Source organism: Alkalicoccus urumqiensis (genome assembly GCF_002993335.1).
GTDB classification, from domain to species: Bacteria; Bacillota; Bacilli; order Bacillales; family Salisediminibacteriaceae; genus Alkalicoccus; species Alkalicoccus urumqiensis.
In genome coordinates, this window is the sequence record NZ_PVNS01000007.1 from 57,050 (window position 1) to 114,720 (window position 57,671).

Consider the following 57,671-nt stretch of genomic DNA (forward strand, 5'->3'; position numbering starts at 1 on the left):
CTTCAGGTCGATGCCTTTTTTACCACTTTTTTTCTGCTGCTTCCCGCTGCCCTTTTTCGGACTGCCTTCTTCTTTTTTCGTTTCAATCACGCGGGAGCGTTCCTTCCGCTTCGGTCTTCTCGGCTTCATGCCGATCACTTCGAAGTCAATTACGCGTTCATCCACGTTGACATTGACGACCCGCACATCGATTTCATCGCCGATGCGGAACGTGTTGCCGGTCCGCTCCCCGGTCATAATCTGATGCTGCTTATCGAAGTGATAGAAGTCGTCTGTCAGATAGCTGACGTGGACAAGCCCTTCGATCGTATTCGGCAGCCGGACAAACAATCCGAAATTCGTCACGCCGGAAAGAACCCCGGTAAATTCATGGCCGATTTTATCTTCCATGAACTGCACTTTTTTCAGTTCATCGGTCTCCCGTTCGGCATCTTCGGCACGGCGTTCCATTTCTGAGGCGTGCTGTGCTGTTTCCGGAAGCTTTTCCTGCCAGTGCTCGATCGTCTTCTGATCCGTTTTTCCATTAATCAGGTACGTACGGATCAGGCGGTGGACAATCAGGTCCGGGTACCGTCGGATCGGCGACGTAAAGTGCGTGTAGAATTCTGATGCGAGGCCGAAGTGACCGATATTTTCCGGATCGTATTTCGCCTGCTTCAGCGAGCGCAGAAGCATCGTATTAATAACGGCTTCTTCCGGCTCTCCGCGGACACTTTCCAGCAGTTCCTGCATCGAACGGGGATGCACGGTATTGGCGGTACCTTTGACGACGTAGCCGAAGCTTGTAATAAATTCGAGGAACTGGTTCAGTTTCTCTTCATCCGGGTCTTCATGAATCCGGTAAATAAACGGAACCTTCATCCAGTGGAAGTGCTCTGCGATCGTTTCGTTAGCAGCAAGCATAAATTCTTCAATCAGCTTTTCCGCTGTACTCCGCTCCCGGAGAACAACATCCACCGGACGGCTGTCCTCATCGACCAGAACCTGCGCTTCTTTAAAATCAAAGTCGATGGCACCGCGGTCAAACCGCTTTTTGCGGAGCACCGCAGCCAGTTCCTCCATGTCCTGGAAAAAGGGGACGAGGGATTCGTAGCGGCTCATCGTCTCTTCATCTTTATCTTCTAAAATCTTCCGCACATCCGAATACGTCATCCGTTCATTCGTGCGGATGACACTTTCGTAGATATCGTGATTAACGACTTCTCCGGACGTATTTATTTCCATATCACAGGAAAGCGTTAGACGATCCACCTGCGGGTTCAGCGAGCAGATGCCGTTTGACAGCCGGTGGGGAATCATCGGAATGACGCGGTCTACGAGATAGCTGCTCGTTCCGCGCTCATACGCTTCTTTATCAATCGGGGAGTTTTCCTGAACATAGTAGGACACGTCGGCGATGTGCACCCCGAGAAGGTAATTTCCATTGTCCAGGCGCTTTACCTGCACTGCATCATCAAGGTCCTTTGCATCGGCACCATCAATCGTGACAATCGTTTCCTCCCGCTTATCACGGCGGTTTTTAATTTCGGATGGATCGATGGTATCCGGTACGTTTTCTGCCTGCTGCGTGACAGCCTCCGGGAACTCCCCTGCAAGGCCGTGTTTGTGAATGATCGACATAATGTCGACACCGGGATCATTTTTATGCCCGATGATTTTCGTAACGTGCCCTTCCGCACTGGAACGCCCTTCGGCAAACTGTGTGATTTCCACAACGACTTTATGGCCGTCTACGGCGCCGAGGGACTGTCCTTCCGGAATGAGAATGTCTGCCGGCACACGCTTATCGTCCGGTGCCACATACGAATGGGAGCGGGCGTCATGAAATGTGCCGACAATCTGCGTCGTACCCCGCTCCAAAATACGGATAATGGTCCCTTCCTGACGTGCCCCGTCCGAATCGGACTGCAGACGCACGAGTACTTTGTCCTTGTTCATAGCTCCGTTCATTTCCGACGGAGAAATAAATACATCTTCTTCCTGCATATCCGTTTTGACGAAAGCAAATCCTTTCGGATGCATGATCACGTCGCCGCGGAGCAGGTTCATTTTTTCCGGAGGGCCGTAACGGTTCGTACGCGTACGCACGAGTTCCCCTTCCTCCTCCAGTTCATTCAGAAGCTTAACCGCTTCTTTAAACCGGTCCGCCTCATTCAAAGCGAGCGGTTCTTCCATTTCTTTTGTTGAGAGCGGCTTTCCTGCCGCTTTAATTTCATCCATAATTAGATCTTTTGTTAGTTCCTGCATGGATTGGTCTCCTTTCAATTTTAAGAAGAGACCCTTCATGAGCGAGACTTATTCTTTCCAGTCCAGCCCTTCCAGGAATGCATAAATGTCCTCATGCAGCTGGTCTCTTTCTTTATCAAGTGTAATTACGTGTCCTGATTCTTCGTACCATTTCAACTGCTTGTTTTCAGTCTCCACAGCATTGTAGATTTCTTCTGCGCTTGACGTATCAATCATCTGATCGAGCCGTCCCTGGGCGACGAATGTCGGCGTGTAGATCTGGTCGACGTTTTCCCGGACTTCTTTGTTCAAGCCGCGGAGGCGGCGGATTACTTCTGTCTGTGTGCCGTCAAACGCATCCATCTCTTTTTCAACTTCTTCTTCCGACTTCTGCTCGTGCTTTTTATATTTGCGCGCGTATTCTTCGACCCCTTTGTACATCCGCTCTTCGCTGTGAATTTCGAGCGGGGCGCACATCGTGAAAATGCCTTTGACGGGATACGTATACCCGAGCTTCAGGGAGAAAACACCTCCGAGTGACAGACCGCCTACGGCAATCTCTTCGTAGCCCTGCTCCCGCAGTTCGTTGTACGCCCCTTTCACATCGTTCCACCAGTCGTCCGGGCCGGTTTCCACCAGCTCTTCCGGCGGCACGCCATGCCCTTTCATATGAGGAGCATGGCACGTATATCCGCGTTTCTGGAGGTAGCGTCCGAGCATACGTACATCGGCGGAATTTCCGGTGAACCCGTGCAGCAGGAGTACGGCGCGGTTTCCTCCTTCAAAGGTGAATGGCTTTGGGATCTGAATCTTCATCATGACTGTCTCGACTCCTTTTTAACGTATCCTCCCCGCCGGTGAGAAAGCGGTCCAGTTCGGTCAGGAAGGTGTCTTTCTGGTCGCTGTACCAGATATAATGTTTGGCTTCTTCCATAAAAAACAGCTGTTTATCCTCTGACTTTATCTGCTCGTAAATATACCGGGCGCTGCGGGCCGGCACCAGACCGTCTTTCTCTCCCTGCACAATAAGGACAGGTACGGTGACATGGTGAAAGGCAGCACGCAGTTTTCGAACGAGCTTCGCAAATTCAAACGTCGCACTGATCGGCGTACGCATGACTTTATCACGGTAAAATTGGTATACGTCGTCTTCTTCCAGTTCGCCGCGGATTCCTTCCAAAACCCAGCCGCTAAGGTCTTCAGCGAGCTGTTTGGGATTAAGATAGTAGGCAGCGGATGAAATGAGCACCAGCTTATCCACCGGATAGTTCGCCGCAAGGTAGCCGGCGATAACACCGCCCATGGAAAAACCGATGACATACACCTTGTCGCACCGCTCAAGCAGTTCCTCCAGCGCGATCTGTGCCTTGTATACCCACTCCTGATAGGAGGCGGCCTTGAGACTTTCTTTCGTTCCATCGTGTCCCGGAAGCTCCGGCGTATATACGAGCCACAGCTTTTCCGCGAAGTATTCCCTGATATCCTCGACTTCCTGAGGCGTGCCGGTAAAACCATGCACAATCAGACATCCGATCATAACAACCACCTGCTTTTCCTGTTTCATTCGTACTACTATTCCCCGCAGGCGGCTGGATTATGCGGGTCCGACACAGTTTTTTTCCAACGAATTCCGGAATATCTCCGGCACGGTGCGAAAAAAAGATCCACCAGAGGCCGTGCGCTTCTGGTGGATCTTTTAGACTGCTTCAGGAAATAATCCTGTTATCGTTCTCTTACATAAAATAGCCGAGCAGCAGCGAGAAGACGAAGAAAAGAACACCAAGCACAACCGTCGCACGGCTCAATACCGCTTCCAGTCCACGTGCTTTTGTCTTTCCAACCATCTGCTCCGCACCTCCGGAAATCGCTCCGGAGAGGCCCGCGCTTCGTCCGGATTGAAGCAGAACCGCTGCAATCAGCAGAATTGATATGATCACGAGCAAAACAGATAAAAGTTGTTCCACCAGATACACCCCTTATTAAACGTACGTAATACCTTTTGAAATCATAACATGAGGGGCAGGCAGAAGCAAGCCCTTCCCCGGACCGGGACAGGACGTCTGCTCTCAGCCATCCAGGGATACCGCTCTTCCTTCGGCAGCGGATTCATACATGGCTTCGATCAGCTGCTGGACATAGGTGCCCTGCCACGGCTCGCTTACCGGGCGGGCTTTGCCTTCCAGGACGTCTAGAATGTGCTCGATCTGTCTCTCATAGTCCGAGCGGGGGTCGGCCTGATCCAGATAGGCAGGCGTAATATCCAGAAGCGCACCATACTTTTCTGTATACATTTCAAATGGATCGATCTCCACCCCGCCTTTGTCTCCGAACAAGTGAACACTCAGCCGCTCTTCTTCTTTCGTATTTGCTGCAAACGATGTTTCCAGCACAAGCGAGCGGCCGTGTTCAAACCGGATAAACCCTGCGGCGAAATCTTCGACCGACATCGATGAAGGATCCCAGCTGCCGAGGAGACCGACTCCGGGCTTCCGGCCGAGCCGGTAGTGAGTCGACGCACTTACTTCGAGCGGCCGGTACCAGCCTGACAAATAAAAAGCCAGGTCCAGCATGTGTACACCGATATCCATAAGCGGCCCCCCGCCCTGTTTGTCAACATCAGTAAAAGTTCCCCAGCCGGGAATCCCCCGGCGGCGCAGGGCATGGACACGGATGTGATAAATATCGCCGATTTCGCCATCGGCCGCAGCCGCTTTGACAATGTCTGCCTCCTGGCTGAACCGGTGGTGGAATCCATACATCAATTTCCGTCCTGTCCGTGAAGCTGCCTCTTCCATCCTGGCTGCTTCCGCTGTCGTGATTGCAGGTGGTTTTTCACAGAAAACATCCACCCCGTTCTCCATCGCACGCACCGCAGCCTCCGCATGGTACGCATTCGGCACGGCAATCATAACAAGATCCAGATCATGCGCTGCATACATTTCTTCTTCTGTTTTGTAGACATTTGGTATATCAAAACGGGCCGAAGCCTCCGCTGCGGACTGCCCGCTCCCCGACACGACTGCCAGCACGTTGGCGCGCTCCTCTTTCATCAGTGCAGGCAGATGCTCTTTCTGCATAATGTATCCTGCACCGACCAGTCCAATCTGGTAACTCATTCGTCATGGCCCCTTCCTGTTATTTACCGTCATCAAGCTTCATTTTTGCAAGCGGTTTTACCGCCGGCCCTTCCAGTACTTCGCCCTCCACATTAAAACGGGAGCCGTGGCACGGGCAGTCCCATGATTTTTCTGCTTCATTCCACGTGACGCCGCAGTAAAGGTGGGAACAGGCTCCGCTGAGACTATTTATGCCACCATCTTCCCTGCGGTAGACAGCCGCAAGCCCTGCTCCGCTCCGGACGACCGCACCGCTGCCGGGCTCCGGCAGTTCTTCCGTAAGCGGTGTGTCCGGCAGGTGGGAGCGGAACATCCAGCCGCCATCGCCGCTCAGCTTTTTCGCAAGACGACCCGCTGCGGCCGGCCCGCTGGAGCGCGCCGGATCAAAAACCGGCTTCATCCGGTTCTCCCGGCCCTCGATTAAATCAGCGAGTAAAAACGCCGCAGCAATTCCGCCGGTCATCCCCCATTTTTTGAATCCGCATGCTGTATACGTATGTTTATGCCAGCGCGTCAGCCGGCCGATGTAAGGAACGTCATCCAGGCTTGTAAAATCCTGAGCGGACCACCGCCAGTGGATACGGGACGCCCCAAGCTCCCGGTAGGCATAGCGGGCGAGCGCCTCGTAGCACGTTTCTGTTGAAGCCACTGTCCCCGGTTTATGGCTCTGGCCGCCGACGAGAATCATTTCACGGCCGTCCACCCATGCGGTCCGGAGAGACACTTTCTCCCCATCAATACCGAGAAGCATCTGCTGCACCTGGGAAGGGTCCGCCTCCACGGCAATGGAGTAGGAACGCTCCGGCTCCAGCCGGGAAAAATACATGCCGGCGGTGTCCTGAAATGGAATGTGGGAGGCAGTAATACAGTTGTCTGCCGTAACGACAGCTCCTGATTCCGTGTCGATCCGCACCGCTTCTCCTTCTTTCGTTTTCACGACACGCGTCTGCTCATACAGTCTGCCGCCGTTCTTCTCAATTTCAGCCGCCAGCCAGTTCATCAGCCTGACCGGGTGAAACTGGGCCTGATCCGGCAGGCGGAGCTTCGCTTTCACACGTTCGGACGGCGAATCCACCTCTTCATAAATACCTGGAATACCCAGCGCATGATAGGCGCGGGCTTCCTTTTCGAGCTCCCGCTTTCCTTCATATGTTTCTGCATAAATACAGGCTTCTTTGCGCTCAAAATCGCACGACGCGCCCGCTTCAGCAAGGCGCTCCACGGCTGCAATAGCTTCCTCCTGCGCCTCAAAATAAAGACGCGCTTTTTTTCTGCCGTGCATCTTCAGCATTTTGGCATAATGAAGACCGTGCTGGGAGGAGAGCTTCGCCGTTGTTTTCCCGGAGGTTCCTTCAAACAACGTCCGTGCCTCAAGCACGACGACATCTCTTCCCCTGCGGCTCAGCTCATACGCAGACATCATGCCGGCAAGCCCGCCGCCGATCACCGCAGTATCCGCGTAGATATCTTCTTTCAGTGGTGGAAACCCTGTTTTCTCCCTTGCCTGGAGCCAGTATGATTCGGTCGATTGAGGCAGTCCGGATGTATCCATTCGTATCCCTCCTGAGATATGTTTTCCATAACCTGACTTTTTTACTTCTGTTACCGCTTTTGTCCGGAATGAAACACGTTCTATCAGATCAGGCCGGGCAGACTCCTCCTGACCTTGAAGAATAAACGCAGTTTTTCGAATAGACCGGCCGTTTTCTACCTGTAAGGATCGCCATGACAGCAGCTGAAACCACCACGACGGCATATAAGACCGCAACGGGAGCGAAAAACACCGCCATGAAAGAAAAGTGGGGTTTGTTGAATAGATTACGGCTTTCTGCCTGCACCTGCAGCTGTAGGTGTTCCGGAGGGAACGGGCTCAACTAATTCCTTCCTCCTTCCGTCTGAAGGAATGGATTTTCGCCTCGTTCGGATCCTCCCGGAGTCGACGGCCTCCGGTTTCGGCAGGGAGAAAGAAAACACTTGTTAGAAGCGGTCCCTTCTTCGCAGAAAATACTGTCATTCAATCGAATTGGAAGAGACCATCATTTCCTTATAAACATTGTTTCTGCTATGAATCCTTCGTATTTCACCTCTATTTACTGCGCTTCGAAGCGTTTGGCAGAGACGCCGGTGGGATTCCTTCTCTACTTGAAGAAGCATGGCTCCGCGCGGCCGCGGCGCATGCCAGAAGTTCGCTGCCCTGCGCCTTAAACCAAAGGCCGGCTCCACTCATGCTCTGCAGCCGTGCAACTAGCGCCCGTATGGAAGACAAACCCACGACTAGCTTCTGCCGAAAAGCGGAGAAGCTCTATCAACAGAAACAAACGGTATATGTAACTGAACATTGAAATGCTGCAGCCCTTGGCATGACTAAGCAAAAGAGCCATTGGTTTTTATACATTCTTACTCAGTAAAAAACCGCCCTCCTATACGGAGAGCGGCTGTGGAAAACTTACTTATTCAGGTTGTAGAATGCTGTTTTTCCTGCATACTGACCGACGAACTGAAGCTCGTCTTCGATGCGGAGAAGCTGGTTGTACTTCGCCACACGGTCGGTACGGGATGGAGCACCTGTTTTAATCTGACCCGCGTTCGTCGCAACGGCGATGTCCGCGATCGTCGCATCTTCCGTCTCACCGGAACGGTGGGAGATGACGTTCGTGTAGCCGGCACGCTTGGCCATTTCGATCGCTTCAAACGTCTCAGAGAGCGTACCGATCTGGTTCACTTTGATCAGAATGGAGTTGCCGATGCCTTCCTGGATACCGCGGGAAAGCTTTTCTGTGTTCGTAACGAACAGGTCATCACCGACGAGCTGCACGCGGTCACCGAGACGGTCCGTCAGCTTTTTGAAGCCTTCCCAGTCGTTTTCATCCAGGCCGTCTTCGATGGATACGATTGGATACTTATCGCAGAGCTCGGCGTAGAAATCAACCATTTCGTCCGCTGTTTTCACAACACCTTCGCCCTTCAGGTTATACTTGCCGTCTTCGTAAATTTCAGAAGCAGCAACGTCCATCGCCAGCTGAATTTCGTCACCCGGCTTGTATCCTGCTTTTTCGATCGCTTCGATGATCGTTGCAAGCGCCTCTTCGTTGGAACCGAGGTTCGGCGCAAATCCGCCTTCATCACCGACAGCTGTGTTGTAGCCTTTGGAGCTCAGCACTTTTTTCAGGTTGTGGAAAATTTCCGCACCCATCTGCAGTGCTTCCGAGAACGTGCCTGCTCCGACCGGCATGATCATGAATTCCTGGATATCCACGTTGTTATCCGCATGCTCGCCGCCGTTCAGGATGTTCATCATTGGCGTCGGCAGTGTTTTCGCGTTGAACCCGCCGAGGTATACATACAGCGGTACACCGAGTGCGTCCGCCGCTGCGTGCGCCGTCGCCATCGATACACCGAGAATCGCGTTGGCACCGAGCTTCGCCTTGTTCGGCGTGCCGTCAAGGTCGATCATCAGCTGGTCGATCCCGAGCTGGTCGAGGGCATCAAAGCCGACGAGTTCCGGCGCGATCACGTCGTTTACGTTTTCTACTGCATTGTTAACGCCTTTCCCCATCCAGCTTTCGCCGCCGTCACGGAGTTCTACGGCTTCGTATTCTCCTGTAGACGCACCGCTTGGTACGATTGCGCGGCCGAATGCACCGCTTTCTGTGTGAACTTCTACTTCTACTGTCGGGTTCCCGCGGGAATCCAGCACCTGGCGTGCATAAACATCTGTAATAATTGTCATATGGCATCCACTCTCCTAAGTTAATTATTGATCGGGAAAACAGGCAGCTGCATCCACCGGTTTTCCATATCCTGCAGTTACTTTTTAATCAGTGATTTTCCTGTCATGTCTTCCGGCTGATCCACACCAAGAAGCGTCAGCAGCGTCGGGGCAAGATCTCCGAGCACGCCGTCTTCACGAAGGTCCGCGCTTTTGTCTGTCACAATGACAGGCACCGGATTCGTCGTGTGGGCGGTCATCGGTGAGCCGTCCTCCAGCATGAGAACGTCTGCGTTGCCGTGGTCCGCTGTAATAATCGACTTCCCGCCTTTTTCTTCGATAAGATCGACGATTTTTCCAAGGCATTCATCGACAGCTTCGATCGCATCGATCGTCGGCTGGACTTTTCCGGAGTGGCCGACCATATCCGGATTGGCGAAGTTCAGGATGATCATGTCGTGCTTGTCTGCTTCAATTTCCTTCAGCAGGGCATCCGTCACTTCATACGCGCTCATCTCCGGTTTCAGGTCATACGTTGCCACTTTCGGCGAATCGATCAGGATCCGCTCTTCACCGGGATACTCCGCTTCCTGTCCGCCGCTGAAGAAGAACGTCACGTGCGGATATTTTTCTGTTTCCGCAATCCGGAGCTGCTTCAGTCCGGCATTGGAAACGACTTCTCCGAGAACGTTTTTCATGCTCGCCGGCTTGAAGGCTACTTTGCCGTTAACCGAGTCGCTGAATTTCGTCATGCACACGTAGTGAACATTTTTCGGATGGCGCTCTCCGCGCTCAAAGTCGTGAAAATCATCCTTCGTAAACACTTCTGAAATCTGGATGGCACGGTCCGGCCGGAAATTAAAGAAGATGACGGCATCATCGTCGGAAATAGTGCCGCGCGGGGTTGTCCCGTCGTCTTCTGTCAGCACGACCGGCTCGACGAATTCGTCATGCACTTCTTTGCTGTAAGCCGCATCGATCGCTTCTTTCGTGGAAGAGAACGTGTCGCCTTCGCCGTACACCATCGAGCGGTAGCTTTTCTCGACGCGGTCCCAGCGCTTATCCCGGTCCATAGCATAATATCGGCCCTGAATCGTTGCGAGACGGCCGGTGCCGAGCTCTTTCATTTTCTCCTCCAGCTGGTCGAGGTACGTCTGGGCCGTGGTTGGTCCAACGTCCCGTCCGTCAAGGAAGGCATGAACGAGTACGTTTGGCACTTCTTCTTTTTTCGCCATTTCCAGAAGCGCAAATAGATGATTAATATGGCTGTGGATCCCGCCGTCGGAAACAAGGCCGTACAAATGAAGTGCCTTGCCCTGCTTCTTCGCGTGGTCCATCGCACCTTTAAACTCTTCGTTTTCAAAGAACGAGCCGTCTTCAATCGACAGGTTGACACGTGTCAGACTCTGATAAACGACCCGGCCGGCACCGATATTCAGGTGACCGACTTCTGAATTGCCCATCTGCCCTTCCGGCAGTCCGACTGCCAGGCCGCACGCATCGAGTGTTGCGTGCGGATAGCTGTTCCAATAGCGGTCAAAATTCGGTTTGGATGCCTGGGCAACGGCGTTTCCTTCTGTTTCCTCCCGGAGCGCAAATCCATCCAGAATAATGAGCGCAGTCGGCTTGTTACTCATCGCCGGCCTCCGCCAGTTTCAGGAAGGAATCTGCTTCGAGGCTCGCTCCGCCGACAAGCGCTCCGTCAATGTCGGACTGGCCGAGTAGTTCCTGAATGTTGGCAGGCTTTACGCTGCCTCCGTACTGAATGCGGACTTGATCTGCTGTTTCCGCAGAGAACGTATTCGCAAGTGCTGCGCGGATGACGCTGCACGTGTCATTCGCCTGCTCGGACGTCGCAGTTTTTCCTGTACCGATAGCCCATACAGGTTCATACGCCACAACAATGCCTTTTACCTGATCTTCTGTCAGGCCTTCCAGTGCACCGTTTACCTGCTTCGTTACAACGTCGTTTGTCTTGTCGCTTTCGCGCTCATCGAGTGTTTCGCCGACACAGACGATCGGAGTCAGACCGTGGTTCAGTGCTGCTTTCACTTTTTTGTTGACGGACTCATCGGTTTCGCCGAACATATCGCGGCGCTCGGAGTGACCGAGAACGACGAATGTGACGCCGAGATCCTTCAGTGCTGCCGGGCTGGTTTCACCGGTGAACGCACCGTTGTCCTCAAAGTGCATATTCTGGGCTGCGATATGAACGTCTGTGCCTTCTGCCTCCTGAACGAGTGCATCGAGAAACAGATCCGGGGAGCAGACGACGCTGTCCACTTTATCTGCTGCAGGAACGCTGTTTTTCACATCCTGCAGAAAGGAAACTGCTTCTGCTTTCGTTTTATTCATTTTCCAGTTACCTGCAATAATCGGTTTACGCATGAAAAAATCGTCCTTTCCAGTAGGAATTATTTGTCGTTCAGTGCCGTTACGCCGGGAAGTTCTTTTCCTTCAATGAATTCCAGAGAAGCTCCGCCGCCGGTGGAAATGTGGTCCATTTTATCCGCGAGACCGAATTTTTCAACGGCCGCCGCAGAGTCTCCGCCGCCGATGACAGAATATCCTTCTGTCTCTGCGAGCGCCTCACCGACACCGCGCGTTCCTTTTGCAAAGGATTCCAGTTCGAAAACACCCATTGGCCCGTTCCAGATAATAAGCTTGGAGTCTTTAACGATCTCCTGATAATGGGCGATTGTTTTTGGTCCGATATCGAGCGCTTCCCAGTCTGCTGGAATTTCATCGATATTGACGATTTTCTTGTTGGCGTCGTCGCCGAAATCATCTGCCACGGTGACATCCTGCGGCATATAGAAGTTGACGCCTTTATCTTTGGCTTTCTGCATGAACTGCTTCGCCAGATCGATCTTGTCTTCTTCCAAAAGAGACTTTCCAATTTCATGACCCTGCGCTTTGACGAATGTGTACGCCAGTCCGCCGCCGATAATCAGGTTATCAACTTTATCGAGCAGGTTGTCGATGACACCGATTTTGTCTTTTACCTTCGCTCCGCCGACAATGGCTGTAAACGGACGCTCCGGTTCTGCCAGCGCTTTGCCGAGGACGTCGAGTTCTTTTTCCATAAGAAGCCCGGCTACAGCAGGAAGATGGTGGGCGATGCCTTCTGTTGAAGCATGCGCACGGTGTGCAGCACCGAATGCATCGTTGACATACACATCTGCAAGCTCTGCGAACTGCTTGGCAAGTCCGCCGTCGTTTTTCTCTTCGCCGGCTTCAAAACGGACGTTTTCCAACAGGACAACTTCCCCGTCCTGGAGGCTGTTTACAGCTTCTTTCGGCTCATCGCCGTACACTGCGTCAGTTTTCTTCACTTCTTTACTCAGAAGTTCACTCAGACGCTTGGCTACCGGGTCGAGGCGGAGTTCTTCCACCACTTCCCCTTTTGGACGGCCGAGGTGGCTTGCGAGAATGACCTTTGCTCCTTTGTCGATGAGCATGCGGATTGTCGGCAGCGCTGCCCGGATACGTGTGTCGTCGGTTACTTCGCCGTCTTTCATCGGTACGTTGAAGTCAACACGGCAGAACACGCGCTTTCCCTGGACATCGATGTCACGGATGGATTGCTTGTTCATGAAAAAACCTCCTTGGAATCAGGGTACCTGTATAGTATATCGTGTTTTCCCGCCCGCGGGCAGAGCCGCAGCGGATTTCCCGTATTTTTCTGCATCATTCACAAGAAAAAAAGGAGGCAGGACACGGGCCCGCCTCCTAAAGGGTGGTTCAGGATGGTTTGTGCATGGATCTGTGTTTTGTCTTACAGTCCTTTTCCTGCGATATACTCTGCAAGCTTCACAACCTGGTTGGAGTAGCCTGTCTCATTGTCGTACCAGGAGATGACTTTTACCATGTTGTCTTCCATCACCATTGTGGAGAGGGAGTCGATTGTGGAAGCATTGGTGTTGCCGTTGTAGTCTGTGGATACAAGCGGCTCTTCACTGTAGGCGAGAACGCCTTTCAGTTCACCTTCTGCAGCTTCTTTCAGTGCAGCATTTACTTCATCCACGCTTACGTTCTTGTCAAGCTCTGCAACGAGGTCCACAAGGGAAACGTTAGGCGTAGGAACACGCATCGCACCGCCGTTGAGCTTGCCTTTCAGCTCAGGAAGTACAAGCGCTACTGCCTTAGCAGCACCAGTGGATGTCGGGATGATGCTCTCTGCACCGGCACGCGCACGGCGGTAGTCTTTATGAGGAGCATCCTGGATGCGCTGGTCGCTCGTGTAGGAGTGAACAGTTGTCATCATACCGCGCTTCAGGCCGAACTTGTCGTGCAGTACTTTCGCAAACGGCGCCAGGCAGTTCGTTGTGCAGGACGCGTTGGAAACCACGTGGTGGCTTGCTGGATCGTACTGATCTTCGTTAACACCGACAACGAACGTTGCGTCTTCATCTGTAGCCGGAGCAGAGATGATAACTTTCTTCGCGCCCGCTTCCAGGTGCTTCGCAGCGCCGTCACGCTTTGTGAAGATACCAGTGGATTCTACGACGATTTCTACACCGAGCTCGTCCCACTTCAGCTGGGAAGGGTCCTTTTCGGCTTTAACAATGATTTCTTTACCATCGACAACGAGGTTATCTCCCTTTACAGAGACGTCTACGCCGAGCTTTCCGTGTACGGAGTCATACTGAAGCAGGTGTGCCAGCATGTTTGCATCTGTCAGGTCGTTTACTGCAACAACCTCTACGTTTGGATTATTCAGCGCCTGACGGAAAACGACGCGGCCGATACGGCCAAACCCGTTAATACCAATCTTTGTTGCCATGATAAATTCCTCCTTAGAATGTTAGCAAAATATATTTCAAAGGGAGCCCCCTTGAACTCAAACTCAGCCTGTATCCATCTGGTATTGACGATTTACAGGCAGTTTAAACCTCATTCCTCCGGAGCATGCGCTTTGCTGCTCCCTCATCGGTGACAAGCACCTGTGCCGGCGCTTTTTTCATGTACGCTTCCACCGCTTCCGCTTTGGAAGCCCCGCCTGCGACAGCGAGAATGGCATCTGTATGTTCCAGATCCTCCAGCTGCAGGCCGATCGTCAGCACTTTGTGGACGATTTCGCCTTCTGCATTGAAGTAGTAGCCGAATGCTTCTGCAATCGCTTTTTTCCGGCGGAGTTTCTCCAGTACTTCGGGGGAAGTGCTGCGGCGCTCTGCCATCGTCTGTGCATCCCCGATTCCGTGGATGACCATCGTCGCCGAATGGATCAGCTTTAAAATAGACTGCACAGAAGGCTCATTGATCAGCGAATCGTACGCTTCTCTGCTGAGCTGGTCCGGTACGTGCAAAAGCCGGTAGCTTCCCATTGCTTTTCTTGCCATCGTCGCGCAGATGGTGTTCGCCTGGTTTTCCACCTGCTCGCCGAGACCGCCGCGCGCCGGAACAAACAGCGCTTCTTTCAGATCCGAATCCGGCACGAGCATTTCCGCTACAGCCGCAATCGATGTGCCGCCGGTGACGGCAATGATGTTTCCGGATGGCTGCAGCCGCTGCTTCACAACACCGACAGCCGTTCGTCCAAGCTCTTTTTTCACCCATCCATGCACGTCGCTGTCTCCCGGAACGATATGCACTTCCTCTATTCCGAGATGCACCTGAAGCTCTTCTTCCATGGACTGGGTATCGAACACTTCTTTCATGACGGTTTCAAGCTGATTTAACAGGGTGTGCCCTTCCTCCGTCAGCGCCATGCCGGTGGACTGGAAGGTGACAAGACCCTGCGTCTTTAAAAACGTCACTTCTCCGCGCAGCGTGCGCTCGGACATATCCAGATTCGTAGCCAGCGTGCGTCTGCCGATTGGTTCCATCAAGCGGATAAACCGGAGAATGCGGTAGCGCAGACCGAGCGTATCCACCAGATCCGGCAGCAGTTTTTTCTGCAGATCCAGAAGCATATTCATGCTCATTCTCCTTTATTCGTTACGTGGGACGTACTGCGTCCCCAGTAGACAAAAACCGTCCCACTGTCTCCAAAAAAAGAGACAGTTCATTCACTGCTTATTGTAGCAATTTCTTTCTGCCGGCGCAACTATCTTTCTTTCAGCTGCGCCAGCAGCTCTCCATAAAAAACCATCCCTTCCTGAAGAACATTCCCCTCTGTATCGGTGACGACCGGAACGCTGAGGTGATAGCGTTCCAGCCACTCCTCCCGGTCTTCAATGGAGCGCACCGTCATCGAAGCACCCGTTTCTTCCACTGCCATTTCTGCCCTCGACTGCCCTTCGTCGCAGAGCGTACAGTCCGGCTTCGTGTAAAAATAAATGTGCATCTCTGTTACCTCCTTTGTTTCTTCCGCGCCGATGACGACGGAATTCCTGCTTCTGTCCGGTATTTTGCCACCGTCCGCCTGGAAACCGCTATACCCTCCGCATGAAGCCGGGACGCCATCTTGTCGTCGGAGAGCGGCTTCCCCCGGTTCTCTGCTTCAATTTCTTCGATGATCCGCTTTTTCACTGAATGAACGGTATGCCCGCTTTTCAACCCGCTGTGAAAAAAGGACTTCAATTCCAGAATACCTTTCGGCGTCTGCGCGTATTTTTTTACGGTCGCGCGCGAAACCGTCGATTCATGAATGTGAAGCGCTTCAGCCACCATTTTCAATGTGAGCGGAACCGCTTGATCCGCTCCTTCTGAAAGCATCCGCTCCTGCCTGCGGACAAGCTCTTTCGTTACCTGAAGAAGCGTTTCCTGACGCCTCTGGACACAGCTTTTTATCCACTCAAACTGTTCCCGCTTCCGCTTTAGATACGCCTTCGCGTCTCCATCGGCCTCCTGCTCGATCAGCTGATATTCACGGCTTACGTACATCTCCGGCAGTGCCGTGTCATTTAAAAACACGTCCCACCCATTCTCAGATGGTTCTATATACACTTCAGGCAGAATATATTCCGCCCGCGAACTGCCGTATGCTGCCCCGGGCTTTGGCTGAAGCTGTTGAATTATACCGGCTGCCCGTGCACTTGCGGAGACAGACAACCCGCTCCTTTCTGCCAGTTCCTCCGGCGTAGCGGCTTCCGCGAGCGCCTCCAGGTAATCCGACGCGATCAGGCGGGCGCCCGCCTCTTCCGGAAAATGACGCTCCAGCTGCAGCTGAAGACATTCTCTCAGTGAGCGTGCGCCGACACCTGCGGGCTCCAGCTGCTGCACACCGGCGACGGCGCTCTCCCACTTTTCCTCCTCCCAATCCGGAGGCGTACCGGGAGTCAGGTAGCCATTATCGTCCACCATTTCCACGACCAAAAGGCACTGGCGGAGTAATGATGCTTCCAGAGACATCATCCGGAGCTGTGAGGCAAGCTCTTCCTGCAGCGTGGCTTCCGGAGCTGCCTGAAAATCCAGAAACTCCGCTTCGCGGCTGCCGCTTCCGGTACGGGGAGATGATTTTTCTTTCAATTCCATCATTGGGTTTTCCAGCTCCTGCTGCTGGAGATACTCTTTTAATTCCGGCGCCGTCAGCTGAAGCAGTGTGATCGCCTGACGCATTTCCTGCGTCATCGCTAATTTCAATGCCTGCTGCTGAACGAGCTGCATCCCAAGTTCCATTCCGGCCGCTCCTTTCCGTACATCATTCTTCTCTCATTAATTTTACCATATCGTTCCGTGGGTTTGAGTTTACCTGGAAACGGTTATGAGGGATAATACATGTGTGTGCTTCTGACTGCTCAGGCAGGTTTATGATTTGACCTTCCCTGACCTTTAGAGGTATGATGTACATACGATGCGGTAAACCGCATGATTCCAGGAAATAAAAGGAGGAAACATTCATGAATCTGGTACCTACAGTTATTGAACAGACGAACCGCGGGGAACGCGCCTACGATATTTATTCCCGCCTTCTGAAAGACCGCATTATTATGCTCGGTTCCGGCATTGACGATAATGTCGCAAACTCGATCGTTTCCCAGCTGCTCTTCCTGACAGCGGACGATCCCGACAAAGATATTTCGCTTTACATCAACAGCCCGGGCGGCTCGATCACAGCCGGCATGGCGATCTATGATACGATGCAGTTCATCAAGCCGAATGTGCAGACGATCTGCATCGGTATGGCTGCCTCCATGGGAGCATTCCTCCTCGCAGCCGGAGAAAAGGGCAAGCGCTATGCGCTGCCGAATAGTGAAGTCATGATCCACCAGCCGCTCGGCGGCACTCAGGGTCAGGCATCCGATATCGAAATCCACGCGAAGCGTATCGTGGAAATGCGTGAGAAGCTCAACCAGATTCTCGCAGAGCGCACCGGCCAGGACATCGAAACCGTCCGCCGTGACACCGACCGCGACCACTTCATGAGCGCGGCTGCTGCGAAAGATTACGGTCTGATTGATGAAATCATGGAAAAGAACCAGTCCGTATAACGTTATACGATTCACTACGAACGGGCGCTCCAGCTTTTTGGAGCGCCCGTTCTTTTTCTATTAAATCTGAACGCTGCAAAATTTGAGACTGCTGCTTCCGCAGCCCTCTGCCCGCTCCGGAGCATGTGGAGGGCCGGCCGCGGGGTGACGGCCGGCGGTGGTTCAGCGGTTTTGAGGGTCGTGGCACGAAACCGTTCAGCTCCGGCACGAACCAGCTGCCTTTTGGCACGCGGCGCAAGGTGTTTGGCACGAAATTTTACTTTTGGCACGGCCGGCTCCGTTTTTGGCACGATACCTCCGCTCCGCGGCACGAAATTCATCGTTCGTGGCACGAAATTCATCGTTCGTGGCACGAACTGCAAAAATACCAATTATTTCTCTTTCTTGTACTTGCACAAAGAGGCCGCAGCGGTTCAAACACCGGCGGCCTTCTTGTGTATAGAATTATGTAGCTGCCTTTCGACGGCACAGCCGTCACGCGGGCGCTCTTATCGTACCCACCACGGAGTCTGTTCACTTCCTCACATAACCGGCCGTAGAAACGTTCCAGCGGGTACGCTCCCCCTGCACACCCGCAGCTGCAGTTTCTGCGGCTACTCTTCCTTGGAGACAAACGCCGTCAGCGCATCCATCGCTTCACTTTCGTCATTACCGTCTGCTTTAATCGTGATTTCCTTATCTGCTCCGACAGCGATGCTCATAATGCCCATAATGCTTTTTGCGTTGACGTTCTTTCCGTCCTTCTCAATAAAAATATCGGACTGAAACTTGTTTGCTTCCTGCACAAACAATGCAGCAGGCCTTGCCTGTAATCCTGAACGTCGTTTTACTGTTACGTTTTTTTCTATCATGAATAATCTCCTCCTATTAGAATGTACTGGTACTGGACGATCAAAACGCTTACAAAATAAGCAGGAATAGAAGCCGGTGGCATTTATCCACCGACTGATTCTATTATACCCGGGAATGCTCCCGGAGTTTTGCCGCAAATTCATCAATTTTGCGAAGCCGGTGATTCACTCCGGATTTGGATACCGGCCCGCTCTGCAGCATTTCACCGAGTTCTTTCAGTGTAATGTCCTGATGCTCGACGCGGAGTGCTGCAATTTCCTGCAGCTTCTCCGGCAGTGCCTCCAGCCCGACTTCATCGCGGATAAAACGGATGTTTTCCACCTGACGCATCGCAGCGCCGACGGTTTTATTCAAGTTGGCCGTCTCGCAGTTGACGAGCCGGTTCACCGAATTCCGCATATCTTTCATGATCCGCGTATCTTCAAATTTCAGCAGTGCCTGGTGGGCGCCGATGACATTTAAGAAATCGCTGATCCTCTCTCCTTCTTTCAGATAGAGGATAAATCCTTTTTTCCGCTCGATCATTTTCGACGGAATGAAGAATGTGTCGAGAAGCTTAACGAGCGAGCGTGTATGCTCTTCGTAGAGCGAAAAAATTTCAAGATGATACGATGTCGTATCCGGATGGTTGACCGACCCGCCTGCCAGAAACGCTCCGCGGAGATACGCGCGGCGGCAGCAGGTATCCTGGATCAGCTCTTCATCAATTTCTCTCGTGAAACCGAAGTTTTCGTCAACAATCTTCAAAGATTCCAGTACGTCTCTGGCTCCTCTGGACAGCCGGACGATATACACATTGTTCTTTTTCAGACGCATCTTTTTCCGGACGAGCAGCTCCACATGAAGGTCGAACTGCCGCTTCAGCAGCGTGTAGATCCGCCGGGCAATCGATGCGTTCTCTGTCTGTACGTCCAGTGCCATAGAAAGGTTCCGGAGGGAGACCGCTCCGTTCATGCGCACAAGTGCAGCGAGTTCTGCTCTGGCACAGCAGTCATCCGGCTCCAGCTGCGTCAGTTCTTTTTTCGTTTCGGAAGCAAAAGACATGAATATTCCCCCCTTTTACCTTATTTCCACAGCCTGAAACATGGTTCTCTCTCTAAAGCAGCGATACGAGTCGTCTGGATACCTTCATGGCATCATGGCGGAGTAAATTTTCCGTGATCGTAAGCAGATCCTCCGCAATCACATGAATACCCATTTTCTCCAGCCGCTCTTCGTCCACTTCCACGTAATAGGCCCCTTCTTCTTCATACTTTTCCGCAAATCCTTCTGGAATTTCCTGCGTGTTCAACAGTACGTGATCCACTACCGGTGCTCCGAGATGATCATGTATCGCCTGAATGTGGTCACCGACCGAATAGCCGTCAGTTTCTCCCGGCTGGGTCATCACATTGCATATATACAGCTTCGGCGCATTGGAAGCAAACAGCGCTTCTTTCATTCCGGGCACGAGCAGGTTCGGGATAATGCTAGTATATAAGCTTCCCGGCCCGAGTACAATCAGATCGGCCTGTTCTATGGATTGAAGCGCTTCCCCCATCGCGCGCGGATGCTCGGGCTCCAGGTGCACGCGGTGGATCTTTCCGCCTGCTTCCGGAATTTTCGATTCGCCCCGGATCACCCGCCCGTCTTCCATTTCGGCTACGAGCGTCAAGTGGCTGTTGGAGGCCGGGATTACTTTCCCCTTCACGTTCAGCACCCGGCTGATCTCCTGCACCCCCTGGGCGAAATCGCCGGTAATGCTGCTCATGCCGGCGAGCAGAAGATTGCCGAGCGAATGCCCGTGCAGCCCGCTGCCATTCGTAAACCGGTGCTGAAACAGTTCTTCGACGAGCGGTTCAACTTCAGATAAAGCGACGAGAACGTTCCGCACATCCCCGGGAGGAGGGATCTGCAGCTCTTCTCTCAGACGGCCGGAACTGCCGCCGTCATCCGCTACGGTGACGATGGCGGAGATGTCTACGGGAAACTGCTTCAGCCCCCTGAGCAGAACAGAGAGTCCGGTGCCTCCGCCAAGGACGGTAATGTTTGCCCGTTTCATCGTTCTCTGCGGCCCTTTTCTACATCACGGTGCGTGACGGAGGTATAGTAGTCCAGCTCCTGGAGACGTTTATGGAAGTATTCCGCAAGTGTCACCGAGCGGTGTTTCCCTCCCGTGCAGCCGATCGCGATAATCAGCTGGCTCTTTCCCTCGCGCTTATAGTGCGGCAGCATATACTGAAGCAGATCATCAATCTTTTCGACAAACTTCTGCGTTTCCTCCCACTTCAATACGTAGTCGGAAACCTCCTTATCCAGCCCTGTCTGCGGACGCATATGATCAATGTAGTGCGGATTCGGCAGAAAACGGACGTCAAATACGAGATCCGCGTCAATCGGCAGCCCGTGCTTAAAGCCAAATGACAGCAGGTGGACGTGAAACGAGTCCTGCTGCGTGCCGGAGAAATGCTCCAGAATTTTTTCGCGGAGCTCCAGCGGCTTCATATCGGATGTATCAATAATCAGCTGCGCCTGGCCCTTCAGTTGATCGAGCATCTCTCTCTCGGCGTGAATACCGGTCAGCGGAGCGCTCGTATCCGACAGCGGGTGGGAGCGCCGTGTCTCTTTATACCTGGAGACGAGCACTTCATCACGCGAATCCAGAAACAGCACCCTCGGCGTCACTTTCGCCTCCGCCTGAATGCTGTTGATTGCTTCAAACAGCTGGTCGAAAAATTCCCGGCCGCGAAGATCAATAACAAGCGCTGCTTTCGACATTTTCCCGCCGGAATTATCAATCAGATCGATAAATTTCGGGATCAGTGCCGGGGGCAGATTGTCGACACAGAAATAGCCCATATCTTCAAAGCTCTGCACTGCCACCGTCTTTCCTGCTCCGGACATGCCTGTAATAATGACGAGTTCAATTTCCTGCTGTTTTTCCATCTCTATCCTCTCCTGCCGTTCAGCGGATTCGCTTTCCGTTCCGTTCTACTTTTTTATGCTGCAGTTTTTTGTAGGTATCATAGGTGAACGTTCCGTAGATCATTCCGTCCTCTTCCAGAATGGTCTGAATAACAAGCCGGTCTGCTTCATCCATATCCAGCTCCGGGAGGTCTTCTATCTTCATCCAGGAAAGCTCCCCCTCTTTCGACTGCAGTTTCGCATTTCCTGTAAATGACGCTGCATGAAATAAAAACATTGTCCTTTTCTCTGTGTACGAATCACCGTCTGTTACAAGGTGCGTTAATACGCCGCGGAGCTCCGGTGCTTTGATCGTCAGTCCCGTTTCTTCATAGACTTCGCGCTCGACTGCCTCTGTCACCAGTTCCTCGGACTCCATCTTGCCTCCCGGCGGGTACCACCAGCCGCGGCGGGGCTTTTTAATCATCAGAATGCGTCCATCATACGGAATAATACAATTGGTAATCCGCTGCATGCCGTTCACCTCATCTCTGTTTCTATCAGTATACTACATCCGCGCCCGGCACAGAACCGCTGAACAAAAGCTGTGTGTATCTCCTGGCGTATTCTGGACAAAAAAAAGGCACGGACAGCGTTCGTCCGTGCAAAAGATAAAAGGGGGTCAATTACAATCCTTAGTATACCGAAAGATTATTGCACACGGGTTACAGCCTCATTAAAGGCAATTAACGATTTCCGGGCACGAAGAGGCAGTTGAATTCACAAAAGAACCAGGTAAATAGTTGTTGACCTTCTTTGACCAAAGAGGTATAATAAGGTCAAAGATAGTCAAAGTCAAACTTTGATGTTAAGGAGGAATCAGCATGAATGTATGTCAACAGTGTCACCAGCAGCCCGCTTCCATCTTCTACCGCGTTTCCATTAACGGACAGGAACAGGAAGCAAAGCTGTGCCGCTCATGTTACCAGTCACTCGTCAGCCAGCCTCAGGAGAAAACGTCTTCCGCTTCCATGACCTCTCCAATGAACAGTGCGCAGGCCCCAGCGGAAGAAAAGGAAGCATCGGTTCTGGAAACGTACGGACGGGATCTTACTGCACAGGCCGAAAAAGGTCTGATCGACCCAGTGATCGGCCGGGAAAAGGAAATGGAGCAGGTCGCAGAAGTACTGAACCGTCGGAACAAAAACAATCCCGTTCTCATTGGAGAGCCGGGTGTGGGTAAAACAGCCATTGCGGAAGGACTTGCACTGAAAATCAAAGAAGGACGTGTTCCGGAAAAACTCCGCAGCCGGCGCCTTGTGTCGCTGGATGTTGCTTCGCTTCTTTCTGGCACAAGCTACCGCGGGCAGTTTGAAGAACGCATGAAGCAGCTCGTCAGCGAGCTCGAGCAGGATCCGTCCCTCATTCTCTTCATCGACGAGATCCACCAGCTTGTCGGTGCCGGAAAAACAGAAGGCTCCACGGATGCCAGCAACATTTTAAAACCGGCACTGGCTTCCGGACAAATCCAGGTTATCGGCGCCACCACGTTTAAGGAGTACCGGACCATTGAAAAAGACGCCGCGTTGGAACGTCGTTTTGAACCGGTGACGGTCGTCGAACCGAAAGTCGAAGACATGACTGCAATTTTGCAGGGCCTTGCGCCAAAATATGAAGCGTACCACGGTGTCCATTATCCGGAGGCAGTGCTGGAAGCGTGTGCGAAACTTTCCGACCGCTACATTCAGGACCGCCGCATGCCGGATAAGGCGATTGACCTGATGGATATTGCCGGGGCGCGGCTCAATCTGCAGGAGGGCAGTGCCTCCTCGGAGGAAATCTCTTCGCGTCTAAAGGAGATTGAGAAGGAAAAGCAGCAGGCTGCGGAACAGGAAGAGTACGAAAAAGCGGCCCGTCTCCGTCAGGAAGAGCTTCAGCTGCAGGAGAAGCTCGATAACGCTTCGAATGCTGCGGCGGAAGTGACTGTAGAGGATATTCAGCACATTATTGAACAGAAAACGGGCATTCCGGTAAAGCGCCTCGAAAGTGAAGAACAGTCGAAGCTCCAGCATCTGGAAGAGCATCTCCGTTCCCGGGTCGTCGGGCAGCAGGAAGCGGTGGAAGCTGTTGCGAAGGCAGTCCGCCGCGGACGGGCCGGATTCCGCAGGGAGGGACGTCCGATCGCTTCGTTTCTCTTCCACGGCCAGACCGGTGTCGGAAAAACCGAGCTGACGCGTGCCCTTGCAGAAGAAATGTTCGGCGACCGTGAAGCCATGTTCCGCCTGGATATGAGTGAATACATGGAGAAGCACAGCGTGTCGAAGCTGATCGGCTCTCCGCCTGGATATGTCGGGCACAACGAGGCCGGCCAGCTGACCGAACAGGTACGGCGCCGCCCGTACTCCATTATTCTTCTCGATGAGATGGAAAAGGCGCATCCGGACGTGCAGCACATGTTCCTGCAGGTACTCGAAGACGGCCGCCTGACAGACAGCCATGGGCGCACCGTCCATTTTCAGGATACGATTATCGTCATGACGTCCAACGCCCGGCCGTTGGAAGCTTATTTTAAGCCGGAGTTTCTCAACCGCCTGGACCGCATCGTCGAATTTCAGGCTCTCGAGCAGTCAGAGATGGAACAGATTGTCCGCCTGATGCTTGAGGAAGTATTCGAACACAGCAGAGCACAGAATCTGGATGTGACGGTCGATGACGAAGCAGTCCGCTGGATTGCTGAGAAAGGATTCGATCCGAAATTCGGTGCCCGGCCGCTCCGCCGCACAATTCAGGAGCACGTGGAAGACAAGCTTGTCGACGAGCTTCTCGCCGACCCGGACCTCTCCCGCTGCCGGGTGACAGTTGAAGAAGACACGATCCGCATTGTGCGGGGATAATCAGCAGAAGGCTGCGGCCGGTCCACGTGACCAGCCGCAGCCGTTTTTGTGTGAAGTCCGCGGCTATGGGGGCGGAGCACAGATTGGAGCAGAGGGGGTGCCGGAAGTTCCGGCGGCCGGTGGTCCGTATAGGAAACCGCCTGTTCGATGAAGCGGTGCTTTGGAAGGCCCGGCGGGGACGCCGATGGGATCAGCGCCGTCCGAAGATCCTTTCCCAGACCGGGGCGGTCTGGGAAATAGCTGAGGCAAGCTTCCGCCGAGGTCTGGAGAAGCACCGCCATCTTTCTACCTGTTTGACAACCTTCCCGAAAGGGAGGGTTTCTTTTTTGCCCTCTATACACGTATTCTTTGACGCTTACAGCGGACCAGCACAGTCCAACTTCTCCATCCTACAGCAGCCCGGCCCGCTTCCCTCTGCTCCTGGAAGTCTACATCTTCTCCAGAAGCAGCCGGCCGGTTCTAGTGGATGGCTGCGGCGGGTTCGGCCGCGGCCGTTTCGACCAGATAGAGAAAACATCTCCTTTCTCCCAGAGAATGTATCCTGCCTGCCGCTGCGCCGTCACTATCTGCGCCGGCGGAAAGCAAAAAAGCGTGCGCCCCGGTTTCCCGGAGCGCACGCTTTTTTCTATATCTGCTTTACCGGCCGTTGTTCATCATCAGACCGATTCGGTTTTCTCTTTTTCCTCGATGGATTCCATCAGCTCTTCGATAAAGTGCTGCACTGTTTGAGCTGCGATACTGCCGTCGCCGGTTGCTGTGACGATCTGGCGGAGGGATTTGTCGCGGATGTCTCCAGCGGCATAAATGCCGGGGATCGATGTGGCCATGTTCTCATCCGTAATAACATACCCTTCCTCGTTTGTAATACCGAGGTTTTTAAACGGCGCGTTAAGCGGAAGCATGCCGATATAAATGAATGCTCCGTCTGTTTTAAACTCACGCTCGCTGCCATCGGATTTATCGACGAGTGTCACACTGCCGACCTTGCCGTTTTCTTCATTGATCTCCTTCACCGTGTGGCTCCAGATAAAATCAATTTTTTCATTGGCGAAGGCACGGTCCTGAAGAATCTTCTGCGCGCGCAGTTCATCCCGGCGGTGGACAATCGTTACTTTGCTTGCAAAGCGTGTCAGATACACCGCTTCTTCCACTGCGGAATCTCCGCCGCCGATGACGACGAGTTCTTTGTTCTTAAAGAACGCCCCGTCACAGACGGCGCAGTAGGAAACACCTTTTCCGCCGAGCTCTTCTTCGCCGGGGATACCGAGTTTTTTGTACTGGGCACCTGTCGTCAGAATCACCGCGCGGGCATGAATTTCGCCGTTTCCGAGTACGAGTGTTTTGTACTCGCCGTGGTCCACGATGTCTTTTACATCGCCGTACTTATACTGGGCGCCGAATTTTGTCGCATGTTCAAACATTTTGTTCGAAAGATCCGGTCCGAGAATGTGGTCATACCCCGGGTAGTTCTCCACGTCCTCCGTGTTTGCCATCTGTCCGCCCGGCATACCGCGCTCGAGCATCACAGTGGAAAGGTTCGCGCGGGACGTATACACAGCTGCGGTCATTCCTGCCGGTCCTGCTCCTACAATTACTACATCATGAATATTTTCTGGTGTCATTCTTGTCACTCTCCTCGTTCAAGATCGTATAACCCTATCCTAGAAGATAGAGAACGGAAAGTCCAAAGTTCTGCTCATATACCCCCGCAGGTTTAAAAAATCCACTCATCACGGTGATTCTCAAACGTTCCGCCCGAAGCTGCTTTCGTTTTTAACTCTTTTAGTTTCTGTTTTTTCTCCGTCTCCATTGCCGCAGCCTGGTTCCAGATCTTTTCGGCCTGCTGCCATTTTTCTGCATGCGCCGCTGCTGCTGCCAGCTGGTGCATGTACACCGGATCATCCATTGGCACCGACGTGCGGAGGAAATGATAGGCCTCTTCAAACGCTTCGGCAAAATAAAGCGACCGTCCGAGAACGTAGCGGTCCCATGCGGAAAATGGGCGGAGCTTTTTCAGTTCCTCGATTTCCTGTCCGCCTGCCGGGGCGCCTGCTTCATACTGATATACCGCATACAGGCAGCGCGCCCGCATATCGAGTTTATCGCGCACCATCAGCTGATGAACGATATCCTCCGCTTTTTCTTTCTCACCCTGCCGCCAGAGCGATTCTGCGAGAAGCGCATACAATTCGAACCGTTTCGGTTCCTCCGCAAGCTTTGCACGGGTCCATTTCTCTGCTTCGGAGAAAGCCCCCTCATGCATCAGCATCATACCCGGTGCAAAAAATGGAGTGGAAGGGCGGACGTCCGAATCTTCTTCGGTCATCTCCAGCATCATCTCAGCGTCTTCCGCAAATTCTCCTTCCGGATTCATTTCCAGATACGTCTGCAGGTGCTCCTCGGCCTTCTCGAGTTCTCCAAGCTGCGCCAGGTTGTGCGCAAGGAAAAAGTAGCTTTCGCTCATCAGCGGATCCAGTTCTTCCTGAATCCACCGCAGACACCGGTTCGCCTCTTCCAGCTCCCCCTGTTCGGCAAGAACAATCGCCAGCTGGCACAGAAATACCGGCTCGTCCGGATCCAGCTTCACTGCTTTTCGGATCAGCTTCGCTGCGCGGCCGGGATTTGCCCCCTGATATGCTTCGATTCCTTTTTTATAAAAATAACTTCCTTCACGCATGAACGGAACGACACGTGACTTCAACTGACTCATGAACATGAAGCCTCCATTTCTCTCTCTGCCTCAACATCTTTACGCAGTATAACACGCGTCCAGGAGACCGGCAACGGGCGCTTCCCCTCTTTTTCTTCCTTATTTTATTGTGTACCGGATCTGGTGTGCCCGGGCTCTTACAAAAGGCAGTGCTTTTCTATACCTCGCACCACGCAGAATAAATCCACTTTTCTTAAAAGAGCACCGGGCTCGGATGGAAAATAGAGGGTTACAACGTTTACACAAAGGGTATACAACGATACAGCTACATATTTTTGCGGACGACGGAGGCCGATATGCTGGATGTTCTTTTTATTGCTGCATCATTAATCTGGGTGGCGGAGTTCATCTTTTTCCGGAGCCGCGCCGGCTCGGAAGGAACGGAACGCCGCTCCTTTCCATGGATTTTTCTCGCCGTCGCTGCGGTTGTCGGCATTTCTATTCTCTCAAGGGAAAGCGGCATGATGCTGTTTCCGGTTCCGTTTCTGCCATGGGCCGGTCTGATTCTCTACATTTTCGGCATTTTCCTCCGCTACTGGGGGATCCGGGAACTCGGCAGTCAGTTTACGCGTGACGTAGAGTACACCGGTGAAGACAGACTTGTCAGCAGCGGCCCATTCCGCAGGCTCAGACACCCGCTGTATACCGGCCTTCTTTCCATCGTCGCCGGCTTCGCTCTTTTCATGAGCAGTGCAGCAGGGTTTCTGCTGACACTCGTCCTCTTTCTGCCACTGCTGTTAAACCGGATACGAAGTGAAGAACAGCTCCTCATCCGTTCCTTTGGAGAAGAATACCGGAATTGGCTGAAGCACCGCTACCGGCTGATCCCATTTATTTATTAGCGTATGTCCCCGGGTTATCCGGGTCAATTTATCTGGAGGTGCATGACCATGACACAAAAACCAACTGCGGTAGTTATCGGTGCCGGCCTCGGCGGACTTTCCTCCGCCATCAGCCTTGCCGGAGACGGATATGACGTGACGATTCTGGAAAAGAATGAAACGATCGGCGGCAAGCTCAACCAGCGCAGCGGAAAAGGATTTACGTTTGATACCGGTCCTTCGATCCTGACGATGCCATGGGTGCTTGAGCAGCTGTTTGAGCGCGTTCACCGCAACGTCCACGACTACATGGAGATCGAACGGATTGAACCGCAGTGGCGCACCTTCTTTGAAGACGGTACGAAAATGGATGTCACCTCCGACCTGCCTTCCATGCTTCAGGAAATGCGCAAAGTGGAGAATAATCCGGGCTCTTCCCTGACACAGTTTCTTTCCTACTCCCAGGATATGTATGACATCTGCATGAAAAGCTTCTACAAAACGTCCATCAGCGGGCTGAAGGATCTGCGGAAAGAGCATACCTTGAAGGAACTGCTTTCGATGGATCCGTTCCACACCGTGGCGGACGGCACGAAAAAGTATTTTGACAACAAGCACCTGGAACAGTTGTTTAACTTCTTTGTCATGTATGTCGGTTCCAACCCATACCAGGCTCCGGCGATTCTGAACCAGCTCGTCTACGTCCAGCTCGGTCTTGGCATCCACTACGTCAAAGGCGGAATGTACAACATCGCCCGCGGCATGAAGACGCTCCTCGATGAGCTGCGCGTCGATATCCACACAGCGACACCGGTTTCCCACATTTACCTGGAAGGGGAAACCGCGTCCGGTGTCGTCACACAGGACGGCAAGCTGCACAAAGCAGATGTGGTCGTCTCCAACCTGGAAGTCATTCCGGCATACAACACACTTCTGCCGGACACTGCTCCGGTTAAAAAAGAAGTAAAGTCACTCTCGAAGACGTATCAGCCGACTGTTTCCGGTCTCGTGCTGCTTCTCGGAACCGACCGCGAGTTTCCACAGCTGAAGCATCACAATTTCTTCTTCTCGGAAGATCCAAAGAAAGAATTTAAACAGATTTATCAAAAAGGAGTGCCGGCAGATGATCCGACGATTTATATTGGGGTATCTTCTAAAACCGATCCTTCGCAGGCTCCGGCAGGGAAGGAAAACCTCTTCGTTCTCACCCACGTCCCGCCGAAAACAGCGCTGAAGAAAAAAGCGGACTGGGACAAATACCGGGACACGGTGATTGATAAACTGGAGCGCATGGGACTGACCGGCCTGCGGGATTCTATTGAGTTTGAATATGAATTCAATCCGGATACCCTTGAAGAGCTTTACGGCGCCAACGGCGGTTCTATCTACGGGATTGCTGCAGATAAAAACACCAACGGCGGCTTCAAAATTCCAGCGAAAAGCCAGCTGTACAACAACCTGTACTTTGCCGGCGGCTCCACCCACCCGGGCGGCGGCGTTCCGATGGTTACACTTTCCGGCCAGCTGACAGCCGATTTGATTCTGGAAGACCAGAAAGCACTCAACAAAACGAAATAACGACGCATACGCAAAACCCCGCCGGAAATCACGGGACCACTGAAAATCTCACGATTTTAATTGAATGAAAGTAAACTCACAGAAAAAAGACGACCAGATCCAATTTTTTGGATCTGGTCGTCTTTTTTTCATGGAATTCTTTTGACCATTTTCATGCTTTTTATCCCAGGCTCAATCAGACGTAACGAAAGACGGGGACGCCTGCGGGAAAAGCATGAGGTGAAGACCCCGCAGAACATCCAAAGGATGTTCGAGGAGGCTGAGGCCATGCCCGCGGCAAGCTTCCGTCTGTAGTGCAGTCTGATTTCACTAATTGAAAAAGTTAAAGTTTCTTTTCGTATATCAAATTGTGTAATAAAAAAGAAACTCTCCATGTAGAGAGTTTCTTTAATAGAGACTTTTTCAGTGTCCGCTGCTGTGCAGTCAGACGTTTTTCTTTCCGCTGTGGCGGTCTTTGAGCCGATCAAGCACATCATCGAGCGGCAGCTCCTGCTCGCGGAGAAGAACGAGCCAGTGGTAGAGAAGGTCGGCGCTCTCCCACGTCAGTTCCTGCCTGTCGCGGTTTTTCGCCGCGATAATCACTTCGGAAGCTTCTTCGCCGACTTTTTTCAAAATCTTGTCGACGCCTTCCTCAAACAGGTACGTCGTATACGACCCTTCCGGACGCTCCTGTTCCCGCTTCTCCAGAAGCGTCTCCAGCTCTTCAATGATCGCAAACCGTCCTGTACTCTCCGCTTCCTCCTCTTTCTTGACGAGGGTATCCGAGAAACAGGAGCGCGCACCGGTATGGCAGGCCGGTCCATTCGGCTCAACCAGCACGACGAGGGCATCCTGATCGCAGTCAAGGCGGATTTCCGTCACTTTCTGCGTGTTGCCGGATGTCGCCCCTTTATGCCAGAGCTCATCACGTGAGCGGCTGTAAAACCACGTCTCTCCGCTCTCTTCTGTTTTCTGAAGCGACGTTTCGTTCATGTAGGCGAGTGTCAGCACTTCGCGTGTATGAGCGTCCTGAACCACTGCCGGAATCAATCCATTCTCATCCCAGTTCAGACGGGCTGTATCCATCATCGTACTTCCACTCCTTTTTCCCGTAAGTAGGCCTTCACCTGTGCCACCGACGTTTCTTTGTAATGAAAAATCGAAGCAGCAAGGGCGGCATCCGCCTCTGCTTCTGTAAACACCGTCTCAAAGTGTTCTCTGCTGCCGGCACCGCCGGAGGCGATAACTGGAACGGTCACGGCTTCACCAACGGTTTTTGTCAGCGCTTCGTCAAAGCCGGTTTTCGCCCCGTCCTGATCCATGCTTGTCAGAAGAATTTCTCCACTTCCCTGACGGACGGCTTCTTTCGCCCAGTCGGTCACTTCCCAGTCTGTCGGACGGCGGCCGCCGTGGGTGTATACCCTCCAGGAGCGGAGTTCGCTGTCCCACTTCGCGTCAATGGCGGTCACGATGCACTGTGTACCGAAGAAGTCCGCCCCTTCACGGATGAGCTCCGGCCGGTTGACCGCCGCTGTGTTAACCGATACTTTATCTGCTCCCGCGCGCAGAATCCGCTTCATGTCCTCCAGCGTATTAATCCCGCCGCCGACTGTAAAAGGAATCGCCAGTTTGCCCGCAACTTCCTCCACGACGTCGACCATCGTTTCCCGGCCTTCGTGGCTTGCGGAAATATCCAGGAACACGAGTTCATCGGCGCCCTGTTCATCATAGAATGCAGCGAGTTCCACCGGATCGCCGGCGTCTCTCAGGTCAACAAACTGCACCCCTTTGACGACACGCCCTTCTTTGACATCGAGGCACGGGATAATTCGTTTCGTCAGCATTCAGCGCTCCACCTCCCGGACAGCCGTCTTTAAATCAATGGCATCGGTGTAAAGCGCTTTGCCGATAATCGCGCCGGAAATACCGCTTCCCGCGTAGCCGGCAAGCTCCTCGAGATCCTGCATGCTGCTGACGCCGCCGGAGGCAATCACCTGCTTATCCGTCGCACGCCCGAGCGAGGCGATCGCTTCCACATTCGGTCCGCTCATCATGCCGTCTCTCGAAATATCCGTCATAATAAACGTTTCCGCTCCGGCTTCCGCCAGTTCTTGTCCGAGCGTTTCCGCTTTGACTTCCGACGTCTCGAGCCAGCCATGTGTCGCGACGTACCCGTCCCGGGCATCAATGCCGATGGCGATCCGTCCCCCGCCGAATTCCTGCAGCATCCGCCGCACAAAGTCGGGGTCTGAAATCGCGGCACTACCGAGAATCACACGGCTCACACCGGCTTCCAGATACATCCGTACGTCCGCTTCCGTGCGGATCCCGCCGCCGACCTGCACCGAAGCAGACAGCGCGGCTGCCTTGATGACTTCCTCCTGGTTTACCGGACGCCCTTCTTTCGCGCCATCCAGATCCACCATGTGAATCCAGGAAGCCCCTTCTTCTACAAACCGGGATGCCATCCCCGACGGAGAATCACCGTACACCGTTTCCTTCTCGTAATCCCCCTGCAGCAGACGGACACACTTTCCGCCGCGGATATCAATCGCTGGATAGATCGTAAACTTACTCATGAGCGGCTCCTTCCTTCACGCCTGTGAAATTTTTCAGCATACGCATGCCGACGTGGCTGCTTTTTTCCGGGTGGAACTGCGTCCCCCACGTATTTCCCTGTCCGACGACTGCCGCGACCGATTCGCCTGCATAGTCACAGGAAGCAGCGAGAATCGACGCCTCCGCCCGCACAAAATAAGAATGCACAAAGTACACGTGCCCTTCTTCCACATCCCGCAGCAGCGGATGCTCCGGCTGATGAAACACAAGCCGGTTCCAGCCCATATGCGGCACCTTCGCCTTCCCCTCAGGAAAACGAACGACATGACCCGGAAGCAGTCCGAGCCCCTTCGTACTGCCGAACTCTTCACTCTCCGAGAAAAGAAGCTGCATGCCGAGACAGATGCCGAGAAGCGGCTTTCCGTCCCTGCTCCACTCCTTTATAAACGTATCGAGCCCGCGCTTCTCAAGCTCCGCCATTCCATCCTTAAACGCCCCGACCCCCGGAAGAATCAGACGGTCCGCCTTTGCCAGTTCCTCGGGCTTCTCAGATAAAAACGGCGTATGACCCAGACGTTCCAGCGCTTTGGTGACGCTGTGCAGATTGCCCATTCCGTAATCAATAATCCCGATCATCAGAGACTTCCTTTCGTCGACGGAACACCCTGGACACGGGGATCCACCTGGACCGCTTCATCAATCGCTCTCGCTGCCGCTTTGAACACCGCTTCGATAATGTGGTGGGCGTTCCGGCCGTAGTGGACGTTCACGTGAAGATTCATACGGGCTTCCATCGCAAATTTTTCGAGAAACTCTTCGACAAGCTCGGTATCAAACGTTCCCTGCTTCCGGTGGGGAATGTCCCCGCGCAGTTCAAAGTGCGGACGATTGCTTAAATCGACGACGACGTGCGCCAGTGCATCATCCATCGGTACAAAGCAGGACCCGTAGCGGCGGATGCCTTTTTTATCCCCGAGGGCTTCGCGGAGTGCGCCGCCGAGAACAATTCCGATATCTTCGGTCGTGTGATGGTCGTCAATGTCTGTATCTCCCCGTGCGGTCAGTTCCATATCGAACAGACCGTGGCGTGTAAACAAGTCCATCATATGCGACATAAACGGCACATCGGTATCAATCGCCGCTTTCCCGCTTCCGTCCACGTTCAGGGACAGCTGGATCTGCGTTTCTTTTGTCTCCCGGTTCACTGAGGCTGTACGTGTCATGATAGATCTCCCTTCCCGCCGCGTATCTCTACGGCGCGTGCATGTGCTTCCAGATTCTCGAGCCGTGCAAAGGCAGCGATCGTCTCCCCGTGGTCGGCCAGCGCCTCCCGGCTGTAGGAGATGATGCTCGATTTCTTTGTAAAGTCCTCCACGAGAAGCGGCGAGGAAAACCGGGCTGTTCCGTTTGTCGGCAGGACGTGGTTCGGACCTGCAAAGTAATCCCCGACCGGCTCCGAGCTTGCCTCTCCGAGGAAAATGGCGCCTGCATGACGGATTTTCGGCAGAATTTCCCACGGTGCTGCTGTATGGATTTCCAGGTGCTCCGCAGCCAGCTCGTTCACTGCAGCAACGGCTTCCTCCATCGTATCTGCGGTATAGACGCAGCTGAACTCGTCGATGGCTTTTTCGGCGATCTCTTTTTTCGGCAGCGACTGCAGCTGCCGTTCTACTTCACGTACCGTTTCTTCCGCAAGTCTTGTATCCGTCGTCACGAGTACAGCGGACGACATTGGATCGTGCTCGGCCTGACTGAGCATGTCCGCTGCAATATAATCCGCGCGCCCAGTTTCATCTGCCAGGACGACGACTTCGCTTGGTCCCGCGATCATATCAATATCGACCGTGCCATACACCTGCTGCTTGGCGAGTGCGACGAAAATGTTGCCGGGCCCCGTAATTTTATCGACCGGCGCGATCGTTTCCGTTCCGTAGGCAAGTGCTGCCACCGCGTGCGCGCCGCCGACTTTGTAAATTTCCTCGACGCCGAGCTCGACAGCGCAGGCGAGCACGATCGGTTCGAGCTTTCCGTTTTTCTGCGGCGGTGAGACCATAACAATCCGCTCCACGCCGGCTGTCTGAGCCGGGATCACGTTCATCATGATCGACGACGGGTACGCTGCGCGGCCGCCGGGTACGTAAACCCCGGCTGCGTCCAGCGGCGTCACTTTCTGGCCGAGAATCGAGCCGTCCGGCTTCGTCGTAATCCACGTTTCCTCCCGCTGGCGCGCATGAAAATCACGGATATTGGCAATGGCTTCGCGGAGAATGTCGCGCTCGACCGCGCTGACTGCCTCCACCGCCTCCTGCTTTTCTGATTCACTGACGCGGAAATCTTCCAGCGTCACGCCGTCAAACTGCTGTGTGAACTGGTGAAGGGCCTTGTCGCCCTGCGTCCGCACCTGCTCTAAAATATCGGTCACCGCCTGCCGCTGGGTTCCCGTTCCCTGGTCCACCGAGCGGCGGAGCGACGGCTTTTCGGTTAAAGGGATGATTTTCATGAAGGCTCTCCTCCCTGGGACACGACCTCTGCAAGGCGGTCCACCATTTCATCAATCTGCTTCGCTTTCGTCCGGTAGCTTACCGGATTGACGATAAAACGGGAGGTGATGGGAATCATCGTTTCGATCTCCACCAGGCCGTTTTCCTTCAGTGTCTGTCCGGTCGAGACGATATCCACGATCCGGTCGGCGAGTCCGACGATCGGGGCGAGTTCAATGGAACCATTCAGTTTGATAATTTCGACCTGCTCGCCCTGCTCCCGGAAGTAATCGGAGGTGAGCTTCGGGTATTTGGAGGCGATTTTCGGATTTACGTCCTTCTGCGGCGTGTAGTCCGCCAGAGCGGCTACGGCCATGTAGCAGGAGCTGATTTTCAGATCGAGCACTTCGTAGACGTCACGCTCTTCTTCGATCATGACGTCCTTCCCGGCAACACCGACGTCAGCGACACCATGTTCCACGTAGGTCGGCACGTCCATCGGCTTCGCGAGAATAAAGCGCATCCCTGACTGCGGCACTTCAATAATCAGCTTCCGCGAGTCATCAAATTCCGGGGGCAGGTCGTACCCTGCCTGGCGGAGCAGCTCCACCGCTTCTTCAAATATACGGCCTTTCGGCATAGCTACCGTAAGCATGATCAGCGTCCTCCCTTTCCATCCGCACCGATAAAGTAAATCACGTCGTTAAACTGAGCGGTAAATGCATCGACATCAGAAATGCCGGTAATATCCTGCATCACAACAGCGTGACCGCTGCTGCGTTTGTCAGCCGCTTCCTTGAGTGCCCCGCGGCGGCGTTCGCTGCTGAAGATAACAGCCGTATCTTTTACGGGCCGTTTTTTTACTTTCCCAAGCGCTTCAGTGAGACGGTCGACGCGGAGGCCGAATCCGGTTGCCGGCTCCGCATCATGGAACCGTTCCAGAAGCTGGTCGTATCGGCCACCGCCGCCGAGCGGGTAGCCGAGTCCGTTGCTGTATGCTTCAAATACGGTTCCGGTGTAGTAGCTCATGTGCATCACCAGATTCAGATCGACCATGACCTGTTCTGCAAGACCATCTTCCTCCAGCACGCGCATCAGGCTTCTCAGCTGCGAAAGCGCCTCTTTTCCTGCCTGGGATTCTGTCAGCTTCTCCGCTTCATCCAGGATGGACGTATCCCCTTTCAGACGGAGCAGCTGGTGCAGCCGGCGTTTATCGAGGGACGACAGCGGCAGCTGATCCACGGCGTGACGGAAACCGACGTAATTTTTTTCGTACAGATACCGACGGAACTCGCTGGCACGTGCCTCGGTTCCGAGAATTTCCTCGAGGAGCGCATTGACGAAACCGACGTGGCCGACAGCAATCTGATACGAAGAAATACCCGCTCGTGTTAAGGAGGCTGCCATCAGTGTGACGACTTCTGCATCTGCACTCGACGACGTATCCCCGATTAGTTCCACGCCGATCTGTTCGAATTCTGCGGGACGGCCGCCTTCGTACTGCTGTGCCCGGAAAACCGGTGCATCGTACGTTAAACGGAGCGGTCGTTCCGCTTCTTTCATCGTAGACGCCGCAATTCGTGCAATCGGAGCGGTCATATCCGGACGCAGAACAAGCGTGTTGCCCTGCTGATCAAGCAGTTTAAACAGCTGCTGGTCCAGGATGGCCGATGCAGCACCTACCGTCTCATTAAATTCCACCGTCGGCGTTTCCACGGCTTCGTATCCCCACTGCTGTACTTCCTTGGAAACGGCCTGTTTTACTTCTGCTTTCAGCTGATACAGCTCCGGCAGTGTATCCCGCATGCCCTGCGGTTTTTCGAACATGAACAATTTAGTCATCCTTCTGCCACCCTTTCTGAATCGATCCGGACTTTTCACTTTAGTCTGCTAACGTAATAGAGCAATAAAGTTTCTAACGCTTAGTTTATCGCGGTACCCCGTCTTCGTCAACCGGAAATGCTTCCGGCGTCAGGCAGTCCGGAAATAAGTGCATTTGCTGCGCGGTATTCATGTTTTTCTGTAAAAAACGCCCCGGGCCGTGATCGGCCGGAGGCGTTTTATTCACGCTCTTCTGCAGGCGGTGTGCCGGGAGCAGTGCCTTCCGGTTCACGGAGAACCTGCATCGGATTGCCGCCGACAAAGGCGCCTGCCGGAACGTTTTTATGAACGAGCGTCGCCGCGGAGACGATGGCTCCGTCACCGATCGTCACCCCGGGAAGAATCGTCGTATTGGCGCCGATCATCACGTTATCGCCGATGCGGACGTCGCCCAGGCGGTATTCATCAATTAAGTATTCGTGTGCAAGGATCGTTGTGTTGTAGCCGATCACCGTATTTTTTCCGATGGAAATCCGTTCGGGATACATAACGTCGAGCATGACCATGAGTGCCACAGCTGCCTGATCCCCGACGTCCATACGGAGAAACGTCCGGTACAGCCGGTTTTTCAAGGATAAAAACGGCGTATAGCGCGCCGTCTGAATGACGATAAAGTTTTTCACAACTTTGAAAAACGGGACGGTTTTGTACACCTGCCAGAGCGAGTTAGCTGTTTTCACGGGATAGCGCTCGGTCTGCCGCTTCATTGCCGCGCCTCCTGTTCCCTGAGAACCCACGGAACGAGTTCCGGCATCGCATCGAGCATGATATCCGGTTCAAACGATGCCAGGTGCGCTTTTCCTTTAATACTCCATCCGCAGGCCGCAGCCGCGGTCCCTGCCCGCCTGCCGCCGAGAATGTCGTGCTCGCTGTCGCCGACCATTACCGCTTCCCCCGGCGTACGGCCGAGCTGGCGGAGCGCCAGGTGGAGCGGTTCGGGATGCGGCTTTGCATGCGTAACATCATCGAGAGAAACGACCGTATCCACATAGGAAGAGAGCTGCATGAAAGACAGCCCGCGGAGTGCTGTTTCCCGGCGCTTCGTTGTCACCACCCCAATTTTAAGGCCGGCCTCCCTGAGCTGCTGCAGCGTCTCTTCTACACCGGGATAGCCTGTGACCATGTCATCGTGGTGACGGAGGTTGAATGTCCGGTACACCCGGATCATTTCCTCCTCCCGCCCCGGAAGCAGGCGCGAGCATGTCTCGTAAAGCGGCGGACCGATGAAGGAGGGAAGATCGCTCTCCGTGTATTCACCGGGAAAAAAGTGATCGAGCGTATGTTGAAAAGAAGCCGTGATCAGACCGATCGTATCGATCAGCGTGCCATCCAGATCAAATAAAACAGTCGTAATGCGGTTGTTCATAGGCAGACGTTCCTTTCTTACCGGTCAGAGGATGCTGCCGGCAGTTCTTCTTCCTGAGACTCTTTTTTCTCCAGGCGGTTCCAGATAAAGGCTACAGCCATCGTAAGAAGGACAGCAGTCACCAGCCGGACCGCAAGCAGCGGCCACAGCGGAATGCCGAGCGGGGCGAAAATGAGCGTATCCTCTACAACGGCATGACAGGCGACGAGAAAAATAAACACGAGGTATAAATCTTTTTTGGACACCCCGTCTTCACGCGCCGCCTGAATCATGACACCTGCTCCGTAGGCAAGACCGAACAAAAGACCTGCAGCAAGCGTCGTCGATGTATTCTCCCGGACACCAAGCACTTTCGTAAACGGCGCAGCAGCTCTTGAGAAAACCGGAAGCCAGTTCAAATCTTTCATAATCTGCACGAACAGCATGATCGGGATGACGATCGCTGCCAGCTGCAGAATGCCGATAACCGCGCTCTGCGTTCCATAAAGAAGAAGCGACGTCCACCCTTCCACCTGTTCTTCTCCGGATGGGACGAAGCCGTAGCTTGCCCGTTCACTCCCTCCCTGCCAGAGAAGATGAATCAGCCAGGCGGATACAACAGCGAGACCGATGCGGACGACGAGGACGACGGAAATGCGGAGGCCGACCTGCTTTGCCACCGCCGACTCCACAAACAAATTGTGGGAAAACGACAGCATCACCGCGAGAATAAACACTTCCTTTACCGCGAGATCCATCGTCAGCATCGCGCCGATTGCGGCATAAAGGTTAAGGACATTTCCCAACACGAGCGGCACCGCTGCCTCTCCGGGAAGGCCGATCAGCCCCATCAGCGGGCTCATCATCCGGACGAGAAAATCCATCGCGGCCGTCTGGGAAAGCATCGTGACGATCAGCGTAATCGGAAAAATAATGCGGCCCAGCTTCCACGTTACTTCCAGACCGGACAAAAGCCCTTTTTTGATTGTGTTCACTGTGCCGCACCTCCTTTACTCTGTGTCCAGGTACCGTTTATCCGCAAGACCTGCTTTTCTCCGGTACCTGATCAGCAGCAGTCCGCCGACAATCAGGATGACCGAAAGCACCTGCGCTGTGCGGAGAAAACCGAACAGAAGCAGATAGTCCGTGCGGATACCTTCAATGACGAGGCGGCCAATGGAATAATAGATGACGTACGTAATAAACATTTCGCCGCGCCGCAGGTTCACCCGCCGCAGATAGATAAGCAGTGCCACCCCGGCAAAGCTCCAGAGCGACTCGTATAAAAACGTCGGATGGTAATAAGCGCCGTCGATAAACATCTGATTGATGATAAATTCCGGCAGAAACAGACTCTCCAGAAAGCTGCGGGATACTTCGCCGCCGTAAACTTCCTGGTTCATAAAGTTGCCCCAGCGGCCGATTGCCTGCCCGAGCAGGATACCCGGCGCTGTAATATCGGCCGTTTTCCAAAAAGAAACGCCTTTGACACGGCAGAAAATCCAGGCCGTAATAACTGCTGCAATCAGCGCTCCGTGGATGGCAATGCCGCCCTCCCAGATGTAGAACACGCTGATTGGATTGTCCGCAAACTGCCACGGACGGAAAATGACATAGTAGATCCGGGCTCCGATAATCGCAGCCGGAATGGCAAACAGCAGCAGATCGGCGATAAAATCATCCGGTAAGCCGCGTCGTTTTGCCTCCCGGTTGACGAGCAGGTACCCGAGAAAGGCGCCGAGCCCAATTAAAATTCCATACCAGTAGACGGTCAGCGGCCCGAGCTCCAGTGCTACCGGGTCGAGCGGCTGAATGGTTGATGCCAGCAAAAGTCAACACTCCTCCAAAATATCAATCGTGGTCGTGATCGCTTTCTTCAATCACGGAAGTCAGCCGTTCGGAAAACTGCTCCGCTGCGTTAATGCCCATCCGCTTCAGGCGGAAGTTCATGGCGGCGACTTCGATAATAACTGCCAGGTTCCGCCCCGGACGGACCGGTACGGTGATTTTCGGCAGATCGGTGTCAAATATCTGCACCGCGTCTTCGTCCAGACCGAGCCGGTCGTACTGCTTCTTCTGATCCCATGCTTCGAGATCAATCGCAAGACCGATCCGTTTTTCGTTCCGGACAGATCCTGCGCCGAACAGTGTCATGACGTTAATAATACCGAGTCCGCGTATTTCCAGCAGGTGACGGATAAGCTCCGGTGCCCGGCCGACAAGCACGCCGTCCTGTTCCTGGCGGATCTCCACGGAATCATCAGCAACGAGACGGTGTCCGCGTCGGACGAGGTCCAGCGCGGTTTCACTTTTACCGACGCCGCTCGATCCGGTAATCATCACACCGATGCCGTAAATATCGATCAGCACGCCGTGAAGGGCTGTCATCGGCGCCAGACGGCTCTCTAAAAACATCATCAGCTTACTACTGAGACGGGTCGTGGAAATGCTCGTCGACAAAATCGGAACGCCGACTTCATCCGCTGCCCGCTTTAATTCATCCGGCGCTTCCATGCCGCGGGAGAGGATGATGGCCGGCGTATCATATGTACAAAGCCGGACCATGCGCTCCTGCTGCTCTTCAGGGCTGAGCTGGGCATAAAAAGACATTTCGGTCTTCCCGAGAAGCTGAATCCGCTTGGCCGGATAATACGTAAAGTAGCCGGCCATCTCCATTCCCGGCCGGGAAATATCCGCTGTCGTAATCGGACGGTACGTCACCGCCTCCTCGTCGTTTAACAAACTCAAATCAAATTCTTCCATTAACTCTTTGGCGGTAACCGTCGCCATAGCCAACACGTCCTTTCCAGCAAACTGCTGTCTTTCATTCTAGCATAATCCACCCCGCTCCACATGAAAACAATCTGTGGAAAATTTCAACGGGATAAGAACGTTTTGGCGGAGCTGTGATGCGTTCTACAGGAAGTGTACAGCTGAACACCCGGTGCGCAACGAGCCGGAAGACAGAGAAAGCCCCTGCAGAATGCGCGGTTCCGCAGGGGCTTCGTTCCGTATCCAGTTACGATTTTTTCGTCAGTGGATCGACGATAAAGTTCGAGATGATGGCGTTCAGTGCGGCGAAAATGACAGCCGCCAGAATCGCCCAGCCGAAGCCGTCGATCGTAAAGGCATCTCCCATGAGCCACGCGGTTAATAAAAGCGTAACCGCATTAATGACAAACAGGAAGAGACCGAGTGACAGAATCGTCGCCGGAAGCGTCAGAACGACGAGAATCGGTTTAACGATCGTGTTTACGACAGCGAGAATGAGGCTGGCGAGCAGCGCCATGCCAAAACCGCTCAGCTCAACGGCAGCGAAAAGGTTCGCGATAATTAAAAGGACGACCGCGTTAACGATCAGCTGAATGAGCCATCTCATGTGTTCTCCACATCCGTATCATTCGGCATAACGAATACGGCTATAATATAGGCCGCAATGACTGCCAGAGAAAATGGGAAAGCGAGGACCACAACGATGATACGGACGAGCGTCGGATCGATATCAAAGTAGCTGCCGAGACCGGCGCATACGCCGGAAATCTTGCGGTCTGTCGTGGATCTGGTTAATTGTTTCTTCATCACACTTCACTCCTGTCGGGATTTAATGAAGGTGAACGGAGCCGGTCGATGCCTCAGCCTCAATGTAAAAATGACCTTCGCCGTCCTTGTTTGAAAGGAACGTCATCTTCTTATTGGCAAATTCCTTTTTCTCCTCCAGGATGCTCAGGTTCGGAAGCTGGTTTCGGATCGAGCCGACTGTCGCCTTCAAATCCCCTTCTGTCTTCACGTTTTCCGGTACAGCAATGTGTACGCTGCCGGTCGTCGTTTTGACGTACATCTTGGACTGGGACGCTTCCGCCAGGCGGAAGTGAACCGATCCGTTGACGGATTCTACGTGAAGGCTGCCCCGTCCGGCATCTACCGTTACCGAGCCGTTCAGTGTTTTAATGTAGCTTTCCACTGCATGGAGGCGGCCGATATGAACCGGACCGTTATACGTTTCCAGCTGCACTTCCTTGGCATCCAGACGGTCAAAATGGAGGCGGCCGTTCACCGCTTTTGCAAATACGTGGTGTACGGGAATATGTTCCCCTCTCATTTTCCCATTAAACGTATAGAGGTTCAGCTTATCGAGATCCCCCGTCGGAAAGTAGATGACCGTGTTGACACGGACGGACTTTTTACGGGATTCCAGACGCAGCTTTCCGTTGGAGAAGCTGAACTGGGCCTCCTGCAGAAACTCGCGCCGGGCGGATTCTTCATCACGGGCGCGGTACACCTGGACATCGCACTCAATGCGGATCGTGTTTTCCTCCCACGGCCGCAGTTCGATATCGCCGTTTTCAATGTGAATATCCGCTTCGCGGAGCAGCACATCGTTATGCTGGAACACATGCTGCACTTTCACACCGGAGGCAAACGAGTTGAAGTCGAAATCGAACTCTTTGACGCGGTTGACGGCTTCATCAACGAATTCTGAGAAACGCGTTGCAAACGACGACCATTTTTCCTCCGCGCCTTCACGGCTCCACGGCCCCTGGGAAGCACCGTCCTTCCGGTAGCTTCCGGACGACGTCTGCTGCCCGCCGGAATCCGGCTCGTTCTCCGGAGCCGAGGAAGAGGGCTCTTCCTCTTTTTTCTCGTCCCGGAGCGACTCTAAAAGACGCATCCCCTCTTCTGCTGAAATCTTTCCATCTTCAATCATCTTCAGAATCATTCGGCGTTCTTCCTGCATCGTTACCGCCCCTTTCCGTAGTCTCTTTCCATAATAAGGGCACTTCGGGCCGCTGTCGTCCAACCTGAGGCGTATTCTTCCTCTGACCCGGGGCCTGTCTTCTCTCTGTTTACGAACCGCTTCGTAAAATGTTTCAGGCGTTCGCCTGTTCTTTGAGCCGCTCCTGCATCCGTTTGCGTTCACGCTCTAAAATCGGCTTTAGAAAACGGCCGGTATGCGAGGCTTCCACTTCGCCGACTTCTTCCGGCGTTCCGCTCGCTACAAGCTTCCCGCCTTTGTCGCCGCCCTCCGGACCGAGGTCGATGACGTAGTCCATCGTTTTGATCACATCGAGGTTATGCTCGATGACGAGGACGGTATCCCCGTTATCGACGAGGCGCTGCAGCACCTGCAGCAGTTTTTCAATATCTGCGATATGAAGGCCTGTCGTCGGCTCATCCAGAATATAGAACGTTTTTCCGGTCGAGCGCCGGTGCAGCTGGGAAGCAAGCTTCACACGCTGGGCTTCCCCGCCGGAAAGTGTCGTCGCCGGCTGGCCGAGTTTTATATAGCCGAGACCGACATCCTGGAGTGTCTGGATTTTCCGCTTAATGCGCGGAATGTTTTCAAAGAAATCGAGCGCTTCATCGACGGTCGTCTCCAGTACATCGGCAATGTTTTTCCCTTTGAACGTCACATCGAGCGTCTCCCGGTTGTAGCGCCGGCCATGGCATTCTTCACACGGAACGTACACGTCCGGGAGAAAATGCATCTCGATTTTAATAATTCCATCCCCGCGGCACGCTTCGCAGCGGCCGCCTTTCACGTTAAAGCTGAAGCGTCCTTTTTTGTATCCCCGCGTTTTCGCCTCGTTCGTCATCGCAAACACATCGCGGATATCGTCAAACACGCCGGTATAGGTTGCCGGATTGGAGCGCGGCGTCCGCCCGATCGGCGACTGATCGATATCGACGACTTTCTCCAGCTGATCGATGCCTTTGATTTCCTTCGCACGGCCCGGCTTCTCTTTTGCTGTCGTCAGTTTCTGGGCGAGTGACTTATAGAGAATGTCATTTATCAGCGTACTTTTACCGGACCCGGAGACGCCGGTGACGGCGACGAGCAGACCTAGCGGAATATCTACGTTTGTGTTTTTTAAGTTGTTTTCTGCCGCTCCTTTAATCTGGAGCTTTCTTTTTTTATCCGGCTTTCTCCGCTCAGGCGGCAGCGGAATAAATTTCTCCCCGGCTAGATATTTTCCAGTCAGGGAATCCGGATCCGCCATGACTTCCTGCGGTGTCCCGGTCGCACAGACTTCTCCGCCGTGGACACCGGCTCCCGGACCGATATCAATTAAATGATCCGCCGCAAGCATCGTATCTTCATCATGCTCCACGACGATCAGCGTATTGCCGAGGTCCCTCATCCGCTCGAGTGTCTTTATGAGGCGGTGGTTGTCGCGCTGATGCAGACCGATGGACGGCTCATCGAGAATGTAGAGAACGCCCATGAGCGCGGAGCCGATCTGGGTGGCGAGACGGATCCGCTGCGCCTCTCCGCCGGAAAGCGTGCCCGCTGCACGGGACATCGTTAAATAGTCGAGTCCGACATTGATCAAAAAACCGAGCCGTTCTTCAATTTCACGAAGAATCATGCGGGCGATCGTCATTTCTTTTTCGGTAAACTCCACGTTCTCAAAAAACGTTTTCGCATCATAGATGGACAGGTCGGTCACTTCACCGATATGGTAGCCGTTCACCTTTACAGCGAGCGCTGCTTTACTCAAACGGTTTCCTTTACAGACCGGACAAGGCTTCTGCGTCATATACTGCTCCATCTGTTCGCGGATATAATCCGATCCGGTTTCATGGTAGCGCCGCGAGATATTTGTCAGCACCCCTTCAAAGTAAAGGTCCCGCTCGCGGACACGACCGAATTCATTTTTGTAACGGAAATGAATTTTCTCCTGGCCGCTTCCTTCCATAATAATCTCTTTTTCTTTCTTCGAAAGCTTTTTAAATGGCTTGTCCATGTCGATACCGAAATGCCGGCAGACACTTTCAAGAAGGGCCGGATAATAGTTCGAAGACGTCGGTTTCCACGCCGCAATCGCGTGCTCCTTCAGACTGAGGGAAGGATCCGGCACGACGAGCTCGGTGTCCACTTCCAGCTTGAAACCGATGCCGTCACAGCGGTCACAGGCGCCGAACGGACTGTTAAAGGAAAAGAGGCGTGGCTCGAGTTCGCCGATCGTAAATCCGCAGTACGGGCAGGAATGATGCTGGTTGAAAACAAGTTCCTCTCCATCGATCACATCGATCAGCACCATCCCTTCCGATGCTTTCAGTGCTGTTTCAAGCGAGTCGGAAAGCCGTGCTTCGATTCCCTCTTTGACAACGAGACGGTCGATGATGACCTCAATTGAATGTTTTTTGTTTTTATCGAGCTCGATGTCCTCCGCGACTTCGCGCATTTCTCCGTTGACGCGGACACGGACATACCCCTGCTTTTTAATGTCTTCGAGAAGCTTTGCATGGGTACCTTTCCGGCCGGAGACGACCGGAGCCAGCACCTGAATCTTCGTCCGCTCTTCCAGCTCCAGAATTTGATCTGCCATCTGCTGCACCGTCTGCGAGGAAATCTCCACTCCGTGGTTCGGACAGACGGGTCTGCCGACACGTGCGAACAGAAGCCGCAGGTAATCGTAAATTTCTGTCACTGTTCCGACAGTGGAACGCGGGTTCTTGGACGTCGTTTTCTGGTCGATGGAAATCGCCGGCGACAATCCTTCGATGGCATCCACGTCCGGCTTATCCATCTGGCCGAGAAACTGTCTTGCGTAGGCGGACAGCGACTCTACATAGCGGCGCTGCCCTTCTGCGTAAATCGTGTCAAAGGCCAGGGATGATTTCCCCGAACCGGAGAGTCCGGTCATGACGACCAGCTTATCTCTTGGAATCGTTACATCGATATCTTTTAAGTTATGGGAGCGCGCCCCTTTAACGACTATATTTTCATGAGCCATTCCTGTCTCATCCTTCCGCTTTCAATTCTAGAACGACATCCCGGAGTTCTGCAGCGCGTTCGAAATCGAGATCTTTTGCTGCCTGCTTCATTTCCAGTTCCATCCGTTCGATAACTTTTTCCCGTTCTTTCTTCGACAGCTTCTTCTTCGGCGCTTTTTCCACCGCTTCGTATGTTTCTTCTTCCTCCGCGGCGAACGTCGCTTTAATCAGCTCCGGAATCTGCTTTTGGATCGTCTGCGGCGTTATGCCGTGCTCTTCGTTGTACTGCTTCTGAATCGTCCGGCGGCGGCTCGTTTCATCAATGGCTATCTGCATCGACTTCGTCATTTTATCCGCATACATGACAACATGACCGTTCGCATTCCGGGCTGCACGGCCCATCGTCTGAATGAGCGAGCGCTCGGCGCGCAGAAATCCTTCTTTATCGGCATCGAGAATCGTGACGAGAGAGACTTCCGGAATATCGAGCCCTTCACGCAGCAGGTTGATACCGACGAGAACGTCGAATTCGCCTTTTCGGAGCTCCCGGATGATCTCGATCCGCTCCAGCGTTTTAATATCCGAATGCAGGTACTGGACGCGGATGCCGACTTCCTTCAGATAGTCGGTCAGGTCCTCGGACATTTTTTTCGTCAAAGTCGTGACGAGTACACGTTCGTCCCGTTCCCGGCGGAGCTGTATTTCTTCAATCAGATCGTCGATCTGTCCTTCAATCGGCCGGACATCGATCGTTGGATCAAGCAGCCCGGTCGGCCGGATGATCTGCTCGACCATCTTCGGCGTATGTTCAATTTCGTACGGACCGGGTGTGGCCGATACGAAAACGATCTGATTAATATGATTTTCAAATTCTTCAAACGTCAGCGGCCGGTTGTCTTTCGCCGACGGCAGGCGGAACCCGTGGTCGACGAGAACCCCTTTTCGTGCCTGGTCCCCGTTGTACATTCCGCGCACCTGCGGCAGTGTGACGTGGGACTCATCCACAATAATGAGCGAGTCGTCGGGAAAGTAGTCCATCAGCGTATACGGCGTAGCTCCGGCTTCTCGGAATGTCAGGTGCCGGGAATAGTTTTCAATCCCCGAACAGTAGCCGAGCTCCTGCATCATTTCGATATCATAGCGGGTCCGCTGCTCGAGACGCTGTGCTTCGAGCACGCGTCCTTTATCGTGAAAGTCTTTAAGCGTTTCTTCCAGTTCTGCTTCAATATTAACAATCGCGCGTCGGAGTTTCTCTTCGCGCGTAACAAAGTGCGAGGCCGGAAAGACAGCGGCATGCTCCCGCTCCCCGAGCACTTCGCCGGTAAGGGCGTGTACTTCGGTGATCCGGTCGATTTCGTCGCCGAAAAATTCCACGCGGAGGCAGTGCTCATCGCGGGAGGCCGGGAAAATCTCCACGACATCCCCGCGCACACGGAACGTGCCGCGCGTAAAGTTGACATCATTTCTCTCGTACTGAACATCCACCAGCTGCCGCAGAAGCGAATTGCGCTCCCGTTCCATGCCGCGCCGGAGAGAAACGACAAGATCCCGGTATTCCTCCGGGGAACCGAGACCGTAAATACAGGACACACTGGCGACGATAATGACATCTTCCCGCTCAAAAAGCGCACTCGTCGCAGAGTGGCGGAGTTTATCTATTTCATCGTTGATACTCGCATCTTTTTCAATAAATGTATCGGACTGAGGGATGTACGCTTCCGGCTGGTAGTAGTCATAGTAGCTGACGAAGTACTCCACCCGGTTATTCGGAAAAAATTCTTTAAACTCGCTGTACAGCTGTCCGGCGAGTGTTTTGTTGTGGGCGATGATGAGCGTCGGCTTTTTCACCTGCTGGATCACGTTGGACATCGTAAACGTTTTTCCGGTCCCTGTCGCACCGAGAAGCGTCTGAAACTTCTCTCCGCGGTGGATCCCCGCCACCAGTTCTTCTATCGCCTGCGGCTGATCGCCGGCAGGAGCGTAATTGGACTGCAGCTCAAATGTAGTCGTCATTATGTTCATCCTTTCGTTCACGGCACTTCTGCGTTACTTTACCCGTTTCTTCTCTGTCTCAAATCATTATATCACGCAGCCTGCACTTCTGCGAACATATGTGTGCTTCCTTTCTCATGAAAAATGATTCGAACATCGGAGCTGCAGCAGCCTCCATTCCTCCTGCAGAAAACAACTTTCTCCTTCTGCCCCGGATAACAGAAAAAGACAGGAGCATAAGCTCCTGCCTTCACGCTATTTCTTTGTATACCGGTCTTTTTCCCGCTGCTTCCGGTTCTGGACATAGTCCTGCATACCGGCAGCCTGGCCATAGGCCCGCCCCTCGTCGTACGCTTCTTTCTCTTCGCGGGCTTCCTTCTGCTTCTCTTCCGCCCGCCGGAGTTCTTCCCGGTCCTGGTGGACAACCGAAGCAGAACGCATCCCTTTTAACGAAAGCGTCATCCCTTCGTCATCCGGAATGAACAGGCAGCCGATCAGGTAGTGGTCGTTTTCGTAAATGGACGCCTGGGTAAGGCGCTTCTCGCCTTCAGTGTCGATGACTTCCAGTTTGGCGAAGGCCGGGCTGATCTGCAGCGCTTCGTAAAATTCACGCTGAGTGGCGACGTCCCTGCCGTTTACTTTCATGATAATGTCGCCGGTCGTCAGTTCCATTTTAGCTGCGGTGGATTTCGGCAGCACATGGACGACGGCGAGACCCTTCTCTCTGACGGTAAACAGACTCGTATGATGCGAGTCGGCCCGCTCCAGGCTGAGAAAAAGGACTTCCCGGACGAGGAGTACCGCCGGCCCCAGAAGGAACAGCCACTCGGGCAGGTATACCAATACTGCGATAAAAAGAAGGGCGAGAATCAGAACCGCCCCGAGCATTCTCCCGCCAGCACGCCGGCATGCTTCTGCCGGGTACCGTGCCTGCGCCGCCAGCTGAAAGCCGAGGACGACCGGAAGCAGGAGGAGGCCGAATGACGGGCTGTGCCAGTCAAGAAGCGGCCACCAGGCGCCGGCTTCCCATCCGCCGGCGGGAAGAAGAACAGCTGCCGGCAGAATCCAAAGGCGCTGCGGCCGGTGCATGCCGACGAGCTTTCCCCGGGAGCTCTTTTTTAGATCCGGAGAAGGCTGCCTGTAGCCGTCGATGGAAATAAGCATTGCTTCTGCAGCAGCGAGGAGAAGAAGAAATGCTCCAAGCGACGGAAGGGAAACTGTCTGGAGTGCTTCGAGCTGCGTGTCCAGCCAAGCCCAGCCACTTCCCGAGGCGGGAAGAAACGGAACGACCGTCAGCAGAAGGGCAAAGGTGACGGTCATACTGTACCAGCGCGCATGCTTAAAGGGAACCTGCAGCAGCCAGACCACCGTCATGAACGGGATGACCGCAGCAGGCAGTTCCAGACCGAGCAGCAGGATCGCAGCTGACAACAGAAGACCTGCAGCCAGCGCTGCTGAAAGCGGGGACAGCAGGCCGTCCGCTGCATCATATACACGTGTATGAAACGCTTTACGCTCACGTTTGACCCGCTGCAGGTGAAACCAGAAGACGGCGGCGGCGGCAATGTATGTAAGCGGATGTAAAAATAATCGTCCCAGTGCGGAAAATACCTCTTCCATCGTTTGTTCCACCTTCCGTAATCATTCTCTCTCTTTATTCTATAGGAATTACCCAAAAAGGAAAGACTGTTCTGCATATTTTTCCCGTATTCCTTTTACATCTTATTCGTGGACGCCTTCTCCTTTCTGTCCGGCAGCCTTCTCCTCCGGCAGACCGCGCATTCCCCGCTCCGGGAGTAGTAAAAAACCGGGGCCGAAAGAGCGGCCCCGGCAGATCATATCGTTATTACTGGCCGCCGTTCTGGATCAAATCCAGCGCTTCCTGCAGCTGACGGTCGTTTTCCGGATCGCGTACACTTTCAATCACCTGCTCCTGAAGGGCACCGGCCGTTTCTTCATCCACTTCGCCGGAAGCCTCCAGTCCGTTTGCTTCCTGGAAGGAACGGACAGCCGCTTCGGTCTGCTCTCCGAAATAGCCGTCAGTCCGTCCCGGATCGTAGCCGAGGCCATTAAGCATGATCTGTACGTTTTCCACCTGATCGCTCAACATATCAAACACGAGCGGCTCCTCTACATCCACCGGCGCCGTGTAGAAATAGTCCGGCTGCATGACTTCCACCGTCGGATCGACACCGTCTTCGTTAATATCGTTTCCGGCGGATGTCAGCCAGCGGAATGCGGTCAGTTTCACCTGACTGCCATCTTCCAGCGGAATCGTCTGCTGAACGGTTCCTTTGCCGAACGTCGTTTCCCCGACGAGCTCGTATCCGCCTGCTTCATGAAGCGCCGCGGCAAGGATCTCTGAAGCAGATGCGCTTCCTTCGTCGATCAGACCGACAATCGGATATTCTTTCTCTTCTTCCAGGCTGGAAACGTGCTGCATCACCTGGCCTTCACTGTCTTCAATCTGAACGACCGGTTCGCCGCCTGGAATGATAGCGTCCCCGATATCTTCCACGCTCTGCAGGTAGCCGCCGGGATTTCCGCGCACATCAATGACGAGACCGTCGATTCCCTCTGCTTCCAGCGCTTCCAGCTGCTCCGTGAATTCGGAGGCTGTCTGCTCGGAGAAGGAGCGGATTTCGAGAATGCCGATCGTCTGTCCAGCTTCTTCCATCGTTTCACTATAGACAGTTTCAATCGGTATTTCATCGCGGACGACGTCCACATCCATCAGATCACTTGAACCGGGCCGGTCGATCGTCAGCGTGACCGTCGTCCCTTTTTCTCCGCGGATTTTTAATACCGCATCGTAAAGAGAAAGACCTTCAATATTTTCGCCGTCCACTTCCACGACCTGATCATTCGGCCGGAGTCCGGCTTCTTCTGCCGGTGAATCACGGAACGGAGCAACGATCGTAACCATGTCGTTCTCCATGCTCACTTCTGCACCGATTCCTTCAAACGAAGATTCGAGCGACTGCATAAATTGTTCTGCCGTCGATTGATTCATAAAGACGGAATATGGATCGTCGAGCGTATCAATCATGCCTGAAATAGCTCCGTCAATCAGTTCGGACGATTCCACGTCATCAACATAGGATTCCTGAATCAGCTCAAACGTCTGCTCCAGCTGTTCCCAGTCGGCACCTTCGTTTTCCGGCGCCGCGTCCTCTTCCTGCTCCGCATTTTCCTGTGCCGTGCTCTGCGATGAACTGACTTCCTGCTGCTGTGCCTGCTCGTTCTGTGAAAAGGTCATCCAGGCAAACGTGCCGCCTGCCCCGATCAATAACGCCAATACGAAAATCAGCGGAATAAAAAATTTGTTATGAATCATAGCAGTACCCCCACTTTTTATCGTCCCCCTGCAGAAACTTCCTACTATTGTATATGATAACAGATCGCATCCTTCCGCGGAAAGCAGGGGCTATCCATCACATAATATTTGATCATTCGCAGACGGACTCCACCACCGGAAAAGGCTGTGTCCGCATGGAGATCACCACTGTTTCCCAACGGACAGAGCCCCGTCATCCAAACGGCAGAAAGCAGAAAGCAGGCACCCCTTTTTTCGGAGTGCCTGTGGTGAATCAGCCTATCATTTGACTGTTGCTTTTAAATCGTTAAGGCAGGTAGGACATCGGGTTAACCGCCGAAGATCCGCCTGCATAGCCGCCGGGATGCACTTCAAAATGAAGATGCACGCCGGTGGAAACGCCTGTGGTGCCCATCGTTGCGATCCGCTCACCGCGGCCGACGCGGTCCCCTGCCGAGACGCTCATATCTGCCAGGTGGGCATACAATGTTGTGTACGGCTTCCCGTCAATGACGTGGGAAACGAGAACCGTGTTGCCGTAGCCGCTCATCCGTCCGGCGGAAATGACAGTACCGGATTCAGCTGCGTAGATATTCAAACCGCCGCTGCTGTCATAGTCCGTGCCGTTATGTGCCCGCACTTCGCCGGTGACCGGGTGAGTGCGGTTTTTATTATAGTGTGAGCTGACACTTCCGTCTGCCGGCCGGTGAAAGACTGCTCCACCTCCGGAAGAAGAAGCAGCTGGCTCCGGAGATGCTTCTTCTTCCGCTTCTTCCGCTGCGGCAGACGCTTCCTGCTCAGCCGCCTGTTCTCTTTCCCGCTCTGCAGCAGCTTCTTCACGCGCACGGCGCTCCGCTTCCTCTTTCTTCCGCTGCTCCTCCAGACGACGTTCTTCTTCGAGGCGGCGCTGCTCTTCTTCCCATTCCTCGAGTTCACTCGCTGCTGCCTGCTCCTGTGCAGCCAGGAGATCCTTCTCTTCTTCAATGGAAAGCAGATTTGCTTCCAGGTTGTACCCTTTTTCCTGAAGAGATTCCATCACGGCATTTTTCTGCTCTGCCTGCTCCTCCAGGGACGCCTGCATGCTTTCCAGATCGGTCCGCTGTTCTTCCAGAGAGGCCAGCTCCTCTTCAAGCGCCGTTTTCGCTTCTTCGAGGCGTTCCATATCAGCAATATGGTCTTCCAGAATGGATCGGTCCTGCGAGGCAATATTATGTAGTACCGAAATACGTTCGATTAAATCGCCGAAATTCTGTGCGCCTAAAATGACTTCCAGATAGTTTACTCCGCCGCCGTTCTGATGCATGGAGCGGACCCGTTCTTTTAACACTTCGTCGCGTTCAGCGATCGTCTCTTCCAGTTCGGCAATTTCCTGGCGCAGTGCTTCCGCGCGCGCTTCGGTCTCTTCAATTTCTTCTTCTTTTTCTCGGATTTGGCGGCCGGTTTCTGCCATCTCCTCGTCCAGCTCCGCTACTTCTGCTTCCAGCGTTTCCACATCGGATTCAATGGAAGACAACTCTTCCTGCTTTTCCTCGGCTTCGTTTTCTTTCTGTTCCTGCTCCTGCTGGTACTCATTGATCTCCTGTTTCAATTGTTCCCCGCGGTCCTCTGCCGCCGCTGCTGCAGGAAAAAGCAGCAGGGCGGAGAGAGCGGCGAGTATGATCGATTTGGACAAGTCGGTCACATCCCTTTCTGAGATTAATAGTCGATTTTCTGCGGCATCTAAAACGGCGTTGTCAGCTGCGGTCAGACACGTAGAAACTTCCGGACGCTCATGAGACTTCCCCAGACGCCGACGACAGCGCCGACAGTCAGCAGAAGAATCGCTGTCTGGAAGAGGACGACCTGAGGCGGGAGGAACTCGAAAAATTCCAGCCCGGTGTTCTGTCCGATAATATCGTAGAAACGTCCATATCCGTAGACGAGGAGGCCGATCGGCAGAATACAGCCGAGAATGCCGAGCAGCAGCCCTTCAATGAAAAACGGCCAGCGGATAAAGCTGTTCGTCGCTCCGACAAACTTCATGATCTGAATTTCTTTTTTCCGTGCAACGATCGTCAGTTTAATCGTATTCGCAATAAGGAATACGGCAGTAAAGAGAAGCCCGGTAATAAGCACGAGGCCGACAATACGGACGAGGTCGGTCGCTGCAAACAATTGGTTGAAAATGTTGCTTCCGTATTCGACATCCTCCACGTGTGTGAGCGAGTCAATCTGACCGGCGACCTGATCGGTCCGCTCGGGCTCCTCCGCCTGCACGACAAAGACATCGTTCAGCGGGTTTTCTTCCCGCAGCGTTTCAAAGTATTCTCCTTCGTCTCCGAGACTGGCGATAAAGTTATCCAGCCCTTCCTCCCGCGGGACGAAAGCAACGTCATCCACGCCGGGAACACGCGTAATTTCTGTTTCCAGCTGCTCCTGATCCGCCGCTTCCGCCTGACGTTCAACGAAAACCCGGACTTCCACATCGCCTTCCAGCGTGTCGGCAAAATGGTTCACATTCATGATGAGAAGCATAAAAGTGCCGACGACGAGAAGCATAACGGTCACCGCACTGACAGAAGCAAAGGTCATCCAGCCGTTGCGGACGATGTTCCTTCCTCCTTCTTTCACATGGCGCCCGAGGGTTCTAGCTCTCATAGCCGTAACGCCCCCTGACTTCGTCTCTGGAAATACGGCCATTTTCAATAGCAATGACGCGCTTTCTCATATTGTTGACGATCTCACGGTTGTGCGTCGCCATTATAATCGTCGTGCCCCTGTCGTTGATCTCCTCAAGCAGGTGCATAATTTCCCACGACGTTTCCGGATCCAGGTTTCCGGTCGGCTCATCGCAGATCAGCACATCCGGATTGTTCACGATTGCCCGGGCAATTGACACCCGCTGCTGTTCCCCGCCGGAAAGCTCATGAGGCTGGAAACGCGCTTTGTTTTTCAGCCGGACAATGTCCAGCACGTCCATGACGCGGCGGCGTATCTCCGGTTTGGAAGCTTCGACCACTTCCATAGCAAATGCGATATTTTCAAATACATTCATCGACGGCAGCAGTTTAAAATCCTGAAATACCACGCCGATATTCCGGCGCAGGTATGGAACATGCCGTTCTTTCATATGAGCAAGGTTCTCTCCCCCAACGAGGATTTCCCCGCGTGTCGGACGCTCTTCACGGTAGATCATTTTAATGAACGTCGATTTGCCGGCCCCGCTCGGACCGACGACATAAACAAATTCCCCGCTCTGTATGTAGATCGACATGCCGTTCATCGCCATCACACCGTTTGGATACGTTTTCCAAACATCATTTAATTCGATCAAAAGAATCACTTCCCACCAATTTCATTCGATTCCTTTGTACTCCTAAAGACGTGATTTTACCTATTGTCCCTGTCGTTTATCGTCGAATAAGAGCACTGCCGGTTTTGGCACGCAAAGAGTATTATAGCAGAAATACCGCCCGAATAAATCTACGTTCCGTTTACAATTTGATTTCATCTGGTAAAGCCTCGACATGTGGACGCAAAAAAAGACCCCTTTTTTACCATCGCTGTAAAAAAGGAGCCCGTAACATGTATAAATCCAATTCCGAAAAATTACTGGTCAGATACCCACGCTGCTACATCTTCTGCATCCGAACCTTCAACGAGATCGGCCGGCATGCTTCCAGGACCACTGGAGATCGCGTCTGTCACCTGGTCAAATTCTGCGTCCTGCAGAGATGGACCGGTTCCGCCGCTCAGGTCACCGCCGTGACAGGATGCGCAGTTACCCTGGTAAAGCTCTTCGCCATTGGCGAGATCGTATTCGCCTTCATCTTCACCACCGCCGTTATCGGCTGCTTCTTCTTCCGTGTTGTTGCCGCCGGTGTTATTGTTCTCAGCAGGCGCTTCATTGCCGCCGTCATCGCCGCCACCGCCGCATGCTGCAAGCAGCAGTGCTGTGCCGAATAATCCGGCTGTCAGCTTTTTCATATGTTTCCCCTCCTTATGCTTGTGCAGAATCTTACAAGATTTTCAAACCCTGCCTTTACAGTATAACCGATTCAGCGCCTTTTGAAACCCTCTCCTAAAACTTCCGAAGTGTCACTGACGATCACAAACGCTTCCGGATCAATGGATCGGACCAGCTGCTTCAGCTTGGAAATTTCATTTTGACTCACCACACACATCAATACCGGACGGTCCGAATTGGTGTAGCCGCCGTATCCGGAAAGCTTTGTCACCCCGCGGTCCACCTTCGTCAGAAGCCCCTGCTTCACTTCTTCATCATAATTGGAAATAATCATCACCATCTTCGAATAGCCGAAACCGACCTGAACGAGATCGATCGTTTTTCCGGTAATGTAGAGCGCAATAAGCGCATAGAGAGCGAACTCAATGCCAAAAATCACGGCCGAGGACGTTACGACCAGACCATCGATCAAAAACACACAGCCTCCAAGCGACAGCCCCGTATATTTATTAATAATCTGCGCCGCAAGATCCGTTCCGCCCGTTGACGAGCTGGAACGGAACACAATACCGAGCCCGATGCCGACACCGACGCCGCCCATAATCGACGCGAGAAGCGGATCCGTCGTCGCCGGTTCCCAATCCTGCGTCAGGAAAACGACGTACGGTAAAAAGAGCGTTCCGGCAAGCGTCTTCAGCCCGTAGAGCATACTGCCGCGCAGACTTCCGCCGAGAAGCAGCACCCCCGCAATAAATAACGGAATGTTAAATGCCCACTGTGTATAGGCAGGCACGAAGTCAAAAAGCGCCAGAAACAGTGTAGAAATACCGGCAACCCCGCCGGAAGCAATCTGATTCGGCAGCAGAAACGCGTTAAATGTAATGGCGACTACGGCCGCCCCGGTAAATACGTGGGCAAACTCCCATATAACACGCCGTGCCGGCGGTGTTTCCGTCACCGGTCCGCGGCGCTGCATTTTTTTCATCATCGTTTTGTCCCCCTCTTCCCAAATCCTTCCGTAGTATATCACCAGGAAAAAGGGAAGTAAACGCAGTTCCGCTGACGCATCAGCGGGGTAAAGCAGCGGTGTGGCGGCGCAGTCTGCCGTTTGAAGCAGAGGACTGCGGAGGGGGTGCTGCAGCGGCTGTTTGAGAAAACGTCCGTTTCTGACAGGAGAATGTATCACAACTCACCGCTGGACGTTCGTAAAGCAGCGTTCGACGTCCGCAGCGCAGGAATGAACGTCCGCTTCGTAAAAAAAGTACCACTTCCTGATCCGAAACGTCCGCAACGGAAGGAAAAGGTCCGCTTCTTCAGAAAAACGTCCAGTACCTCCTCATCCACCGGCAGCTCCGCTGCCCCTCTGCCTGGAAAATTCTCCCTTCTTACAAACATGCAGCCGGCCTGGAACAGACCGCCATCGCAGCTGTTGAGACCGCCACGCCGGGATTTCAGACCGCCATGTGTGGAGAGAAGACCGCCACACGAGGAGCGGATCGCCACAGTACCACCAAAGACCGCCATACCGGCGCCGAAGATCGCAACGATAATCCGGAACTCCGCCACAATCCGGAACAAGACCGCAGCGAAGCCATCCTCTCCAGCATACGAGACCGCAGCTTTCTTCGGGGCACCGCAGGCTTCAACGCCAATACATTCACCTCCTCACACAAAATAAACCAGGCAGAAACCGCCTGGCTTTAAAAGAAAAGAGAGGTCTGTTGAATAGGTTCCCGCTTTTTGCCTGCACCTGCAGCCGTACAACGCTTTTATTACAAGTAGCACGGCTTCGCGCGGCCGCGCCTCAGGACAGAAGTTCGCTGCCCTGCGCCTTAAACCATAGGCCGGCTCCGCTCGCGCTTTCAGCCGCTTGACGCGGCATGGATTTTCGCCTCGTTCGGATCCTCCCGGAGTCGACGGCCTCCGGTTTCGGCAGGTAGAAAGAAAACGCTTGTTAGAAGCGGCACCTTCTGTATAGAAACTGCTTCCATCCAGTTCCGGAGTAAGGGTCATTATTGCCTTACGCATTTCGTTCCTGCTACGGAGCCTCTGTATTTCGTCTCTATTTTACTACGCTTCGGAGCGTTCGGCAGGGACGCCGGTGGGATTCGTTCTTCGCTTGAAGAAGCATGGCTCCGCGCGGCCGCGCCGCATGGCAGAAGTTCGCTGCCCTGCGGCTCAAACCAAAGGCCGGCTCCGCTCATGCTCTGCAGCCGTGCAGACAGCGCCCGGCTGGAAGACAAGCCCACGCAAGCTTCTGCCGGGTAGCGGAGAAGCTTTATCAACAGAAACAAGCGGTAAATGTAACAGAACACTGAAATGCTGCAGCCCTTGGCATAACTGCTTGAAAGAAGCTTTGAATTTTATACATTCTTACCTTACAAAAAACAGGCCGGGCGCTGTCAAAAAATCGACAGCGCCCGGCCTCAAGTGTATTCATTTAATCCATCTGCGAACGGAGGTATCCGTCGATAAACTGCGTGAGATCGCCGTCCATCACGGACTGTACGCTTCCTGTTTCCACATTCGTACGGTGGTCTTTCACCATGTTGTACGGGTGGAAAACGTAGGAGCGGATCTGGCTTCCCCAGCCGATATCCGACTGTTCGCCGCGGATGGCCTCTGCCTCTTCGCGCTGTCTATCCAGCTCCTGCTGGTACAGCTTCGCTTTCAGCATTTTCATCGCCTGTTCGCGGTTTTTGATCTGCGACCGCTCGGACTGACAGCTTACGACCGTGTTGGTCGGCGTGTGCGTCATCCGGACAGCGGAATCGGTCGTATTGACGTGCTGGCCGCCGGCGCCGCTTGAGCGGAACGTATCGACACGGATGTCTTCCGGCGACAGGTCGATTTCAATGTTGTCATCGAGCTCCGGCAGCACATCACAGGAAACGAAAGATGTGTGGCGGCGGCCGGAAGAGTCAAACGGCGAAATCCGCACGAGACGGTGTACCCCTTTTTCTGCTTTCAGGTAGCCGAATGCGTTATGCCCTTTGATCATGAGCGTAACGCTTTTGACGCCGGCTTCATCCCCAGGCAGGTAGTCGAGCGTTTCCACGGAAAATCCCTGAGCTTCCGCCCAGCGGGTATACATCCGCAGCAGCATCGACGCCCAGTCCTGTGACTCTGTACCGCCTGCACCCGGGTGCAGTTCCAGAATCGCATTGTTGGCGTCATGCGGCTCACTCAGGAGCATCTGCAGCTCAAACTTTTCCATTTCTTTTTCGACGCTTTTCAGGTCAGTTTCCAGCTCATCGCGGAGATCCTGATCATCTTCTTCCTTCACGAGC

52 protein-coding genes (2 of these 52 running past the window's edge) are annotated in these 57,671 nt (G+C 53.6%); 4 read left to right on the top strand and 48 right to left on the bottom strand.

All coding sequences use genetic code 11. The features are described from left to right. The 14 genes from rnr to rpoN form a co-directional block, all read right to left on the bottom strand. Nucleotides 1-2,247 carry the 5' portion of a ribonuclease R gene (gene rnr / locus C6I21_RS08510; protein ID WP_105959034.1) on the bottom strand. The gene continues 78 nt to the left of window position 1, outside the view, so the window shows 2,247 of its 2,325 coding nt (coding positions 1-2,247); its start codon is at nucleotides 2,245-2,247; its stop codon lies beyond the left edge, outside the window. A 48-nt stretch (nucleotides 2,248-2,295) separates the two neighbouring features. Then, entirely contained in the window at nucleotides 2,296-3,042 is a 747-nt protein-coding gene (locus C6I21_RS08515; protein ID WP_105959163.1) for an alpha/beta hydrolase, read from the bottom strand. Continuing rightward, the gene (locus C6I21_RS08520; protein ID WP_245411579.1) at nucleotides 3,008-3,790 is read right to left on the bottom strand and encodes an alpha/beta hydrolase; all 783 of its coding nucleotides are present in this window, start codon (nucleotides 3,788-3,790) and stop codon (nucleotides 3,008-3,010) included. The genes C6I21_RS08515 and C6I21_RS08520 overlap by 35 nt, the downstream gene beginning before the upstream one ends. 169 nt (nucleotides 3,791-3,959) lie before the next feature. After that, the gene (gene secG, locus C6I21_RS08525) at nucleotides 3,960-4,190 is read right to left on the bottom strand and encodes a preprotein translocase subunit SecG (RefSeq protein WP_105959035.1); all 231 of its coding nucleotides are present in this window, start codon (nucleotides 4,188-4,190) and stop codon (nucleotides 3,960-3,962) included. 102 nt (nucleotides 4,191-4,292) lie between these two features. Then, entirely contained in the window at nucleotides 4,293-5,342 is a 1,050-nt protein-coding gene (locus C6I21_RS08530) for a Gfo/Idh/MocA family protein (protein WP_105959036.1), read from the bottom strand. 19 nt (nucleotides 5,343-5,361) lie between these two features. Then, nucleotides 5,362-6,894, bottom strand: a complete 1,533-nt coding sequence (locus tag C6I21_RS08535; protein ID WP_181186187.1) for an FAD-dependent oxidoreductase — start codon at nucleotides 6,892-6,894, stop codon at nucleotides 5,362-5,364. 894 nt (nucleotides 6,895-7,788) lie between these two features. Then, nucleotides 7,789-9,072: a phosphopyruvate hydratase gene (eno, locus tag C6I21_RS08540; protein WP_105959038.1), complete on the bottom strand. Its 1,284-nt coding sequence runs from the start codon at nucleotides 9,070-9,072 to the stop codon at nucleotides 7,789-7,791. 77 nt (nucleotides 9,073-9,149) lie between these two features. Further along, complete coding sequence (gene gpmI, locus C6I21_RS08545; protein WP_105959039.1) at nucleotides 9,150-10,688, bottom strand: 2,3-bisphosphoglycerate-independent phosphoglycerate mutase; 1,539 nt, start codon at nucleotides 10,686-10,688, stop codon at nucleotides 9,150-9,152. Further along, nucleotides 10,681-11,439 carry a triose-phosphate isomerase gene (gene tpiA / locus C6I21_RS08550; protein WP_105959040.1) on the bottom strand — a complete coding sequence of 253 codons (759 nt, stop codon included), beginning with the start codon at nucleotides 11,437-11,439 and terminating at the stop codon, nucleotides 10,681-10,683. Before tpiA ends, gpmI begins: the two co-directional genes overlap by 8 nt. 26 nt (nucleotides 11,440-11,465) lie before the next feature. Beyond that, a complete protein-coding gene (locus C6I21_RS08555) occupies nucleotides 11,466-12,647 on the bottom strand; it encodes a phosphoglycerate kinase (RefSeq protein WP_105959041.1) in 1,182 nt (393 codons plus the stop codon). 182 nt (nucleotides 12,648-12,829) lie between these two features. Then, nucleotides 12,830-13,837: a type I glyceraldehyde-3-phosphate dehydrogenase gene (gene gap / locus C6I21_RS08560; protein WP_105959042.1), complete on the bottom strand. Its 1,008-nt coding sequence runs from the start codon at nucleotides 13,835-13,837 to the stop codon at nucleotides 12,830-12,832. A gap of 103 nt (nucleotides 13,838-13,940) precedes the next feature. Next, nucleotides 13,941-14,972: a sugar-binding transcriptional regulator gene (locus C6I21_RS08565; RefSeq protein WP_105959043.1), complete on the bottom strand. Its 1,032-nt coding sequence runs from the start codon at nucleotides 14,970-14,972 to the stop codon at nucleotides 13,941-13,943. 128 nt (nucleotides 14,973-15,100) lie between these two features. Then, nucleotides 15,101-15,340, bottom strand: a complete 240-nt coding sequence (locus C6I21_RS08570) for a glutaredoxin family protein (protein ID WP_105959044.1) — start codon at nucleotides 15,338-15,340, stop codon at nucleotides 15,101-15,103. A gap of 5 nt (nucleotides 15,341-15,345) precedes the next feature. Then, complete coding sequence (gene rpoN / locus C6I21_RS08575; protein WP_105959045.1) at nucleotides 15,346-16,614, bottom strand: RNA polymerase factor sigma-54; 1,269 nt, start codon at nucleotides 16,612-16,614, stop codon at nucleotides 15,346-15,348. 221 nt (nucleotides 16,615-16,835) lie between these two features. Here rpoN and clpP point away from each other — a divergent pair, with 221 nt between their 5' ends. Further along, nucleotides 16,836-17,426: an ATP-dependent Clp endopeptidase proteolytic subunit ClpP gene (gene clpP / locus C6I21_RS08580; RefSeq protein WP_105959046.1), complete on the top strand. Its 591-nt coding sequence runs from the start codon at nucleotides 16,836-16,838 to the stop codon at nucleotides 17,424-17,426. A 593-nt stretch (nucleotides 17,427-18,019) separates the two neighbouring features. Here the strand turns inward: clpP and C6I21_RS08590 are convergent. From C6I21_RS08590 to C6I21_RS08610, 5 genes are all read right to left on the bottom strand, one after another. Continuing rightward, a complete protein-coding gene (locus tag C6I21_RS08590; protein ID WP_105959048.1) occupies nucleotides 18,020-18,277 on the bottom strand; it encodes an HPr family phosphocarrier protein in 258 nt (85 codons plus the stop codon). Between the two features lie 103 nt (nucleotides 18,278-18,380). Then, the gene (gene whiA / locus C6I21_RS08595) at nucleotides 18,381-19,322 is read right to left on the bottom strand and encodes a DNA-binding protein WhiA (RefSeq protein WP_105959049.1); all 942 of its coding nucleotides are present in this window, start codon (nucleotides 19,320-19,322) and stop codon (nucleotides 18,381-18,383) included. A gap of 52 nt (nucleotides 19,323-19,374) precedes the next feature. Continuing rightward, nucleotides 19,375-20,319 carry a gluconeogenesis factor YvcK family protein gene (locus C6I21_RS08600; RefSeq protein WP_105959050.1) on the bottom strand — a complete coding sequence of 315 codons (945 nt, stop codon included), beginning with the start codon at nucleotides 20,317-20,319 and terminating at the stop codon, nucleotides 19,375-19,377. After that, entirely contained in the window at nucleotides 20,316-21,203 is an 888-nt protein-coding gene (gene rapZ, locus C6I21_RS08605; protein WP_105959051.1) for an RNase adapter RapZ, read from the bottom strand. Before rapZ ends, C6I21_RS08600 begins: the two co-directional genes overlap by 4 nt. Before the next feature lie 19 nt (nucleotides 21,204-21,222). Further along, nucleotides 21,223-21,696: an NUDIX hydrolase gene (locus C6I21_RS08610; protein WP_105959052.1), complete on the bottom strand. Its 474-nt coding sequence runs from the start codon at nucleotides 21,694-21,696 to the stop codon at nucleotides 21,223-21,225. Nucleotides 21,697-22,045: 349 nt separating this feature from the next. Between C6I21_RS08610 and C6I21_RS08615 the strand changes: the two genes are divergently transcribed. Next, nucleotides 22,046-24,055: an ATP-dependent Clp protease ATP-binding subunit gene (locus C6I21_RS08615; RefSeq protein WP_105959053.1), complete on the top strand. Its 2,010-nt coding sequence runs from the start codon at nucleotides 22,046-22,048 to the stop codon at nucleotides 24,053-24,055. Nucleotides 24,056-24,711: 656 nt separating this feature from the next. On the opposite strand, the gene trxB is transcribed toward C6I21_RS08615, so the two are convergent. Both trxB and C6I21_RS08630 read right to left on the bottom strand, forming a co-directional pair. Continuing rightward, complete coding sequence (gene trxB / locus C6I21_RS08625; RefSeq protein ID WP_105959055.1) at nucleotides 24,712-25,677, bottom strand: thioredoxin-disulfide reductase; 966 nt, start codon at nucleotides 25,675-25,677, stop codon at nucleotides 24,712-24,714. Between the two features lie 92 nt (nucleotides 25,678-25,769). Next, on the bottom strand, nucleotides 25,770-26,765 hold the full coding sequence (locus tag C6I21_RS08630; protein WP_181186188.1) for a tetratricopeptide repeat protein: 996 nt from the start codon (nucleotides 26,763-26,765) through the stop codon (nucleotides 25,770-25,772). A gap of 296 nt (nucleotides 26,766-27,061) precedes the next feature. On the opposite strand from C6I21_RS08630, the gene C6I21_RS08635 reads away from it, so the two are divergent. Both C6I21_RS08635 and C6I21_RS08640 read left to right on the top strand, forming a co-directional pair. Further along, the gene (locus tag C6I21_RS08635; RefSeq protein WP_105959057.1) at nucleotides 27,062-27,607 is read left to right on the top strand and encodes a methyltransferase family protein; all 546 of its coding nucleotides are present in this window, start codon (nucleotides 27,062-27,064) and stop codon (nucleotides 27,605-27,607) included. 48 nt (nucleotides 27,608-27,655) lie between these two features. Continuing rightward, nucleotides 27,656-29,164, top strand: a complete 1,509-nt coding sequence (locus tag C6I21_RS08640) for a phytoene desaturase family protein (RefSeq protein ID WP_105959058.1) — start codon at nucleotides 27,656-27,658, stop codon at nucleotides 29,162-29,164. A gap of 423 nt (nucleotides 29,165-29,587) precedes the next feature. Here C6I21_RS08640 and hisIE read toward each other — a convergent pair whose 3' ends face one another. The 27 genes from hisIE to prfB form a co-directional block, all read right to left on the bottom strand. Next, on the bottom strand, nucleotides 29,588-30,232 hold the full coding sequence (gene hisIE / locus C6I21_RS08645) for a bifunctional phosphoribosyl-AMP cyclohydrolase/phosphoribosyl-ATP diphosphatase HisIE (RefSeq protein ID WP_425352492.1): 645 nt from the start codon (nucleotides 30,230-30,232) through the stop codon (nucleotides 29,588-29,590). After that, the gene (gene hisF / locus C6I21_RS08650) at nucleotides 30,229-30,987 is read right to left on the bottom strand and encodes an imidazole glycerol phosphate synthase subunit HisF (RefSeq protein ID WP_105959059.1); all 759 of its coding nucleotides are present in this window, start codon (nucleotides 30,985-30,987) and stop codon (nucleotides 30,229-30,231) included. Before hisF ends, hisIE begins: the two co-directional genes overlap by 4 nt. Next, the gene (gene hisA / locus C6I21_RS08655) at nucleotides 30,988-31,722 is read right to left on the bottom strand and encodes a 1-(5-phosphoribosyl)-5-[(5-phosphoribosylamino)methylideneamino]imidazole-4-carboxamide isomerase (RefSeq protein ID WP_105959060.1); all 735 of its coding nucleotides are present in this window, start codon (nucleotides 31,720-31,722) and stop codon (nucleotides 30,988-30,990) included. Further along, nucleotides 31,715-32,338, bottom strand: coding sequence for an imidazole glycerol phosphate synthase subunit HisH (gene hisH / locus C6I21_RS08660; RefSeq protein WP_105959061.1), 624 nt, complete (start codon nucleotides 32,336-32,338; stop codon nucleotides 31,715-31,717). The genes hisA and hisH overlap by 8 nt, the downstream gene beginning before the upstream one ends. Beyond that, entirely contained in the window at nucleotides 32,338-32,925 is a 588-nt protein-coding gene (gene hisB, locus C6I21_RS08665; protein WP_105959062.1) for an imidazoleglycerol-phosphate dehydratase HisB, read from the bottom strand. The genes hisH and hisB overlap by 1 nt, the downstream gene beginning before the upstream one ends. After that, complete coding sequence (gene hisD / locus C6I21_RS08670; protein WP_105959063.1) at nucleotides 32,922-34,202, bottom strand: histidinol dehydrogenase; 1,281 nt, start codon at nucleotides 34,200-34,202, stop codon at nucleotides 32,922-32,924. The genes hisB and hisD overlap by 4 nt, the downstream gene beginning before the upstream one ends. Next, the gene (gene hisG / locus C6I21_RS08675) at nucleotides 34,199-34,837 is read right to left on the bottom strand and encodes an ATP phosphoribosyltransferase (RefSeq protein WP_105959064.1); all 639 of its coding nucleotides are present in this window, start codon (nucleotides 34,835-34,837) and stop codon (nucleotides 34,199-34,201) included. Before hisG ends, hisD begins: the two co-directional genes overlap by 4 nt. Before the next feature lie 2 nt (nucleotides 34,838-34,839). Further along, entirely contained in the window at nucleotides 34,840-36,024 is a 1,185-nt protein-coding gene (locus C6I21_RS08680; protein ID WP_105959065.1) for an ATP phosphoribosyltransferase regulatory subunit, read from the bottom strand. Nucleotides 36,025-36,242: 218 nt separating this feature from the next. Next, the gene (locus C6I21_RS08685; RefSeq protein ID WP_105959066.1) at nucleotides 36,243-36,770 is read right to left on the bottom strand and encodes an acyltransferase; all 528 of its coding nucleotides are present in this window, start codon (nucleotides 36,768-36,770) and stop codon (nucleotides 36,243-36,245) included. Then, nucleotides 36,767-37,429: a pyrophosphatase PpaX gene (gene ppaX / locus C6I21_RS08690; protein WP_105959067.1), complete on the bottom strand. Its 663-nt coding sequence runs from the start codon at nucleotides 37,427-37,429 to the stop codon at nucleotides 36,767-36,769. Before ppaX ends, C6I21_RS08685 begins: the two co-directional genes overlap by 4 nt. A 17-nt stretch (nucleotides 37,430-37,446) precedes the next feature. Beyond that, entirely contained in the window at nucleotides 37,447-38,403 is a 957-nt protein-coding gene (locus C6I21_RS08695) for a nucleoside recognition domain-containing protein (RefSeq protein ID WP_105959068.1), read from the bottom strand. Nucleotides 38,404-38,418: 15 nt separating this feature from the next. Then, entirely contained in the window at nucleotides 38,419-39,234 is an 816-nt protein-coding gene (lgt, locus tag C6I21_RS08700; RefSeq protein WP_105959166.1) for a prolipoprotein diacylglyceryl transferase, read from the bottom strand. A gap of 25 nt (nucleotides 39,235-39,259) precedes the next feature. Further along, nucleotides 39,260-40,198, bottom strand: coding sequence for an HPr(Ser) kinase/phosphatase (hprK, locus tag C6I21_RS08705; RefSeq protein ID WP_105959069.1), 939 nt, complete (start codon nucleotides 40,196-40,198; stop codon nucleotides 39,260-39,262). Nucleotides 40,199-40,427: 229 nt separating this feature from the next. After that, nucleotides 40,428-40,787 carry a phage holin family protein gene (locus tag C6I21_RS08710; protein ID WP_105959070.1) on the bottom strand — a complete coding sequence of 120 codons (360 nt, stop codon included), beginning with the start codon at nucleotides 40,785-40,787 and terminating at the stop codon, nucleotides 40,428-40,430. Beyond that, nucleotides 40,784-40,987: a PspC domain-containing protein gene (locus C6I21_RS08715; RefSeq protein ID WP_105959071.1), complete on the bottom strand. Its 204-nt coding sequence runs from the start codon at nucleotides 40,985-40,987 to the stop codon at nucleotides 40,784-40,786. The genes C6I21_RS08710 and C6I21_RS08715 overlap by 4 nt, the downstream gene beginning before the upstream one ends. Nucleotides 40,988-41,009: 22 nt before the next feature. Further along, nucleotides 41,010-42,143 (bottom strand): DUF4097 family beta strand repeat-containing protein, encoded by a 1,134-nt coding sequence (locus tag C6I21_RS08720; protein WP_105959072.1) that lies wholly within the window; start codon nucleotides 42,141-42,143, stop codon nucleotides 41,010-41,012. A 133-nt stretch (nucleotides 42,144-42,276) separates the two neighbouring features. Then, complete coding sequence (uvrA, locus tag C6I21_RS08725) at nucleotides 42,277-45,147, bottom strand: excinuclease ABC subunit UvrA (protein ID WP_105959073.1); 2,871 nt, start codon at nucleotides 45,145-45,147, stop codon at nucleotides 42,277-42,279. Nucleotides 45,148-45,154: 7 nt separating this feature from the next. Then, nucleotides 45,155-47,140, bottom strand: coding sequence for an excinuclease ABC subunit UvrB (uvrB, locus tag C6I21_RS08730; protein WP_105959074.1), 1,986 nt, complete (start codon nucleotides 47,138-47,140; stop codon nucleotides 45,155-45,157). A 234-nt stretch (nucleotides 47,141-47,374) separates the two neighbouring features. Further along, nucleotides 47,375-48,739, bottom strand: a complete 1,365-nt coding sequence (locus C6I21_RS08735) for a PDZ domain-containing protein (protein ID WP_105959075.1) — start codon at nucleotides 48,737-48,739, stop codon at nucleotides 47,375-47,377. A gap of 226 nt (nucleotides 48,740-48,965) precedes the next feature. After that, nucleotides 48,966-50,456: a S41 family peptidase gene (locus tag C6I21_RS08740; RefSeq protein ID WP_105959076.1), complete on the bottom strand. Its 1,491-nt coding sequence runs from the start codon at nucleotides 50,454-50,456 to the stop codon at nucleotides 48,966-48,968. A 286-nt stretch (nucleotides 50,457-50,742) separates the two neighbouring features. After that, complete coding sequence (locus C6I21_RS08745; RefSeq protein WP_105959077.1) at nucleotides 50,743-52,116, bottom strand: murein hydrolase activator EnvC family protein; 1,374 nt, start codon at nucleotides 52,114-52,116, stop codon at nucleotides 50,743-50,745. 62 nt (nucleotides 52,117-52,178) lie between these two features. Next, nucleotides 52,179-53,072, bottom strand: coding sequence for a permease-like cell division protein FtsX (gene ftsX / locus C6I21_RS08750; RefSeq protein WP_105959078.1), 894 nt, complete (start codon nucleotides 53,070-53,072; stop codon nucleotides 52,179-52,181). Further along, nucleotides 53,062-53,748, bottom strand: coding sequence for a cell division ATP-binding protein FtsE (gene ftsE / locus C6I21_RS08755; RefSeq protein ID WP_105959167.1), 687 nt, complete (start codon nucleotides 53,746-53,748; stop codon nucleotides 53,062-53,064). Before ftsE ends, ftsX begins: the two co-directional genes overlap by 11 nt. A gap of 275 nt (nucleotides 53,749-54,023) precedes the next feature. Further along, a complete protein-coding gene (locus C6I21_RS08760) occupies nucleotides 54,024-54,401 on the bottom strand; it encodes a c-type cytochrome (protein WP_105959079.1) in 378 nt (125 codons plus the stop codon). Nucleotides 54,402-54,472: 71 nt separating this feature from the next. Beyond that, nucleotides 54,473-55,369 (bottom strand): YitT family protein, encoded by an 897-nt coding sequence (locus tag C6I21_RS08765; protein WP_425352493.1) that lies wholly within the window; start codon nucleotides 55,367-55,369, stop codon nucleotides 54,473-54,475. A 194-nt stretch (nucleotides 55,370-55,563) separates the two neighbouring features. Next, a complete protein-coding gene (locus C6I21_RS08770) occupies nucleotides 55,564-55,947 on the bottom strand; it encodes a hypothetical protein (RefSeq protein WP_181186189.1) in 384 nt (127 codons plus the stop codon). A gap of 874 nt (nucleotides 55,948-56,821) precedes the next feature. Further along, nucleotides 56,822-57,671, bottom strand: a protein-coding gene (prfB, locus tag C6I21_RS08775; protein WP_105959081.1) for a peptide chain release factor 2 (it continues 252 nt past the right edge of the window). Within the gene, nucleotides 56,822-57,671 belong to an annotated coding region that runs on past the window's edge; the region does not span the whole gene.

Coding starts and splice junctions, on each gene's coding strand:
- C6I21_RS08615 (WP_105959053.1), top strand. CDS start 22,046: ATGAATGTATGTCAACAGTGTCACCAGCAGCCCGCTTCCATCTTCTAC.
- C6I21_RS08740 (WP_105959076.1), bottom strand. CDS start 50,456: ATGATTCATAACAAATTTTTTATTCCGCTGATTTTCGTATTGGCGTTA.
- ftsX (WP_105959078.1), bottom strand. CDS start 53,072: ATGAGAGCTAGAACCCTCGGGCGCCATGTGAAAGAAGGAGGAAGGAAC.
- ppaX (WP_105959067.1), bottom strand. CDS start 37,429: ATGAACAACCGCATTACGACTGTTTTATTTGATCTGGATGGCACGCTG.
- C6I21_RS08535 (WP_181186187.1), bottom strand. CDS start 6,894: ATGGATACATCCGGACTGCCTCAATCGACCGAATCATACTGGCTCCAG.
- C6I21_RS08720 (WP_105959072.1), bottom strand. CDS start 42,143: ATGCAGGAAGAACGCCGAATGATTCTGAAGATGATTGAAGATGGAAAG.
- gpmI (WP_105959039.1), bottom strand. CDS start 10,688: ATGAGTAACAAGCCGACTGCGCTCATTATTCTGGATGGATTTGCGCTC.
- hisH (WP_105959061.1), bottom strand. CDS start 32,338: ATGATCGGGATTATTGATTACGGAATGGGCAATCTGCACAGCGTCACC.
- hisF (WP_105959059.1), bottom strand. CDS start 30,987: ATGCTGACGAAACGAATTATCCCGTGCCTCGATGTCAAAGAAGGGCGT.
- hisIE (WP_425352492.1), bottom strand. CDS start 30,232: ATGATGGATACAGCCCGTCTGAACTGGGATGAGAATGGATTGATTCCG.
- C6I21_RS08640 (WP_105959058.1), top strand. CDS start 27,656: ATGACACAAAAACCAACTGCGGTAGTTATCGGTGCCGGCCTCGGCGGA.
- clpP (WP_105959046.1), top strand. CDS start 16,836: ATGAATCTGGTACCTACAGTTATTGAACAGACGAACCGCGGGGAACGC.
- C6I21_RS08685 (WP_105959066.1), bottom strand. CDS start 36,770: ATGAAGCGGCAGACCGAGCGCTATCCCGTGAAAACAGCTAACTCGCTC.
- C6I21_RS08570 (WP_105959044.1), bottom strand. CDS start 15,340: ATGCACATTTATTTTTACACGAAGCCGGACTGTACGCTCTGCGACGAA.
- C6I21_RS08565 (WP_105959043.1), bottom strand. CDS start 14,972: ATGAATATGCTTCTGGATCTGCAGAAAAAACTGCTGCCGGATCTGGTG.
- C6I21_RS08715 (WP_105959071.1), bottom strand. CDS start 40,987: ATGAAGAAACAATTAACCAGATCCACGACAGACCGCAAGATTTCCGGC.
- C6I21_RS08530 (WP_105959036.1), bottom strand. CDS start 5,342: ATGAGTTACCAGATTGGACTGGTCGGTGCAGGATACATTATGCAGAAA.
- C6I21_RS08680 (WP_105959065.1), bottom strand. CDS start 36,024: ATGACTAAATTGTTCATGTTCGAAAAACCGCAGGGCATGCGGGATACA.
- C6I21_RS08765 (WP_425352493.1), bottom strand. CDS start 55,369: ATGATGAAAAAAATGCAGCGCCGCGGACCGGTGACGGAAACACCGCCG.
- hisG (WP_105959064.1), bottom strand. CDS start 34,837: ATGCTTACGGTAGCTATGCCGAAAGGCCGTATATTTGAAGAAGCGGTG.
- C6I21_RS08635 (WP_105959057.1), top strand. CDS start 27,062: ATGCTGGATGTTCTTTTTATTGCTGCATCATTAATCTGGGTGGCGGAG.
- gap (WP_105959042.1), bottom strand. CDS start 13,837: ATGGCAACAAAGATTGGTATTAACGGGTTTGGCCGTATCGGCCGCGTC.
- rpoN (WP_105959045.1), bottom strand. CDS start 16,614: ATGGAACTTGGGATGCAGCTCGTTCAGCAGCAGGCATTGAAATTAGCG.
- uvrA (WP_105959073.1), bottom strand. CDS start 45,147: ATGGCTCATGAAAATATAGTCGTTAAAGGGGCGCGCTCCCATAACTTA.
- C6I21_RS08590 (WP_105959048.1), bottom strand. CDS start 18,277: ATGATAGAAAAAAACGTAACAGTAAAACGACGTTCAGGATTACAGGCA.
- C6I21_RS08735 (WP_105959075.1), bottom strand. CDS start 48,739: ATGGAAGAGGTATTTTCCGCACTGGGACGATTATTTTTACATCCGCTT.
- C6I21_RS08710 (WP_105959070.1), bottom strand. CDS start 40,787: ATGAGATGGCTCATTCAGCTGATCGTTAACGCGGTCGTCCTTTTAATT.
- uvrB (WP_105959074.1), bottom strand. CDS start 47,140: ATGACGACTACATTTGAGCTGCAGTCCAATTACGCTCCTGCCGGCGAT.
- hprK (WP_105959069.1), bottom strand. CDS start 40,198: ATGGCGACGGTTACCGCCAAAGAGTTAATGGAAGAATTTGATTTGAGT.
- C6I21_RS08630 (WP_181186188.1), bottom strand. CDS start 26,765: ATGAGTCAGTTGAAGTCACGTGTCGTTCCGTTCATGCGTGAAGGAAGT.
- hisD (WP_105959063.1), bottom strand. CDS start 34,202: ATGAAAATCATCCCTTTAACCGAAAAGCCGTCGCTCCGCCGCTCGGTG.
- hisB (WP_105959062.1), bottom strand. CDS start 32,925: ATGACACGTACAGCCTCAGTGAACCGGGAGACAAAAGAAACGCAGATC.
- C6I21_RS08520 (WP_245411579.1), bottom strand. CDS start 3,790: ATGAAACAGGAAAAGCAGGTGGTTGTTATGATCGGATGTCTGATTGTG.
- C6I21_RS08515 (WP_105959163.1), bottom strand. CDS start 3,042: ATGAAGATTCAGATCCCAAAGCCATTCACCTTTGAAGGAGGAAACCGC.
- C6I21_RS08610 (WP_105959052.1), bottom strand. CDS start 21,696: ATGCAGCGGATTACCAATTGTATTATTCCGTATGATGGACGCATTCTG.
- whiA (WP_105959049.1), bottom strand. CDS start 19,322: ATGTCTTTTGCTTCCGAAACGAAAAAAGAACTGACGCAGCTGGAGCCG.
- C6I21_RS08760 (WP_105959079.1), bottom strand. CDS start 54,401: ATGAAAAAGCTGACAGCCGGATTATTCGGCACAGCACTGCTGCTTGCA.
- rapZ (WP_105959051.1), bottom strand. CDS start 21,203: ATGGAAAAACAGCAGGAAATTGAACTCGTCATTATTACAGGCATGTCC.
- C6I21_RS08555 (WP_105959041.1), bottom strand. CDS start 12,647: ATGAACAAGCAATCCATCCGTGACATCGATGTCCAGGGAAAGCGCGTG.
- C6I21_RS08600 (WP_105959050.1), bottom strand. CDS start 20,319: ATGAAACGGGCAAACATTACCGTCCTTGGCGGAGGCACCGGACTCTCT.
- eno (WP_105959038.1), bottom strand. CDS start 9,072: ATGACAATTATTACAGATGTTTATGCACGCCAGGTGCTGGATTCCCGC.
- tpiA (WP_105959040.1), bottom strand. CDS start 11,439: ATGCGTAAACCGATTATTGCAGGTAACTGGAAAATGAATAAAACGAAA.
- trxB (WP_105959055.1), bottom strand. CDS start 25,677: ATGACACCAGAAAATATTCATGATGTAGTAATTGTAGGAGCAGGACCG.
- hisA (WP_105959060.1), bottom strand. CDS start 31,722: ATGAGTAAGTTTACGATCTATCCAGCGATTGATATCCGCGGCGGAAAG.